Here is a 40,684-nt window from a genome sequence, read left to right as displayed (position 1 = left end):
GCGCCTTCATCCAACCCGCTGGCCGACCCACCGCAACCTCCAATGTCGAAGTGTTGCGACGACCGGTTGAACTCACCCAATGCGCAATCGCCGGTGTGGCGGCGTAAGGGCAGGTCACCGTGCGTTTTTCGGCCTGTCCGTGCGTTGTTCGTCCGGGCCGCCGTCACCGGGATGGCTGACATCGGCCCCGAATGGGGTGGTCCGATCGTCTCGGGGGAAGGGGCCGCCCGGCCGACCTGCCCGATTGGTTGCGGGTGGGGCCGGACCGGCAGACTGGGCGGCGTGCTGTTGAAGGAGATCCGCGCGATCGCGGGCGAGACACTCGTGCTCGCCCCGCACGACCAGGACACCGAGACCGCCAACACCAGCTGGTTCGGCGCACCGCCGCACGAGCGTATGGGCCTGTCGGCCGATGAGGTGGTCACCGCCTTCGAGGAGACGATCGAGCTGCTGCGGGAGCAGGTAGTCGCGATGTCGCACCAAGGGGCCGTCACTTTCTACGTGTGGCACGACCTGCAGGCCGGGCAGTTGCGTTGCTCGACCGGGTCGTGCGGGCGCGACGAGCTGCCGTTCACCGAGAAGTACCGGACGACGGACGACCTGCGGGCGATCGTCGTCGAGTTTCTGGAGGACCGCGCACCGGGCGCGATCGTCTGGGGCGAGTTCGACCCGGTGCCACTGCCGGACGGGCCGGAACCTGACATTCAGGAGATCCCGGTCTGGGTGTGCGACCTGCGCCGATGATCGTCAGGGCGGTTCGGTCGATCGAAGGGGTCAAGTACGTGACGACGGCGGCGAGCCTGATCCAGCGCGCGGCGGAACGGCCTGGGGCGGCGGACGCAGCCGGGATAGCGGCGGGCTACCTGCTCGACGCGGTGTTCGGCGATCCGCGGCAGTTCCACCCGGTCGCGGGATTCGGCACGGCGGCCGGGGCGCTGGAAAAGCGGATCTACGCACCCGACCGGGCGGCGGGCGCGGCCTTCGCCACGATCGCGGTGGCGGCCCCGGCTCTGGCCGGGGCTGCAGCGGCGTATGCGACCAAGCGACGGCCGATCGTGCGGGCGGCCATCGTGGCTGCCACCACCTGGACCGTGCTGGGCGGGCGGACCCTCCGGCGGGAATCGCGGATCATGGCCGAGCACCTCGACGGCGACGATCTCGAGTCGGCGCGGGGCCGGCTCAACCACCTCTGCGGACGCGACCCGTCCGGCCTCGACGAATCCGAGCTGGCGCGAGCCACTGTCGAGTCCGTCGCCGAGAACACGTCCGACGCGGTGGTGGCCCCGCTGGTGTGGGGCGGTCTGCTCGGGCTGCCGGGGCTGCTGGCCTATCGGGCCGCCAACACGCTCGACGCCATGGTCGGGCATCGGTCACCGCGGTACGCACGCTTCGGCACCGCATCGGCCCGGCTCGACGACGGTCTCAACCTGCTACCGGCCCGGCTGACCGGTCTGCTGACGATCGCGGTGTCGCCGATCGCGGGCGGCAATCCGAAAGAGACGCTGCGGGTATGGCGGCGTGACCGCAACGATCACCCCTCGCCCAATGCCGGCCAGTGCGAGTCGGCCATGGCCGGCGCTCTGGGCGTACGCCTCGGCGGGCGCAACGTCTACTTCGGACGCAGCGAGACCAGGCCTTTCCTGGGTGACGGCCCGCGCCCGTCGGCCGAACACTTGCGCCGGGCGGCCCGGGTCTCGGGTGCCGTCGGCCTGGCCGCGGCCGCCCTCGCCGTCGGAGCAGCGCTGCTCAGAGGCCGGATCCAGCGGTGAGCGGCGGTCTCCTGGTCGCCGGCACCACGTCGGACGCCGGCAAGAGCATCCTGACCGCGGGCATCTGCCGGTGGTTGCATCGCCGCGGAGTCAAGGTCGCGCCGTTCAAGGCCCAGAACATGTCCAACAACTCGGTGGTCGTCGTCGGCCCGGACGGCCGGGGCGGCGAGATCGGCCGGGCCCAGGCGATGCAGGCGGCCGCGGCCGGCCTGGCCCCCGACCTGCGGTTCAACCCCGTGCTGCTCAAGCCCGGCAGCGACTTCTCGAGCCAGGTGGTGCTGCTCGGCGAGGCCGTCGACACCGTCACCGCCGGCAACTACCGCTCGCTGCGACCCCGCCTGGCCGAGACCGCGCACGCCGCGCTGGCCGAGCTGCGCGCGGAGTACGACGCCGTCATCTGCGAGGGCGCGGGCAGCCCGGCCGAGATCAACCTGCGCGACGGCGACTTCGTCAACATGGGCCTCGCGCGCCAGGCCGGCCTCCCGGCGATCGTGGTCGGCGACATCGACCGCGGCGGCGTGTTCGCGGCCCTGTTCGGCACGGTCGCGCTGCTCAGCCCGGAGGACCAGGCCCTCGTCGCGGGCTTCGTCGTCAACAAGTTCCGGGGCGACCTGGGACTGCTCCGGCCCGGCCTCGACATGATCACGTCGGTGACCCGGCGACCCGTCTACGGCGTGCTGCCGTTCCATCCGGAGATCTGGCTCGACGGCGAGGACTCCCTCGCGTACGGGAAGGTTCTGGGCCGGCCGAAGGGGCCGCGCGGCACCGAGTGGCTGCGGGTGGCCGTCGTCCGCCTGCCGCGGCTGTCCAACGCGACCGACGCCGAGGCGCTGGCCACCGAGCCGGGCGTCCAGGTGCGGCTCACGGTCGAGCCGGCCGAGATCGCCGACGCCGATCTGGTGGTCGTCCCCGGTTCGAAGGCCACCGTGAGTGACCTCGCCTGGCTACGCGAGACCGGGCTGGCCGACGCGGTCCTCACCCACGCCGCGGCCGGCAAGCCAGTGCTGGGTATCTGCGGCGGCTTCCAGATGCTGGCCGAGACGATCACCGACGAGGTCGAGAGCCGCCGTGGCACCGTACCCGGCCTGGGTCTTCTACCCGTCCGCATCGCCTTCGAGCCGCGCAAGCACCTGGGCCGGCCGACCGGCCACGGTCTCGGCGCGCCCGTGTCGGGCTACGAGATCCACCACGGCACGGTCACCACGAGCGATCAAGAGCCTTTCCTTCGGTACGCCGACGGGCAGCCCGAGGGAGCAGTCCGTGACCACGTCTACGGCACGCACTGGCACGGCGCCTTCGAATCCGACGCGTTCCGCCGCCGCTTCCTGACGACGGCCGCGCGCCAGGCCGGCCGGCGCGGCTTCCTCGTGGCCGACGACATCGAATTCGCGGGCGTACGCGACCACGCGCTCGACGTTTTGGGCGACCTGGTCGAACAGCACCTCGACACCGACGCCCTGTGGCAGCTGATCGAGACCGGACCGCCGGCGCCGCCGCCGTTCCTGCCACCGGGAGCTCCGCGAATTTGATCGACGACCTGGCCTCGTACGTCATGGGCCTGCCACCCCGCCTGGGTGACGTGCGCCTCATCGCCGTCGACGGGCCCAGCGGGGCCGGCAAGACGAGGTTCGCCGATCGGCTGGCCGCCGCGCTCGGCGACGCGCCCGTCGTGCACACCGACGACCTGCTCAACGGCTGGGACGACCAGTTCACCTTCTGGACGCGGCTGGAGGAGTTCGTGCTGACCCCGCTGCGGCGAGGTGAGGCCGCGGTGTATCAACGCTACGACTGGGATGAACAAGACTTTTCTGGCCAGCATTTGATGATCGAACCCCGGACCGCCGTACTGCTGGAAGGGGTGAGCGCCGCCCGGCGCGAGATTCGTCCCGAGTTGACCTTCGCTGTCTTTGTCGACGCGCCGCCCGAACTTCGCTGGGAGCGCGCGATCAGCCGCGACGGGGACGACAGCGTTGCGTATCGCAAGTACCTTGGGCGCTGGCGGGCCGCCGAGGACAGGCACTTCGCCACGGACGAGACAGCCGCGTACGCGGATCTGATCGTCGACGGCGCGACGGGAAGGTGGGCACGATGACCGACGAAGAGAACCGCCCGGTACGCAGGCGTGTGACCCTGACCGGCATCAGCTCGCGGGCCTGGGAGCATCCGGCCGACCGCGGCGCGCTGACCGCCCTGCGCGAACTGCGCGGCTTCGACGACGTGGTCAAGGCGTTCTTCGGCATGTGGAACGAGCGCGGCTTCCGGCTGCAGTTCCTGGCCGGCGCCATCCGCGTCGACCACCGGCAGTACCCGCGCGTCTACCAGCGCTTCACCGAGGCCGCGACCACGCTCGACGTGGTCGAGCTGCCCGAGCTCTACGTCTCGCAGGATCCGATCATCAACGGCTCGGCGATCGGCCTCGACAAGCCGTTCATCGTGATCACCACCGGCGCCGTCGAGAAGCTGGACGACGACGAGTTGCGGGCCATGCTGGGCCACGAGATCGGCCACGTGCGCAGCGGCCACGCCGTCTACAAGACGATCATGATGATCCTGACCCGCTGGGCCGCCAACCTGAGCTGGCTGCCGGTCGGGGCGATCGCGCTGCGGGCCATCATCGCGGCCATGCTCGAGTGGTGGCGCAAGGCCGAGCTGTCGGCCGACCGCGCCGGGCTGCTCGCCGGTCAGGACCCGGCCGCCTCGCTGCGCCTGCTGATGAAGCTGGCCGGCGGCGGCGACCTGTCGCAGATCGACACGGCCGCGTTCCTCGAGCAGGCGGCCGAGTACGAGAGCGGCGGCGACCTGCGCGACAGCATCCACAAGATCGGCATGACCCTGGGCAGCACCCACCCGGTCCCCGTGGCCCGGGCCTCCGAGCTGCGCAAGTGGGTCGACTCGGGTGCGTACGCCGGGATCATCGGCGGCGACTACCCGCGCCGCGACTCCGACGGCGACGCCTCGGTCAGTGAGGACGTGAAGTCGGCCGCCCAGTCGTACCGCGAGACTTTCAACAATTCGCAGGATCCGTTGGTCGGTCTGCTCCGCAAGCTCGGTGATGGCGCCGGTGACCTGGCCGGATCGGCCGTGCGGGGCGCCCGCGGCTGGATGGGGGATGCCTCCCGGCGTGGTCGCCAGGACGGCGATCAGTCATAGGATCACTCCTATGAGCTTGAGTGAGACCGATCTGCGCGCGGCCGTCGCGCGGGAGTTCCCCGGAGTCCGCGCCGACCTGGAGCGGCTGGTCCGCATCCCCGGCATCGCGTTCGAGGGTTTCGACCACTCCCACGTCGAACGGTCGGCCGAGGCCGTGGCCGAGCTGCTGCGCGGCTGTGGCCTCGACACGCAGATCGTGGTGCGCGGCGGCCAGCCCGCTGTGATCGGTCGCAAGGCAGCCCCCGAGGGTGCGCCGACGGTGCTGCTGTACGCCCACCACGACGTGCAGCCGACCGGCGACGTCGCGCTCTGGACCAGCGACCCGTTCGAGCCGGTCGAGCGGGACGGCCGCCTGTACGGGCGCGGCGCCGCCGACGACAAGGCCGGGGTCATGGCCCACGTGGCCGCGCTGCGCGCCTTCGGCGACCAGCTGCCGGTCGGCGTGGTCGTCTTCGTCGAGGGCGAGGAGGAGTACGGCTCCGTCTCGCTCGACGCGATCATCGAGGAGTTCCGCGAGGAGCTGCGGTCCGACGTGATCCTGATCGCCGACTCCGGCAACTGGGACATCGGCCGGCCCGCGCTGACCACCTCGCTGCGTGGCCTGGTCAACCTGTTCGCCGAGGTCAAGGTGCTCAAGTCGGCTGTGCACAGCGGCATGTTCGGCGGCCCCGTGCCCGACGCGCTGACCACCCTGGCCCGCCTGCTGTCGACCCTGCACGACGAGAGCGGCGAGGTCGCGGTCGACGGGCTGGTCGGCCGCGAGGGCGCGAGCGTCGACTACCCGGCCGACCGGTTCCGGCACGAGGCGGGCATGCTCGACGGCGTCGAACTGATCGGCAAGGGCTCGATCACCGACCGCATCTGGACCAAGCCCTCGATCTCGGTGCTGGGCATCGACGCGCCCCGCACTTTCGAGGCGGCCAACGCACTGCAGCCTGCGGCCAAGGCCAAGATTTCCGTACGTCTGGCGCCGGGCGACGACCCGAAGGCCGCGTACTCGGCCGTGAAGGCCCACCTCGAGAAGCACGTGCCGTGGGGCGCGCAGGTCGAGGTCACGCTGGAGGCTGATGGTGAGCCCTGCGTGATCGACGCGACCGGTCCCGCGTACGACGCCGCCCGGGCCGCCTTCCGCTCGGCCTGGGACGGCACCGACCCGGTCGACATGGGCGTGGGCGGGTCGATCCCGTTCATCGCCACCTTCCAGCAGCTGCTGCCGCAGGCCGCCATCCTGGTCACCGGCGTCGAGGATCCGTACTCGGCCGCCCACGGACCCGACGAGAGCCTGCACCTCGGCGAGTTCGAGCGCGTGTGCCTGGCCGAGGCCCTGCTCCTCAAGAACGTGGCGGAGACTTTGTCGACGAAGTAAGGGGCGGCCGATGGCCGAGCTGTCGTGTGACGTGCTGGTGGTGGGGGCCGGCCCGACCGGGCTGATGCTCGCCAACTGGCTGGTCAAACTCGGGGTCGACGTGATCGTGGCCGACGGCAAGGAGGGCCCGACCCGCGAGTCGCGGGCGCTCGTCGTCCAGGCCCGCAGCCTGGAGATCTACGACCAGCTCGGCCTGGCCGACCAGGTGCTCGACGCGGCCGAGCGGGCCGACGCGGTGGCGCCCGGCTTCCTCGACCGGGTCTTCGGGCGCATCCCGCTCGGCCCCCTCGGCGGCACCCTCACGCCGTATCCGTTCATCGAGGTCCTCGAGCAGAGCCGCAACGAAGAGATTCTGTACGAGAACCTGCAGAAGCTGGGGGCCGGCGTCCGCTGGGAAACTCCGGTGACGGCGGTCAAACAGGTCGAGGACGGCATCGAGGCCAAGGTCGGCAACGACACCGTGCGGGCCCGGTTCTGTGTCGGCTGCGACGGGTCGAACTCGGCCGTCCGCAAGGCGCGGCGCATCGCGTACGAGGGGGTCACCAACCCGCACCGGTTCTACGTGATCGACGCGGTCGGGGTGGCCGGCCTGGTCGGGAACGCGATCAACGTACGCCCGGGCGGGTCGGACTTCCTGCTCGGCTTCCCGATGCGCGGGCGGCACGCGTGGCGCCTGCTCGGCCTCGTGCGCGACGAGGACGGCGACTCGCGGCTCACCGAGGACGACGTGCGCCCGCGGATCAAGCAGTTCGCTGTCACCTACGGCGAGTCACGGTGGTTCGCGACGTACAAGGTGCACCACCGGGTCGCCGCCACGTTCCGCGACGGGCCGTTCTTCCTGGCCGGGGACGCCGCGCACGTGCACTCGCCGGTCGGCGGCCAGGGCATGAACACCGGCATGCAGGACGCCCATAATCTCGCCTTCAAGCTGGCCGACGTGCTGCAGGGCCGCCGCAAGGACGCGTGGCTCGACCGCTACGAGGCCGAACGCCGCCCGGTGGCGCGCACGCTGGTCGCCACCACCGACCGGATCTTCGGCGCGATCACCTCGCAGCGGCCGGTCTCACGGGTGTTGCGACGGTTCCTCATTCCACTGGCGATGCCGCTCGGGGTGCGCCTCGCGCCGCGGCTGTCGGGTGGCGGGCGGCTGTTCCAGTACGTGTCGCAGATCCGCGTGCACTACTGGATGACGCCGAACGCGCGGGCCCGGGCCGGTGGGCGGCGCGATCCGGTGGTGGGGCGGCGGCTGCCGTGGGCCGGTGGCAACTTCGAGGTGCTGCGCGACCTGCGGTGGCAGATTCACGCGTACGGCGGGGTGGTGGCGACCGACGTGCCGGACCTCGGCCTCGCGGTGCACGTCTTCCCGCCCGCGCCGGGCACAGGCTTGCAGCCGGGGCAGCTGTATCTCGTGCGCCCCGACGGATTCGTGGCCGCCGAAGCCGCCGTGTCGGAAGCGGCCGGGGTCTTCCCCGCGCTCATGCGCGGCTGAGCGTCATGTTGCTCGGTGGCTGAGCGTTTCGAGCTGGCCGTCACGCAGAGCAAACCGGTGCGGGCGGCGATCTCGTCCTGTTAGGATTAGAACATGCGTTCGAACAATGAGCCTGCTTCGGTTTCTCTCCTCGTGCGGCCGATGCCCGTCGGGCCGCGTAACGCGATCGACCGTCTCCACTCACGAGACCGTCTGGAATCCATCGCCCGCCTGCGCTCCGCGGTCCTGGCGATGGACCAGGTGGATGTCGCCGACTGGGACGACGGTGCCCTCAACGATCATCTGGACGAGCTCTCGGCCACCCTCTGCGCCATCGACGCGCAGGTCACCCGTGTGGCCGAGGCGGTTCGGGCCCGGGGCTTCCGCATCGCCGAACCCCGGGCTGCCTGACCCCGGCCTCTGCCTCCTTCCCCGGCCCGACGTGCCGTCGCCTCCCTTCCCCCCTTGGCGCGGCACTCCCTCGCCGGGGCGACGCTGCCGCCCTTGAGCTGGGGGATCGGTCGGGCTTCGGACCGAAAAGTGTCAGAGGGTGCTGCCACGATGTGAGGGTGTTATTCGTAGATCTGGCGGCGACCTCAGCCGCCGTCGCCGCCACCTCGGGGCGTAAGGCAAAGGTCGAGCTGCTGGCCGGCGCCCTGCGCGGGCTCGATCCCGGCGAGGTTGCTGCGGGCTCGGCCTACCTGGCTGGTGAGCTGCGGCAGCGGCAGACGGGGGTGGGCTATGCGAGCCTGCGCGACCGGCCGGCCCCCGCGGAATCGCCGAGCCTCACCGTCGGCTCGGTCGACGCGCTGATCGCCGAGATCTCGGTGGTGGCCGGGGCCGGGTCCCAGGCCCGGCGGCGCGACCTGGTGACGGCGCTGTTCGGGGCGGCCACGGCCGAAGAGCAACGTTTGCTGGTGGGGCTGTTCGGCGGCGAGTTGCGCCAGGGCGCCCAGGCCGGGCTGCTGGCCGACGCGATCGCCAAGGCGGCCGAGGTGCCGCTGACCGCCGTTCGTCGCGCGCTGCTGCTGTCGGGCGATCTGAAGCAGGTCGCGGTGGCGGCGCTGGCCGGTGGGGCCGTCGCCCTGGCCGAGATCAACCTGCGGGTCGGCACCCCGCTGACGCCGATGCTGGCCCAGAGCGCTCCCGACGTGGGCGCCGCGCTGCTGGCCACGGGCACCCCGGCCACGGTCGACATGAAGCTCGACGGCATTCGCATTCAGGTCCACCGCTCGGGCGACGAGGTGGCAGTCTTCACCCGCAGCCTCGACGACATCACCGCCCGCATGCCCGAGGTGGTCGAGGCAGTCCGCCAACTGCCGCTGCGCGACGTAGTCCTTGACGGCGAGGCCATGACACTCGACGCGACCGGCCGCCCCCGCCCGTTCCAAGAGACCTCGAGCCGCGCCGCCACCCGCGGCGCTGCCGCTTCCCGCAGGGCACCCGCCGCCGCTGCGGGCGGGGCAGCGGGCCACCTCGCGTTGGTGCCGTTCTTCTTCGACATTCTGCATCTCGATGGCGTTGACCTGCTCGACGAGCCGGGCCGGGTCCGGTGGGCGGCGCTGGCCGACGCGTTGCCGCCCGAGCTCCTGGTCGGCCGCACCACTGTGACCAGCGAAGAAGAGGCGGCCGCAGCGTTCGCGGCGGCGCTGGCGGCCGGGCAGGAGGGCGTAGTCATCAAGGCGAGCGAGGCCCCCTACGACGTGGGCCGCCGCGGTTCGGCCTGGGTCAAGGTCAAACCCCGGCACACCCTCGACCTGGTCGTGCTGGCCGTCGAGTGGGGTCACGGCCGTCGCAAGGGCTGGCTGTCCAACCTCCACCTGGGCGCCCGCGACCCCGAGTCGGGCGGCTTCGTCATGCTCGGCAAGACCTTCAAGGGCCTCACCGACGAGCTGCTGCGCTGGCAGACCGAACGCTTCCAAGAGCTGGCCACCGCCGACGACGGCTGGGTCGTTCGAGTACGCCCCGAACAGGTCGTCGAGATCGCCTTCGACGGCGTCCAGACGTCCCCGCGCTACCCCGGCGGCGTGGCCCTGCGCTTCGCCCGCGTCCTGCGCTACCGCGACGACAAACCCGCCTCCGAAGCCGACACCATCGACATGGTCCGCAAGATCGGCAGCTTCCCCCACCCAGACTGACCGCACCGGCAACCCGCGCCGCTGCCTGTGGTCGCCGCCGCACGAGGCCCGGCGAGCCAACGAAAGCAATCCGCCGGCGGTCAGTGTCGCCGGGTCGCGCGCTGGAGCACGTCGAGTTCGGGCCCGGGCCTGGCCCGACTGCCGCCCTGACCGCAGAACGGTCTGGTCGTGCCCGACGCTGCCGTTCGGGGCCGCGCCTCGACCTCGCCGGCTCGGCCCGCAAGCGGTGAAACCCGGCCGCGGGGCTGGACGCGGCGGTTCGGCAGGCCGAACTCCCGGGGCCGGAGACGTTCACGCGGCTGACCGTCTGCCGCACAGCGCTTCGCGCAGCACACATGCAGCAAGCCAGCAGCGCCCGCCAGGATTGGCGTGCGGACATTCTCACGCTGATGCCTGCGGGGCCCGACTGGTAAGAACGGGCAGCGGACCGCGGCGGACGGGCACGTCCGGTGTCCGGCGAGCGCTGAGGTCGTCAGTCCTGAGCTGAGCGGGCCTGGCTGGCGGCCTCGCGAGCACGGTCGGCATCGGACACGCGGTCACCCTGGGTAGCTGCCGCTGCAGCTCGCTTGCGGTCTGCTTCCTCGAGGCGGTCACCCGGATCGGCCCGTTGGCGCGCCGCCTCCCGGGCTGCGGCCCGGCGGTCAGCTTCGTCGACCCGGTCGCCGGGTTCGATCCGCTCCCTGGCGGCGGCGCGCTTGCGGTCCGCGTCCTCCACCCGGTCGCCCCCGCCGCGGCGACGGTCGGCCTCTTCGACGCGGTCGCCCCCGCCGCGGCGACGGTCGGTGTCTTCGACGCGGTCGCCTGTCGGGGCTGGTCGGCGGTCTGCTGCGGCTGGATGGTCGGGGTCCGGGTGAGCGGGCGAGCGTTCACGTGCGGGTTCGCCGGTGCCGTGGGCCTCTTTGCGGGCGTAGTAGACGTAAGCCGCCAGGGCCATGAGCGCGAACAACCACCACTGAACGGCATACCCGCCGTTCTGCCACGCGTCCTCGTGGTCGATCGGGATCCTGACGAAAGCGGCGTCCGAGGCGGGAGTCTGCTCGGTCAGGAGCACGTAGGCGCCGTACACCGGGTAGGGCATTTCGGGCGCCAGGCGGGGCAGGGAGATGCGGCGGGTGTCCAGGCGGCCGTCCCGGCGTTCCACTGCCACGGGTCGGCTTTCCGACAGGTGGATCTGGCCGACCACCGTCACCGGGCCGGTCGGTGCGGGTGGCACCACGGGCGCGGCCAGCGCACCCCCGGGCGGCGCCGGCACCCAGCCCCGGTCGATCAGCACTGCTGTGCCGTCGGCCAGCACGAGCGGGGTCACGATCTCGAAGCCGACGTCGCCGTTGACCGTGCGGCCCCGGGCCTGGATCTCGCGGGACGGGTCGTATTGCCCGGAAACAGTCACCTTTGTCCAGGCTAATTCCTTGCCCGGATAGGCCCCGGCCGTGCCCGGAGCGGTCGGGCGGCTCAACACCGAGGCGAGCGGAACGGCCGCGATCGAATCAGCGGCGTCGATCCGGTCGTTGGTCGCGCTGCGTTCCTCGTACCGTCGCAATTGCCAATTGCCGAGCATCACCATGACCAGCGCGGCGGCCACCGCGAGCGCGGCCGCGGCCAGCCAGCGCGGGCTCAGCAGGAAGCGGTACACGCAACGAGGCTACCCGTCGCACGATCGCCGGCGGCCGGAGCCGGGTACTGTCCCTGTCCGGCATCGGAAACATCGAGTGCGCTCGAGGCTCCGGCCCGTGCGAACCACGAGGCCGGGCGGGGGGAAACACCGGAAAGCTCGCACCGGCGACACACAGGCTGTCGGCGCGGGAACGACGGGGCCGACGAGGATGCGAAGTGGGCCGGGATCACTCCCGGCCGACGATTGACCCGGGCCGGCGCGGGAACTTCAAGATCAGCGGCACGCCGGCCCAGGAATCATCGTGGCCGGAGCCAGATGCAAGATCGGCTGGGTGAGTGCCCGGGCCGAGGCAAGGACCGGCCGGGAGGTATCCCGGCCGGTGATCGGCGTGAGGCCGGTGGGGGAGAAGCCCCGCCGGCGACTTGGCACGAGGCCGGCGGGGCAAGCCCGGACCGGCAGCAGAAAGGCCCGGGAAGACACGATGAGCGCCCAGCCCCGCCTGGTCGTCAGCGCCCCCGCCTCGGGGCACGGCAAGACCGCGATCGCGGTCGGCCTGCTGGCGGCGGTCGCGGCTCGCGGCCTCCCGGTGGCCGGGTTCAAGGTCGGCCCGGATCACACCGACGCCGCGTACCTGGGTCTCGCCGCCGGCCGCCCCGGCCGCAACCTGGATCCCCGGCTGGTCGGCGCGCAGCGCATCGCCCCGCTCTTCCAGCACGGCGCCTCCGGCACCCAGCTGTCGGTGGTCGAGGGCGCGATGGGCCTGTTCGACTCGCTGACCGGCCAGCCCGAGATCGACGGCACCGCCGCCGTGGCCGCCGTGCTGCGGGCGCCGGTCGTGCTGGTCGTCGACGTCGCTTCGATGGGGCATTCGCTGGCCGCGCTGGTGCACGGCTTCCGCATGTTCGACGAGATGGTCCACCTGGGCGGCGTCATCCTGAACCGGGTCGCCTCGCCCCGCCACGAGCAGATGCTGCGGACCGCCCTCGACGACATCGGCATGCCCGTGCTGGGCGCGCTGCGCCGCGGCGACCTGCCCAACGTCCTGCCGGCCCGGCCGCACGGCCCGGTGCCGGTCGCGCACCGCACGGTCGAGGCCACCCGGGCCGTACGCCGCCTGGGTGAAGCTGTGGCCGCCGGTCTCGACCTCGACCGGATCGTGGCCCTCGCCGGTTCCGCGCCCGCGCTGCCGGGCCCGCTGTGGACCCCGGCCGAGGCGGCCGGGGCCGAGGTCTTCGAGCCGCGTCCGGTGGTCGCGCTGGCTGGTGGTCCGGGTGCGCCCTACACGTACGTCGAGACGGCCGAACTGCTGACCGCGGCCGGCGCCGACGTGGCCGTGGTCGACCCGCTGCGCGACGAGTGCCTGCCCGCCGGCACCCGGGCCCTGGTGGTGGGGGCGGGACTGCCCGAGTCGTACGCCGAGGAGTTGTCGGCCAACCGCCGCCTGTGTTCCTCGGTGGCCCAGTTCGCCGCCGACGGCTGGCCGGTGATCGCCGAGGGGGTGGCCCTGCCGTGGCTGGGCCGCGACCTGGACGGCCGCCCGATGTGCGGGGTGCTCGACGCCACGTCGGAGACCGGCGACCAGACCGTGGCCGGGTACCGCGAGGCCACCGCCCCGGCCACCTCGCCCCTGGCCCCGACCGGCGCCCGCATCACCGGCTACAAACAGCATCGGGCCATCGTCACGCCGCGTGCCGGAGCGGTGCCCGCCTGGACCTGGTCGGGCGGCAACCCGGAGGGCTTCGTGTGGCGGCAGGTGCACGCCTCGCAGCTGGGCCTGCACTGGGCGGCCGCGCCCGAGATCGCCAAGCGGGTCGTCGCGGCCGCGGCGGCCGGCCCGGCGCAACTGTTGCCGCCCGTCTCGCTGCGACCGGTGCCCCCGGCGTCGCCCCAGCCCACGCCGCCGCCCCAGAAGGTCGCGCCGAACCTGAACGACACCGTGGACATCACCACGTCCTGACCCGGATCGTCAATCCGGAAAACGACGCTTCGCAAGATCGAAATGTCGGAATGCCTGACTCCGGGAAGCATCCGTGAAAACGCCCTCCGCCGAGCGCCGAAGTGTCGCACCCCACCCGTAACGTGGGGTTAACAAGCACGACGCAAGGAGGATGGCCGTGGCCGATCGTGTTCCTCTGGATTTCGACCCGCCGGTGCGGGTGCTGCGGGCTCTTCTGCTCGGCGTCGACAACGGCGAGCTGGCCAATCCGACGCCCTGCCCCGGGTGGAGCGTCGCCACTCTGCTCGACCATCTGATGGGTCTGTCCGTGGCCTTCACCCAGGGCGCCCACAAGCGGGTCGACGATTCCGCGCCCGAGCCCTCCGCCCACCACCTGACCCGCCATTGGCGCAGCCGGCTGCCGGTCCTGCTCGAAGACCTGGCCACGTCGTGGAAAGACCCGGCCGCCTGGACCGGCACGTCCCAGGCGGGCGGGGTCACCATGCCCGCCGCCACCCTGGGCCACGTCGCCATGACCGAGGTGATCATGCACGGGTGGGACCTGGCCCGAGCCACCGGCCAGGAATACTTCACCGACCCGCGCACCCTCGAGATCCTGGTCGATTTCCTGGCCGAGGCCCCGCCCGGCCAGTTCGGCCCGGTCGTGCCCACCGACGACGAGTCCACCCTGCTCGACCAGGCGCTGGCCCTGGCCGGCCGCGACGCCAAGTGGCGCCCACCGCGCCGCCGGCCCGTGGCGGCCTAGTCGTCCTCGTCCCGGTCGCGATCCCGGTCCCGGTCCCGATACCGGTCGACCATGTCGTCCGAGGGCGGGGTGAACTTGGCCTTGGGCTGGCCCTTGAGCGCGTCCTTGAGGGTCTCGGCGACCGTGAACTTCGAGGTCGTCGAGCGGTTCGAGCCCACGTTCATCTCCGGGTTGTCCGGGTCGGCGACGAAGGCGGCCGCGGCCAGCTGGGGCGTGAAGCCGCAGAACCAGGCCGACTTGTTGCTGTCGGTCGTGCCGCTCTTGCCCGCGACCGGCCGTTTCAACGTGGCATAGACCATCTCGGAGGTGCCCCACCCGCCGCAGCCCCCGCGGGCCGCGCCGTATCCGGTCACGCACCGGGCCGCGTCGGTGGCCGCCCGGGCCACGTCGGGGCTGACCGCCCGGTGGCAGCGCGGCGTCGCCACCGGCTTGCCCTGGTACGCGGCGTCCGTACCGTCCCTGGTCTTGATCGCTTCGACCGGCAGCGGCCGGCAGTAGGTGCCGTCGGCGGCCAGGGTGGCGAAGACGTTGGCCATCTCGACCGGGGTCACGTCGCTGACCCCGAGGGTGAACGCTCCCCAGCCGCTGGCGTGCTCGGGTGAGGCCAGCCGGCGGTCGACCTCGGTGCGCCAGCGCAGCCCGAGCCGTTCGGCCATCTTGACCGCCTTCTCGGCGCCGACCTTCTGTTCGAGCTGGACGAAGTACGTGTTCACCGACTTGCCGAAGCCGCTCCACATGGTCTGCCGGCCGGTCATCGACGGGGTCGAGTTCTTGGGGCACCAGTGCACGCCGCAGGTCGCCGGCCCGGGCGCGGTGATGTACTTCGAATAGAACCGCGGCGGGCTGTAGTACGAGGTGCTCAGCGGCATCCCCTCGTCCAGCGCGGCCAGCATCGTGAAGATCTTGAAAGTCGACCCGGCCTGGTAACCGGCCATGTCGCCGCCGCCGAGCAGCGGGTTCACCGTGTTGGGGTAGTTGCCCTTGATGCCCTTGAAGCGGCTGTGCTTCGCGTTGCCCTTCTGGTCGAGCGAGTAGCGCCGGTTCACGGCCAGGCTCAGCACCCGCCCGGTGCCGGGCTCGATGATCACCTGACCGTGGGCGATCCGGCTGCGCCGCTTCTCCTTGTCCAGGATGTGCTTCATGGCCGACGCCTGGATCTTCGGGTCGAGCGACGTGATCACCCGGTAGCCGCCGCGCCGCAGGTTGGCCTCCCGCTCCTGCGGGTTGGGGCCGAAGGCGGCCTGCTCCTTCCACCACGAGCGGAAGTAGTCGCAGAAGAAGCCCCAGTTGTTGTGCTTGCTGTCGACCCCGATGCAGTCGTTGGCGGGTGAGCTCAGCTTGAGCTTGATCTTCTCGCGCTTGGCCTGGGTGGCCTGCAGCGGCGTGATCGCCTTGATCTTGAGCATCTGGTCGATCACGTAGTTGCGGCGATCGGTGGCCGCCTTGCGGTCGTTGGTGGCCGGGTCGTACGCCGAGGGTGCCTTGACCAGGCCCGCGAGCAGGGCGGCCTCGGTCAGGTTGAGATCCCTCGGCAGCTTCGAGAAGAAGACCTGAGAGGCCGCGTAGATCCCGTACGCCCGATGGCCGTAGTACGCCGTGTTCAGATAACGCTCGAGGATCTGCTGCTTGCTCAGCCGCTTCTCGAGCTCGATGGCCAGCCGCATCTCGCGCAGCTTGCGCTGGGTGGTCTGCTCGGTCGCCTCCAGCGCCTCCTTCGGCGTCCGCGCGCTGTCCCGCAGGGCCATCCGCACGTACTGCATGGTCAGCGTGGACGCGCCCTGGGAAACGCCACCGGCCTGCTGGTTGGCCACGAACGCGCGGGCCACGCCCTTGGCGTCGACGCCGTTGTGGTCGTAGAAGCGGCTGTCCTCGGAGGCCACGATCGCCTGGGTGACGTACGGGGACATGTCCGTGATCTTGATCGGCCGCCGGTGCTCCTCGTAGAACATCGTCAGCAGCGTCTTGCCGTCGTTGGCGTACACGTACGTGGTCTGGGCGCTCGGCACCTCGATCAGCTCTTCCGGCATGGCCTGAAGAGCTTCGGTGCCGGCCTTGACGCCGAGTCCGGCCACGGCGGCCAGGGGGTAGGCGAGACCGGCGATCACGAGACCCGCGATCAGGCCGGTACGGAGGAGGGGTGCGACTTTTCCGGCTGCCACCCCATGAAGGTAAGACAAAATTGTTCATATCAGCATGGATCAGCCGAAAGTGAGACGCCGATCGTGGTCGGGCATCCTGATCCCATGACGATCGACCTCGGCCACCACGGCGACACGGAGGTGGGCGCCGGGCTCGTCGATCTGGCGGTCAACGTGCGCCGCGAACCCCGGCCGGCCTGGCTCGCGGAGCCCCTGCGGGCCGCGCTGGACGATCTCGCGGCCTACCCCGACGCGACCGCGGCCACCGCCGCCGTGGCTGCCCGGCACGGCCGCGATCCGTCCGAGGTCCTGCTCACGGCCGGCGCCGCCCAGGCCTTCGTGCTGCTGGCCCAGGCCCTGCGCGGGGCCCGCCGCCCGGTGGTCGTGCACCCGCAGTTCACCGAGCCCGAGGCCGCGCTGCGCCACGCCGGTCACCCGGTCGAGCGGGTGCTACTGCGGGCCGAGGACGGCTTCCGGCTCGACGCCACGCTCGTACCGCAAGACTCCGACCTGGTGTTCGTCGGCAACCCCACCAATCCGACCTCGGTGCTGCACCCGGCGCGCGAGATCGCCGCGCTGGCCCGGCCGGGCCGGGTGCTGGTCGTCGACGAGGCGTTCTCCGACACGACCTACCGCGCGGGTGTGGCCGGCGAGCCCGAGTCCCTGGCCGGCCGGTCGGACCTGCCGGGCCTGGTCGTGCTGCGCAGCCTGACCAAGACCTGGGGCCTGGCCGGCCTGCGCATCGGCTATCTGCTGGGCCCGGCCGAGCTGGTGCCCGAACTGGCCGCCGCCCAGCCGCTGTGGGCGGTCTCCACGCCCGCGCTGGCCGCCGCCACCGCCTGTGCCTCCGCGGTCGCGGTCGCGGCGGAGCGCGAGATCGCGGCCCGGCTGGCCGCGGAGCGCGAGCACCTGGTGCGGCGGCTGCGGCACGTGCCGAACCTCACGGTTCTCGGCGAGCCGGCGAGCGCGTTCGTGGCCGTACGCTTTCCCGGCGCCGACAAGACCCGCCTCGAGCTGCGTGAACGGGGTTATGCCGTCCGCCGTGGCGACACCTTCCCCGGGCTGGGTCCCGATTGGCTGCGCGTCGCGGTGCGCGACACTGCCACTACCGACGCATTCGTCGACGTCCTGACCGCTGTACTCGAGGAGCGCCCATGACCGCCGATCTGGAAGCGACGATCGCCGCCATCCGGCCCGCCGACGAGACGGCCATGGCCGCCGCCCGCGACCTCCAGGCCCGGCTGACCAAGCCGGCCGGCTCGCTGGGCGCGCTCGAAGAGCTTTCGGTACGCCTGGCCGGCCTGGCCGGGGTCTGTCCGCCGCCCCCGCCCACCCCGGCCACCGTCGCCGTCTTCGCCGGTGACCACGGCGTTCACGCCCAGGGTGTCTCGCCGTGGCCGCAAGAGGTAACGGCCCAGATGGTGGCGAACTTCGTGGCCGGCGGCGCGGTCGTCAACACGTTCGCGCGGCAGGCCGGGGCCGACGTGATGGTGGTCGACGTCGGCGTGGCCATCCCGCTGCACGGCGGCTCCACCCTGCTCGACGCCAACGTCCGCCGCGGCACGAACGACCTGTCGGTCGGCCCGGCGCTGACCCGCGACGAGGCCCGGGCCGCGGTCGAGGTCGGGCTCGGGGTCGCCGCCGCGCTCGTCGAGTCCGGCGCGAAGTGCCTGCTCACCGGGGACATGGGCATCGCCAACACCACGCCCGCGGCCGCCCTGATCGCTGTCTTCACCGGCAGCGACGCGGCCGCCGCGACGGGCCGCGGCACCGGCATCGACGACGCCATGCTCGAGCGCAAGATCGAGGTCGTGGCCCGGGCGCTGGCCCGGCACCGCCCCGACCCGGCCGACCCGCTCGGCGTGCTGGCCGCCGTCGGCGGCCTCGAGCACGCGGCGCTGACCGGCTTCATCCTGGGCGCGGCGGCCCACCGGGTGCCCGTGATCATCGACGGGGTGATCGCCGCCTCGGCCGCCCTGGCCGCCGCCGCGTTCGCGCCCGACGCCGTGGCCGCGATGGTCGCCGGGCACCGCTCGGCCGAACCCGGGGCCACCGTGGCGCTGGCCCACCTCGGCCTCGAACCCCTGCTCGACCTGGGCATGCGCCTGGGTGAGGGCAGCGGCGCCGCGCTCGCCCTGCCGGTCGTCACGGCCGCCGTGCGGGTGCTGCACGAGGTCGCCACGTTCGACTCGGCGGGAGTGTCCGAGAAGTGAGCAGTGTGTATCCCCTCGGACTCAAGCTGGCCGGTCGCCGCGTGCTGGTGGTCGGCGGCGGCGCGGTGGCCACCCGCCGGGTGCCGGCCCTGCTGGCCGCGGGGGCCGTCGTCGAGATCGTGTCGCCCGAGCTCAGCCCGGCCCTGCACGGCCAGGTCGACGCGGGCCGGGCCACCTGGAGCGCGCGCCGGTTCGAACCGGCCGACGTCGACGGCGCCTGGCTGGTGCACGTCGCGGTCGACGACCCGGCCGCGGCCGAGCAGGTGAGCGCGGCCGCCGAGGAGCGCCGGGTCTTCTGCGTACGCGCTGATGACCGCGCGGCCGCGACGGCCTGGACCCCGGCCGTGACCCGGCACGGCCAGGTGACGGTGGCCGTCACCGACGGCGGCGACCGGCGGCGGGCCATGGCCGTCCGCGACCTGGTCGCGCACGCCCTCGAGAGCAGCCCGCCGATCGCGCCCGAGCACAAGGGCGTGGCCCTGGTCGGGGCCGGCCCGGGCGACCCCGAACTGATCACCGTGAAGGGCCGCCGGCTGCTGGCCGCGGCCGACGTCGTGGTGGCCGACCGCCTCGTGCCCGGTCTGTTGCTGGGCGACCTGCGGCCCGAGGTCGAGTTCGTCGACGCGGCCAAGATCCCGTACGGCCCGGCCGCGGCCCAGGAAGAGATCAACCGCATCCTGGTCGAGCGCGCGCTCGAGGGGAAGTTCGTGGTGCGGCTCAAGGGCGGCGACCCGTTCGTCTTCGGCCGCGGCGGTGAAGAGGCCATCGCCTGCGCCGAGGCCGGCGTCCCGGTGACCGTCGTGCCCGGCGTGACCAGTTCGATCGCCGCCCCCGCGCTGGCCGGCATCCCGGTCACCCACCGCGGCGTCGCCCACGAGTTCACCGTCGTCAGCGGGCACATCCCGCCCGGCCACCCCGACTCGCTGGTCGACTGGGCGGCACTTGCCCAATTGCGGGGCACGGTGGTCGTACTCATGGGCCTGAAGAACCTGGGCAAGATCACCGCCCGGCTCATCGCCGACGGGCGCGCTCCCGGCACCCCGGCCGCCGTGGTGCAGGAGGGCTCGACCAGCCATCAGCGATCACTGCGGAGCACGCTGGGCGAGGTCACCGACGCGGTCGTCGCGGCCGGCATCCGCCCGCCGGCCGTCGTGGTGATCGGAGACGTGGTCGACGCAGCGGTATAGAAGCGTCACTGTCTGGGTAGGTCGTTCGGCATGGACGGACGGCCGCAGATCACACTGACCGCGACGGTGTTGGACGCGCCCGATGCTCGCGAGCTGGCCGGCTTCTACCGGCGGCTTCTCGGGTGGAGCGCGACCCAGGACGAGGACGACTGGGTGGTGCTCGGCGCTCCGGGTGGCGGGGCCGGCCTCTCTTTCCAGACCGAGAAGCAGTACGTGCGGCCCGTGTGGCCCGCCCAGCCCGGGCAGCCCCAGATGAGCATGCACCTGGACATCCGGGTCGAGGATCTGGAAGCGGCGTGCGAGCACGCCACCAAGGCGGGTGCCACGCTCGCCGACTTCCAGCCCCAGGAGACCGTCCGGGTCTTCCTCGACCCGGCCGGTCACCCCTTCTGCCTCTACGTGGACTGAACCGGCTTCGGCTGCTCCGGTTCGCGGCCCTCGGCCGCCACCTCGAGCGCCTCGAGGAACGTCTGGGCCCACTGGGCCACGTCGTGCGTGCGCAGGTGCCGCTGCATGACCCGCATCCGCCGCTTCAGCTCGGCCGGCTCGGCCGCCACGGCCCGCATCAGCGCGTCCTTCACGCCGTCGGGGTCGTGCGGGTTGCACAGGAACGACTGGCGCATCTCGGTCGCGGCGCCCGCGAACTCGCTGAGCACCAGCGCCCCGCCGGTGTCGGCCCGGCACGCGACGTACTCCTTGGCCACCAGGTTCATGCCGTCGCGGAGCGGGGTCACCATCATGACGTCGGCCGCCACGTACATCGCGGCCAGCTCTTGCTTGCTGTACGACTGGTGCAGGTAGTGCACCGCGGGCACACCGACCCGGCCGAACTCGCCGTTGATCCGCCCGACCTCACGCTCGACCTTGACCCGCAGCGTCTGGTAGTGCTCGACCCGCTCCCGGCTCGGGGTGGCCACCTGCACCATCACCGCGTCGCCGACCTTGAGCTTGCCGTCGGCCAGCAGCTCGCGGAACGCCTTGAGGCGCAGCTCGATGCCCTTGGTGTAGTCGAGCCGGTCGACGCCCAGGATGATCGTCTTGGGGTCGCCCAGCTCGGCCCGGATCTCTTTGGCCCGCGCCTGCACCTTGGGGTCGGCCGCCAGGCGTTCCATCTCTTTGGTGTCGATGCTGATCGGGAAGGCGCCCGCCTTGACCTTGCGCCCGTCGACCTGGATCGACTGGCCCTCGTAGCGCAGACCCAGAAGATGCCGGGCCAGGCGTACGAAGTTCTGGGCGGCCAGCCGCTGCTGGAAGCCCACCAGATCGGAGCCGAGCAGGCCGCGCAGCACCTCGGCCCGGAACGGCATCTGCATGAACAGCTCGATCGGCGGGAACGGGATGTGCAGGAAGAACCCGATCTTGAGGTCGGGCCGCAGGTCACGCAGCAGGGCCGGCACCAGCTGGAGCTGATAGTCCTGCACCCAGACGGTGGCCCCCTCGGCGGCGACCTCGGCTGCGGCCTGGGCGAAACGCTGATTGACCAGCCGGTAGGTCTCGCGCCAGCGGCGCTTGTACACCGGTGTCTCGACAGCGTCGTGGTAGAGCGGCCAGATCGTCGCGTTGGACTGGCCCTCGTAATAGCGCTCCAGCTCCTCGGCGCTCAACGGCACCGGGTGGATGTGGATGCCCTCGAGGTCGAACGGCTCGGGCGCCTCACCGGTGCCGCCGGCCCACCCGATCCACGTGCCGCCGTGCTCGGTCAGCACCGGGTGCAGCGCGGTGACCAGGCCACCCGGACTGGTGCGCCACTGCCGCTCCCCGTCCGGGGTGGTGACTTCATCGACGGGCAGACGGTTGGCGACAACGACGAAGGAACTTCGTTCGGCCACGCTGAGTGCACCTCCGGGTCGTTTCTGTTCCCACTTGTGAGCCTACTGTGCGTAGCAGCAGGAGGCGTGCCCAGTCTGCGCCGCCGCCCGTGGACCGGACTGGCGGCCGGGTGCCATCCTGAGCGCGTGACACCGTCCGCTGATCTTTCCCCGCCCCGGCGGCCGATCTTCTTCCCTGTGGTCATTGCCACGGTTTTCTTGACGATCATGGCCATGGTGGGGGGCTACGTCCTGGCCGAACGCCAGCGGGCGAACGGGGACGGGGCGACCAACGTCGGCTCGCAGTCGGAGTCGCCGGCGCCGGCTTTCACCCCTCCCGGCCCGTTCTGCCCGGATCAGACCGAGATCACCGCCCGGAAACTCGGCTTCAGCGGCGACCTGTGGCAGGTTCTCAAGATCTACACCGACAACGACAGCACCTACTGGATCTGCCAGGACGTCGCGGGCAAGCTCTTCTACCAGAGCAAGACCGGCGGCATCGACGCCGAGTTGGTCGAGGGCAGGAACGGGCTCTTTCTGAAGGACGTCCGCCGGATCGGCACCGACACGTACGAGGTGTTCGACCAGAACGAGAACCGCTTCGTGATCACCCCCAGCCTCTTCGAGCTGACGTTCGCCAAGACCGGCAAGACGCAGCGCAACGAGGCCCGGCTGGCGGGCTGAGGGGGAATCCTTCCGCCGCCACCGGGGTTGTTGACAGTGGCAACTGGGCGACCTGGAAAGATTGCCCCTGCATTCTGCAATTCATCCGGCGCTGCTATGCCGGCTGCCATCCAACCGCCCCACCCGCCACCCTTGAGCGGACTAAAGGCTCCACCTATCGATCACGGAGGTAGGGCGCACCGTGGCCCAGTTCATTTACGTCCTGGAAAAGGCGCGCAAGGCGCACGGCGACAAGGTCGTGCTCGACAACGTGACGCTGAACTTCCTGCCCGGCGTCAAGATCGGCGTCGTCGGCCCGAACGGCGCCGGTAAGTCGACGCTGCTCAAGGTCATGGCCGGCATCGAGACGCTGAGCAACGGCGAGGCCCGGCTGATGCCCGGCTACACCGTCGGCATGCTCGCGCAGGAACCCCCGCTGAACGAGGAGAAGACCGTCCTCGGCAACATCGAGGAAGCGGTGGCCGAGACCAAGGCCAAGCTGGAGCGGTTCAACAAGATCGCCGAAGAGATGGCGACCGACTACACCGACGAGCTCATGGAAGAGATGGGTCAGCTGCAGGAGCAGCTCGACAACGTCAACGCCTGGGACCTCGACGCCCAGCTCGAGCTGGCGATGGACGCGCTGCGCTGCCCGCCCCCGGACGCCGACGTCACCCAGCTCTCCGGTGGTGAGCGCCGCCGCGTCGCGCTCTGCAAGCTGCTGCTCGAGGCGCCCGACCTGCTGCTGCTCGACGAGCCCACCAACCACCTCGACGCCGAGAGCGTGAGCTGGCTGGAGCAGCACCTGGCCAAGTACGCCGGCACCGTCATCGCCATCACGCACGACCGGTACTTCCTCGACAACGTGGCCAACTGGATCCTCGAGCTCGACCGCGGGCGCACCTACCCGTACGAGGGTAACTACTCGACCTATCTCGACAAGAAGGCCCAGCGCCTGGCGGTCGAGGGTCGCAAGGACGCCAAGCTCAAGCGACGCCTCACCGAGGAGCTCGAGTGGGTGCGGTCGAACGCCAAGGCCCGCCAGACCAAGAGCAAGGCCCGCCTCGACCGGTACGACGAGATGGCGACCGAGGCCGAGAAGACCCGCAAGCTCGACTTCGAAGAGATCCAGATCCCGCCGGGCCCGCGCCTGGGCAGCACGGTCATCGAGACCAAGGACCTGACCAAGGGCTTCGACGGCCGTACGCTCATCGACCACCTGTCGTTCTCGTTGCCCCGCAACGGGATCGTCGGCATCATCGGCCCCAACGGCGTCGGCAAGACCACCCTGTTCAAGACCATCGTCGGGCTCGAGCAGCCGGACGACGGCACGGTCCGGGTCGGGGAGACCGTCCAGCTGTCGTACGTGGACCAGAGCCGCGAGGGCCTGATGGGCGACCAGACGGTGTGGGAGGTCGTCTCCGACGGTCTCGACCACCTGATGGTCGGCAAGGTCGAGATGCCGTCCCGGGCGTACGTGGCCGCGTTCGGCTTCAAGGGGCCGGACCAGCAGAAGCCGGTCAAGGTGCTCTCCGGCGGCGAGCGCAACCGGCTCAACCTCGCGCTGACGCTGAAGATCGGCGGCAACGTGATCCTGCTCGACGAGCCGACCAACGACCTCGACGTCGAGACCCTGGGCAGCCTCGAGAACGCGCTGCTCGAGTTCCCGGGCTGTGCCGTGGTCATCAGCCACGACCGCATGTTCCTCGACCGGGTGGCCACCCACATGCTCGCGTGGGAGGGCACCGACGAGGACCCGGACAAGTGGTTCTGGTTCGAGGGCAACTTCGAGGCGTACGAGAAGAACAAGGTCGACCGTCTCGGCGCCGAAGCCGCTCGTCCGCACCGGGTGACGTACCGCAAGCTCACTCGTGACTGAGAAATTTGTGCACGACGTGCCCGTACGGTGGTCCGACATGGACGCGTACGGGCACGTGAACAACGCGCGCTTCCTCACCCTGTACGAGGAGGCGCGCGTCGCCATGTTCTTCGTCGGCGCGCGCGAGCACGGTCTGGGCTCCTTCGAGGAGGGCATCGTGATCGCCCGCCACGAGGTCGACTACCTGCGCCCGGTCGACTATGGAGACCCCGTGCGCATCGAGATGTGGATCTCGGAGCAGCGAGCCGCCTCGTTCACCGTCGCCTACGAGCTGTTCGACGACGGCGTGCTGGCCAGCCGGGCCAAGTCCGTGTGCGTCCCGTACAACCTGGCCAACGGCCATCCACGCCGGCTCAGCGAGGCCGAGCGCGAGTTCCTGCGACCGTACCTGGCCTCATGAGCGCCCACGGGCTGCTCGGCGTCCCCGACGCCGGCGCCTTCCTGGCCCGTCTGACCCGGCTCGACCCGGCCGCCCCCGTGCGCCTGCGCAACACCGGCGGGCGGGTCGCCCTGTGGGGCAAGCTCCCGTGGGACGTGCTGGTCACCCGTGAGGTGGCCGGGCACGGTCCGGGCGACGCCACGGTCGCGGCCGCCCAGCTGCTCGCCGTGCTGGCCCGTGGGGGCGACGAGCTACCCACGCTGCGCGACGCCGACTGGCGCTGGCCGTTGCCCCCGCCCGGCGGCGAGACGGTCGAGGCGGTCTCCGGGGCCGAGCTGAGCCGGCTGGCCGAGGCCGCGGCCGGCACCCTGCGCGAGGTCTCGGCGGGCGGGCTGGCCGGACGCAACGTCGGCCGGCGGGCCGTCCGCGACGCCCTCCTCGATCACGTGGCCCTTGTCGTCACGTCACCCGCCGGGCGCTCGGTCGAGGTCTCCCAGCGACTCGTTCAGGCGATCTCCCGGATGGGTTTCCTCGGCCCGGGGGAGACTGAGGCTCCGGATACGCGGGTTCGGGTGGCCGGAAATTGGGTGGGCCTTTCAGCACCATATGGAGTGGCGTGGCTACAGGCCGTCAAGAAATTGACCGTTATGCCTATAGGTGGTCACCCGAAAGGGTGATGCATGGTCGTACGAGCGGTCCCGCCCTCCCGTTGGGGGGATGACCTCCGCGACCGGTACGGGTACCGTCGGCCCTCGGATCCACTCGCTACGTCCGGCAGTGGGTTCGCTGGGGAGTGAGGTGCACAAAGATGCCGTGGTGGTCATGGCGTCCGGGCTCGGCGGCAGGTAACGCGCCGGAGGCCGAGGATGAATCGTCGGCGGCGCGCGGCACGCTGCGTGTCGGTGTTCCGACGCAGCGCGAACCGAGCCGATTGCCGGTCCCGGTGGAAAGCGCCGCGACCGAGGAGCCCGACGTCGTCGCTCCGGTGACGCTCACGCGCATCGGCAAGGCGCTCGATCTGCTCGACATCCGGTTCCTGGCCGACGGCGGCGGGAGCCTGCTGGCGATGTGGGAACGGCACGCCGTGCTGTTCACCCTCGAGGGCCCTGACGACGAAATTCTCGTCATGCGCGCCCGCCCGCACTCGACGGTCCCGCCCGACTGGGCCGACCGCGCCTACCGCGTGGTCAACGAGTGGAACCACACCCGCCGCTTCTGCAAGGCCTACGTGGGCGACCCCACCGAACGCGGCCAACTCCCCATCTACGCCGAACTCCAGGTCCCCCTGGCCGCCGGCACCCATGACGCCCTCTTGACAGAACTCCTGGACTGCGGCGCAGCCGTAGCCACGAGCTTCGTCGACTGGCTCCACGACGAGGGCGCCCTGCTGTAACACGGCTCCGCTTCGCTCCGCGGCGATTTGCCCCGAGAGGCCGATGAGCTGACGCACGATTTTCCGCCGCCGCAAACCCCGCGGCGTCGCAAAATCGCACGTCAGCTCATCGACGGGCAAATCGCGGGTTGCTCTCGTCGGTGATGGCTCTCGTATAAGTAGAACGTCAGAGCGGGAACATTCCGATTCTGCCGTGGTACTCCTTGCCCAGCTGGTCGGTGTCCGAGCCCACGAGCAGGCCCTGCGGGGTGGCGACGAAGACGCGGACGCCGACCCCGCGCTTGCGGGTCGGGTTCCACGAGAGCGCGCGCCCCGTGCTCGGGCTGACCGCGCCGATCCCCACCCGCGACACCGCGCCCGGCCCCGGCCCCTTGGCGTCGGTGCCGTGCGGGTTGTCGAAGTACCGCTGGTGCCCGCCGAGGTAGACCGCCGAGCCCGTCACCGCGACCGCGTACAGCGAGTCCCCACCGGTCCGCTGCACCCACGTCGGGTTGCGCCGCCCCGTGGCCGTGGTCTCGAACCGGGCCGCCGAGTCGCACAGCCGGTCGGGCGACGAGGCCCGCCCGGTCGCCGCGACCACGATGTACGACCCGTCCGGCGAGAACTTCACCTGGCGCAGGTACGTGTCGAAGCCCTTCATGCACTGCGGCTTGTAGGCGTCGGTGTACCAGTTCATCAGCTGGGCCGACGGGCCGGCCACGTCGAACATCGCGATCTGCGTACGGTCGTAGCCGCTCGCCCGCAGCAGCGCCCCCACCGCGACCAGCTTGCGGCCGTCGGGCGAGATGTCGAAGTGCTCGACCCGGGTCCGGCTCAGGCCGGGCGCGCTCAGCCGGGCGTCGAAGCCGGTGTCCACCGCGCCCGTGGCCGAGCTGAGCCGGGCCAGGCCGGTCCGGTTCACCCCGTTGATGTTCTGGAACGTCCCCGCCGCGTACAGCCGGGTGCCGCGCGCCTGCAGGGCCCGGACGTCGCCCCACCCGATCCGGGCCGTGAACGAGCTGACCCGCTGGCCGCCGAGCGTGAGCTTGGTGACGCCGCGCTGGGCCGTGCCGTTGACGGTCTTGAAGGCGCCACCGGCGTACACCGTGCCCTCGGCGCCGGCCGTGAGCGCGTAGACCGCGCCGTCGACCTGCGGGGCGAAGGTGCGGATGGCGCCGTCGCGCAGGCCGTAGGCGAACAGGTTCTTGCGGGCGAAGGTGGTCCGCCGGGCGGCGTCGGTGACCTTGGTGAACGCACCCCCGACGACGACGGTGTCACCCACCACGGCCATCGACCAGACGGTCCCGTCCAGCACGTGCGGGGTGAAGTCGACGGGGTTGGGGGACACCACGGTGGAGTGGGCCATGTCGGCCGCGGCGGGGTGCGCGCACGCCACGACAGCGGCGGCGGCGGTGACGGCGGCGAGCAGGCGGCGGCGCATGGCGGAGCTCCTGATCGTTGCACCCGAAATATCAGGTGATGAGCGGGTAGGTCACCCGCTCAACGACCTAGCGCGGCCGCCGGAAACGATCTCAGGCGTTGACCATGAAGTACGCGGCCCGCTCCAGGTAGTCCCACAACTGGTCGTGCTGCTCCTGGGGGAGCTCGAGGGAATCGACGGCGGCGCGCATGTGCGTGAGCCAGGCGTCGCGGGCGGCGGCGTCGACGACGAAGGGCGCGTGCCGCATGCGCAGGCGCGGGTGGCCGCGGGTGGCCGAGTAGGTGTTGGGGCCGCCCCAGTACTGCATGAGGAACAGCGTCATCCGCTCGGTGGCGGGGCCCAGGTCGTCCTCGGGGTACATGGGCCGCAGCAGGGGGTCGTCGGCGATGCCCTCGTAGAAGCGGTTGACGAGGCGCCGGAAGGTGGGTTCGCCGCCGACGGCGTCGAAGAAGGTCGGTGCGGTCACCGTTCCATCCTGCCAGGTGTAAGGAGCGGCGACCGCCGCGGTCAGGGCCGCTCGGGTGTGACGCTGGTCGTCGCCACGGTCGGCCGAACCGGCGCCGGGAGCGTGGCCGGCGGGGGCGAGGCCGGCGGCGGGGGCGTGGCCGGCGGCTCGCTGCGGGTGGCCGCGTCGGTGGCCGCGGTGAACGTGGCGGCGCTGGGCCAGCGGTAGGCGAGCAGGCCCAGGGCGATCGTGCCGCCCACGCTCCACAGTCCGACGACCATCGGCAGCCAGAAGTGGTCGGCCAGCAGGCCGGTCACCATCACGGCGCCGAACTGGCTGAACTGCAGCCCGGTCTGCATCACGCCGTACGCCCGGGCACGGTAGCCGTGCGGCAGGATCAGCACGAACTTGCCGTTCAGGGTGGGCACCACGCCGCCCTGGGCGATGCCGGACAGGGCCACCATGATGGCCACGATCGGCGGCGGGGGCGCGGCCAGCGCGGGCACCAGCACGAGGGCCGACAGCACGGCCAGCGGGCGCACCAGCCGGTCGCGCAGCGCGGGCCCGGCCAGCCGGTTGATCAGCAGGCCGCCGACCACGAAGCCGATCGGTCCGGCCGCCATGATCAGGCCCTGGTTGAGGCCGCGGGCGGCCGGATCGGTGCTGCCCTCGGCGGCCCAGGCGGCGGCCAGGCCCTCGGGCACGATCGCGAACATGGTGAGGACGAAGACCATGATCGCGATGGCCCGCAGCGTGGTCGAGCCGAACACCAGGCGGTAGCCCTCGGCCGACTCGCGCAGCAGGTGGCGGCGCTGGGCCCGGTTGTGCGCGGACGGCCGCGGCCGCACGTAGGCGGCGATCAGCAGGGCCGAGACCGCGAACGTGAACACGTCGATGACCAGGGCCACCTGCGGGTTGATGGCGGTGGCCAGGGCCGCGCCGGCCAGGTAGCCGAAGACCTGGGCCGCCTGCACGCTGGTGGCGTTGGTGGCGACCGCGATGGGCAGCATCTCGCGCCCCACTACCAGCGGCTGCAGCGCCGAGCGGGCAGCCTGGGTCGGTGGTGTGCCCAGGCTGGCCAGGAAGACGATCAGCAGCATGACCGGGATCGGCGTGTGCGGGACGAGCAGCAGCGAGATCAGGACCATGCGGTAGATGTCGGCGGCGATCAGCACCCGGCGGTACGGGTAGCGCTCGACCAGGGCCGAGAGCACGGTGCCACCGATGACCCAGGGCAGGAACGTGACCGCGAACGCCGCCGCCGACAGCAGCACCGACTTGCTCTGCTCGTAGACCAGCACCGTGATCGCGGCCCGGGCCAGGTAGTCGCCGACCCAGTTGGTGACGAGCGAGAGGTGGAGCGCCCGATATTCGCGATTGGCAAAGAGATCACGGAATGTGATCAGCCGCTCGCTCTCCGTAGGCGCGTCGACACTGGGTGTCGTACGCGCATCCGGGTTTTCGGACACCAGGCCCTCCATCGATCTCGGCATTCCGCCTGTTCAGGCGGTCACCGGGGCACGCCCCCGTGGGGCCGGCGCCCGAGGAGGAACGTGATGCCGCATGTGCGAATGCTCAAGCGGATTCTGCCCGATCGTCCGAGCCGATGCTAGGGCGTACGGGCGGAATGTCGGCCATTCGGTCGAGGGCGGACATCACCCGGAAGAACTAATCCCAGCTCAGGTCGCCCCGCCCGGCCGCTCGTCGGGTACGGAATTTCCGAGGTACGGCGGGGGCACGGCGCCGCGCGGGAGCAATCGAGAGGCGGCGATGCGTTCGGAGAGCCCGGAGGTCTCCAGCGACTCGGTCAGCGCTCGCCTCAGCTCGCGCTGAACGGTCACCTGGCCGTCGGCCGTGGTCTTGGCGATGGTCCGGATCGTCGCGCCGTCGACGGTCAGTTGCTCGACGCCGACCACGTCCGGCGGCTCCAGGAACTCGGTCTGGTGGTCGGGCTGCTCGGCCACGGCCGCGGCCGCCTCGCGCAGCACGGCGATGGCCTGCTCCGAGTTGACGAAGCCGATCGGGATGTCGATCACGACCATGGCCCAGCCCTGGCTCTTGTTGCCGACCCGGATGATCTCGCCGTTGCGGATGTACCAGAGCACGCCGCGTGCGTCGCGGATCGTGGTGATGCGCAGGCCGACCGTCTCGACCACGCCGGTCGCTTCGCCCACATCGACCGTGTCGCCCACGCCGTACTGATCCTCGAGCAGCATGAAGAGACCGGCGATCAGGTCCTTGACGAGGCTCTGGGCCCCGAAGCCGAGGGCCACGCCGACGATGCCGGCGCTGGCCAGCAGCGGCCCGAGGTTGAAGCCGAGCTCACCGAAGACCAGCAGGGCGGCCATGGTGTAGACCACCGCGCTGACGAAGCTGCGCAGCACCGACCCGATCGCCTCGGCCCGCTGCCGCCGGCGCTCGGGGATGAACTGGCCGTCCTCGGCCGTCGCCGTGACCTTCTCGCGCAGCGGCCGCAGCAGCGCGGGCATCGAGGCCCGGCTCGAGGTGTGGGTCAGCCGGTCGATCGCGCGGTGCAGCAGCCACCGGACGACTATCGCGATCAGGATGATGCCGATGATGCGCAGCGGCTTCACGATGACCACGTAGCTGCTGTTGGCGAGCCACTGGTTGTTCGTCCACTCGAAGACCCGGCTGCACACGACGTCGGTGTCGCAGATCGCCGACACGTCGGGCGACTGGAAGTAGTCGGCGGGGGTGGACGAGCTCGGACCGGGGTTGGGGGCTAGCAACAACACGGGGAGCCACCGTACCGGGCGCGGTTGAACCGGCTCCCAGGCACCGCACAGCGATGTGACCTCAGACGTTTACCGTCCGGCCACGGATTGTGCTCGCAATTTGGTCATTCGTCAGGGACTATTGGCGCACGGGACCTCGTTGCTGAGGCCTCGCTATCTGACCTTGGACACCATCAGGAGCGGTGACAGCACTTACACCGAAGGGTGACAGCGATGCCTGACATACGACCTACAGTGGGCTCTTCCGCGTTGGTTCTGAACGCCACATACGAGCCGCTGTGCGTCGTATCCGTGCGTCGGGCGACCATCCTGGTGCTGACCGCCAAGGCAGAGTGCGTCTCCGACGGTGACGGCCTGCTCCACAGTGCGCACACCACCCTCCCCGTCCCGTCCGTGGTCCGCCTGACCAGGTACGTGAAGGTTCCGTACCGCACCCACGTCGGCCTGTCGCGCCGGGCGATCTTCGCGCGTGACGGGGGCCGGTGCGCCTACTGCCGGGGCTCGGCCGAGACCATCGACCACGTGTTCCCGCGCAGTCGTGGTGGCCTGCACGCCTGGGACAACGTCGTGGCGGCCTGCGCCAAGTGCAACCACAGCAAGGGCGACAAGACCCCGGCCGAGCTCGGCTGGCGGCTGCACCAGATACCGGCGGCGCCCCGGGGCGTGGCCTGGCGGGTGCTCGGGCACCGCACGCCCGACCCCCGTTGGGCTGACTGGCTCGACCTCCCCGCCGCCCCGGCCGTCACGGCTGAGGCGGCTTGATTTTTTCTCAGGTCTTCTTGGCCGAGACCAGCGACGCGAAGACCACGATGTTGTCGGAGTAGCCGGTGCTGCCGCCGACCCAGCGGCCGCCGCACGTCACCAGGCGCAGCGACGGCCGGCTGTAGTCGCCGTAGACCCGCTGCACCGGCAGCTTGCCCTTGTCGAACTTCTCGACCGAGTTCACCTCGAAGACCGCGACCGAGTTGTCAGCCCGCGTCACCTCGATCCGCTGCCCGGCCCTGAGCTTGGGCAGGGCATGAAAGACCGAGGGTCCCGTACGCGTGTCAGCGTGCCCGACGATCAGGGCCGGCCCGAACTGTCCCGGGGTCGGCCCGCCGTCGAACCAACCGGCCTCGTTGTGCCGCTGCAGCGGCGGCACGTCGACCGACCCGTCCGACGCCTGCCCCACCTCGAGGATCGGGGCCTGCACGTTGATGGCCGGGATGCTCAGCCTTTCCGGGCGGCTCGGGTCGAGCACCGGGAACGCGCGCGGCGGGGGCTGGTTCCTGTCCGCCCCGCCGAACAGGTTGCCCAGGTCGAGGTTGGTCGCCGCCCCGAGTCCCATCGCGACCACGAACAGGCCCAGGAAGAGCAGGGCGAGCGCGACCATGCCGATCGGCCACGGCTTCTTGCCGCGCATCGGCCGGGGTGGCTGCCGGGGCTGCGGCCGGGGGCTGGGGGCGCGAAAGGGCGGACGGCCGCGGGTGCGCGGCGGTGGTGGCAGCGGGCCCGTGATGGTGCCGGGCGGCGGCGCCACGATCTGGGCCGGGCGTTTGCGCAGCACCGACTCCGGCATGCGCGGCCCGCCCACTATCCGCTCGGCCGTGCCGTCGGCGGTGTTCCGGGGCGGCTGTCGGGTGGCCACGCGCGCCTCAGCCGAGCCGCCGCCGGCGCAGCGACACCACGCCGAGACCGATGGCCGCCGCGATGACGGCGAGGCCGCTGCCTATCAGCAGGGGAGCGTCGCGCCCGGGAGCAGTGCCGCCCCCGCCGGTGGCCGGACCGCGGGCCGGCTGCACCTTGGCCACCACGTGCAGGGTGGCCGGCGCGGTGGCGCCGTCGGGGCAGCGCAGGTCGATCCGGTAGTCGCCGGGGCGGGTGCTCGACGGCACCCGGGCCGTCGCGGTCAGGAAGCCGTAGCGCGGGGCCACGGTGACCGTGCCGAACAGCCCGGACGTGACCGTCGCCGCCTTGAGATTGTCGTCACACGAGGCGCGGAGCCCGACCTCGTCGCCCGCCGGGACCGTGCTCGGGCTCAGCTCGAGGAAGACCGCGGCCCGGGCCGCGGCCGCGGGCTGAGCGGTCAAGGGGATGAACAGGACAGAAAGGCCCAGAGCGAGCGCCGCCAGGGCGGCGGGGACGGACAAGCGCATCGATTCCCCCTCCTGCCGTTCGAGGGCGCGTGGGCACGAACGGCGCGTGTGGGTGATTTTCGCACCCCGCGGCCATTTCCGCGTAGATCCCGACGGCGTGAGCCTCTGGTTCGACACCCGACGGTCCGGGACGCTCCGCGCTCCGCTACCGTGACTGGTGTTCGTTTCATCAGGGAATTCAGGCGCCTGGGGGCGTTGAGGTTGTCAATTCTGAGCACCGTGCTGATCTATCTGATCATTCCGGCGGCCGTGATCGCGCTGGTCGCCGCGCTCGTACTGGCGGGCAGCCGCAGCGAGAAGCCCGACCGCCGTTACCGGCCGGGCCGTCCGTACACGTTCCAGCCGATCTGGTTCCTGGCCGCGCCGGAACAGGTCACCGGGCACGACCAGCCGGCTCTGGCCGGCTCCGGGCCCGCCCCGGCCCTCACCGGTCCCGTGCTCGAGGACAGCACCGGCGCCCGGGTCAAGGCCGGTCCGACAGGAGGCGCAAGTGACAGCTGGTGACCTGGCCGCTCAGGGCGCGCACGAGCAGCCCCTGACCGAGCTCGACCACCCCGGTGGCGACACCATCGTGGCCCACAACCACGCCGCCGACGGTCCTTTCACGACCCGGCAGCTGCTGCGGCTCGACCACGCGCTGCGCGTGGCCAACGACGAGACGGGCCTGACCTTCAGCGTCTACCTCGGCGAGTTCGAGACGCCGGCCCGCGAGTTCGCCGAGAAGCTGCACAAGCAGGTCGAGCGGGCCGAGCGGGCGGTCCTGATCGCGGTCTCGCCCAACCAGCGCAAGCTCGAGATCGTCACCGGCAACGAGGCGCGCAAGCGCATCTCCGACCGGGACGCCAAGCTGGCCGGCCTGTCCATGGCGGCCGCGTTCGCGGGCGGCGACCTGGCCGGCGGCGTGGTCGCCGGTCTCGACCAGCTGGCCACCCACGCCGGCCGCTCTTAGTCAGATCTAGGACAGAGCCCTCGCCCCACCGCTGGTGGGGCGAGGGTTCCTGTCGTTGTGCGGGATCGGAAACCGGGCGGTAACAACACTGTGCCGATAGTCTGATCACCCCGTGCGACGAAGCGCCGTGGAGGTGGTCCGGTTGGTGATGACGACCTGGTTCACGGCCCCCGAGGGGCAGTGGACCGAGCCCGACCTCCACCTTTTCCCGCAAGACGGGCACCGCTACGAGATCGTCGACGGCAGCCTGCACGTCGCGCCGCCCGAGCCCGAGTCGCACGAAGCCCTCGTGCGCGCCGTCGTCACCACGCTGCGCGCGGCCGCGCCGCCCGGCTGGTGGGTCTGCGACCGGCTGGGGATCGAGATCGGCCCGAGCAATCTGGTGCCCGACGTCACCGTGCTGCGGCCCCGCTCGTCCGGGGCGGTCTGGTGCGACCCGGCCGACGTGGCTCTGGTCGTCGAGGTCGAGACGAGCGCCACCCGCCGCTTCGACCGGCTGCTCAAGCCCTCCCTCTACGCCGAGGGCGGCATCCCGGCTCTCTGGCGGGTCGAGCCCGGCCGGGTCAGTCCGATGCTGAGGACGTACGAGCTGGGCGCCGCCCGCTACCGGGCCGTGCACAGCATCGAGGGCGCCGAGCCGGTCAAGCTCGACGCCCCCTATCCGGTCCGTGTGGCTCCGGCTACCTGGCTTTAACCAGCTGCTTTGTCCTTCGCGCGGGCCTTGAGGGCGCGGACGATGCCGTCGCGGCCCTCGGCGACCAGGCGCCGCAGCGAGGCCGGCTGCCCGTCCCGGGTCAGCCAGGCGTCGGTCAGCTCGACCGTGCGCTCGCTGACCTGGTAGACCGGGTAACCCATCTGCACGAACTCCTGCGCCGGCTCGCTGTCCGAGCGGGCCCACACGTCGCCCACCACGTCGAAGTACTTCTCGGCGTAGGGCGCGGTCAGCTCGGCCTGCTTGGCGCTCTGGAAGCCGCTCAGCAGCGAACGGTTGAGCCAGTTGGGCAGGTCGGCCTCGCCGGTCAGCTCGCCCCACACCCGGGCCTTGTTCTCGATGGTGGGGATCAGCGCCCGGGCCACGGCCGCCTCGCGCTCGCCGCTGGCCGTACGGTCCGAGTTGAGCTCGTCGGAGATCTGCTCCTCGGTCGCCGCGCCCAGCGAGGCCAGCGACTGCAGCAGCGACCAGCGCAGCTCGGTGTCGACGACCAGGCCCGCGGGCACTCCCTCGCCGGCCAGCCAGCCACGCAGCACGGCCTGCTCCTCGGGCGTGCGGGAGGCCGTGATCAGCGAGCGGGCCCAGCTCAGCTGCCAGCCGCTGCCGGGCTCGGCCGCGGCCAGCGACGTCCGGGCCAGCTCGGCCAGCTGGGCCCAGCCGGTCGGCGTCCAGGCAGGGTCGGCGTACTGCGCGACAGCGGTCGCCGCCTGCCGGGCCGTCCAGGTGGTGAGGTTGATGTCGGTCTCGGCGGGCAGGCCCGAGCAGACCAGCGTCACGTAGTCGCGCGTGGCCATCTCACCGTCGCGCAGCATGTCCCACGCCGCGTTCCAGACAAGCGCGCGGGACAGCGACGAGTCGAGCCCGGCGATGTGCCGCACGACGACGGCCAGCGAACCCTCGTCGAGCCGCAGCTTCGTGTACGACAGGTCGTCGTCGTTGAGCAGCACGACATCGGCCGCGCGCACACCGGCGAGGGCCGGGATCTCGGTGCGCTCCCCGGTCACGTCGATCTCGAGCAGGTCGCGCCGCACGAGGCGCTCGCCGTCGAGGTCGTACAGGCCGACCCCGATCCGGTGGGTGCGCAGCGTCGGGTAGTCGGCCGGGGCCTCCTGCAGCACGACCACCTTGGCGTACGTGCCGTCCGGCCCGACCTCGACGATCGGGCGCAGCGTGTTGACCTGGGCCGTCTCGAGCCACTGAGCCGCGAACTTGCGCAGCTCGCGGCCGGACGCCGTCTCGAGCTCGGTGAGCAGGTCGTCGAAGGTGGCGTTGCCCCAGGCGTGCCGCCCGAAGTAGGCGCGCAGGCCGGTCACGAACGAGTCGAGACCCACGTACGCCACCAATTGCTTGATGACACTCGCGCCCTTGGCGTAGGTGATGCCGTCGAAGTTGACCTCCACCGCCTCGAGGTCGGGCATCTCGGTGTAGACCGGGTGGGTCGAGGACAGCTGGTCCTGGCGGTAGCCCCAGCTCTTGCGGACGGACAGGAACGTCGTCCAGGCGTCGGTGAAGCGGGTGGCGTGCGAGCTGCACCAGTGGCTGGCCCACTCGGCGAACGACTCGTTCAACCACAGGTCGTTCCACCAGCGCATGGTCACGAGGTCGCCGAACCACATGTGGGCCATCTCGTGCAGGATCGTGTTGGCGCGCTGCTCGTACTCGAAATCGGTGACCTGCGACCGGTAGATGTAGTGCGACTCGGCGTGCGTCACGCAGCCGAAGTTCTCCATCGCGCCGGCGTTGAAGTCGGGCACCCAGAGCTGGTCGTACTTGGGCAGCGGGTAGCGCACGCCGAACTGCTGGTGGAAGAAGTCGAAGCCCTGCTTGGTGATCAGGAACAGGTCGTCCGGGTCGAGGTACTGCGCCATCGAGGCGCGGCAGAAGACGCCGAGCTCGATGCCGTCGTGCGAGTCGCGCACCTCGTGGTACGGCCCGGCGCAGATCGCCGTGATGTAGGTGCTCATCCGGGCCGACTTCTCGAAGTGCACGGTCTTGGCGCCGGGGCCCGCGGCCTCGTCGCGCTCGGCCGGCATGTTCGAGATGGCCTTCCAGTGCTTCGGCACCGTGACGTGCCAGGTGTAGACGCTCTTGAGGTCGGGCTGGTCGAAGCACGCGTACACCCGCTGGGCGTCCGCCGTCTCGAACTGGCTGTAGAGGTAGATCTCCTTGTCGACCGGGTCGAGGCTGCGCTGCAGGCCCTGGCCGCTGGCCGAGTAGAAGAAGTCGGCGTCGACCACCAGTTCGTTCTCGGCGGCCAGGCCGGTCAGGGTCAGGCCCTTCTCGGCCGAGAAGCCGGTCAGGTCGACCGGTTCGCCGTTCAGGGTCGCGGACCGCACCGACGAGGCCGCGGTCTCGATGAAGGTCTCCGCACCGGGCTCGCGGCAGGTGAACGTCACGACCGTGGTGGAGCGGAAGGTGCCGTCGCCGGGGTTGCCGTAGCCGTCGGTCAGATCCAAGGTGATGTCGTATCCGGCGACCTCCAGCAGGCGGGCCCGCTCGGCCGCCTCCACCTGGGTCAAATTACGAACTCCGGCCACAGTCACTCTCCTCTGAGCGCACAAGCTTTCCTCGCCAGCCTAGGCGGCAGCCAGGTGTCCCACCTCACCCGGACCGTAACCCGCGCCGGTAGCGACACGAGATAGTTGCGTGGAGGAGTATCTGGTTCATGACTGAACGCGCCACGGTCGACATGTGGTTCGACCCCGCCTGCCCCTGGGCCTGGATTACTTCGCGCTGGCTGCTCGAGGTCGAGCAGGTCCGCCCGCTCGACATCCGGTTCAACGTGATGAGCCTGGCCGTGCTCAACCAGGGCCGCGACCTCTCGCCGGAATACACCGGCTTCCTCGAGAAGGCCTGGGGGCCCGTACGGGTCTGCATCGCCGCCGAGGAGGCCGCCGGCCCGCAGGTGCTGCGTGATCTCTACACCGCCCTCGGCACCCGGATCCACCTGCGTAAGTACGAGTTCGGCGAGCAGCTCTACACCGAGGCCCTGACCGAGGTCGGCCTCGACCCGGCGCTGGCCGACGCGGCCGGCAGCAACGCCTGGGACGACGCGCTGCGCGGCAGTCACGACGCCGGCATGAAGCCGGTCGGGCTGGACGTCGGGACCCCGGTCATCCACGCCCCCGGCCCCGGCGGCGGCGACGACAAGATCGCCTTCTTCGGCCCGGTCGTCACCCCGGCCCCCAAGGGCGAGGCCGCCGGCCGGCTCTGGGACGGCGTGATGCTGGTCGCCGGCACCCCCGGCTTCTACGAGATCAAGCGCACACGTGACGTCGGTCCGGTATTCGACTGATCGCGGGAAAAGCGCCACCGGCGCCTCCGGCCCGTCGTTGGATGAGGGTGATACACACCTCATCCCACGCGGAGGCGGAAATGGCGGACTCGGAAGCCGTCGCTCCATCGGTCATCTCGGTCCACCGCGACGACTGGACAAATCTGGCGCCCGAGCTGGCCGCGCTGGTCGCGCCGCCGGTCACGGTCTCGGCGGTGCCGTTCGAACGGCCCGTCGGCCCCTGGCGCCGCGGTCAGCAGGCCAGGTCACGGGGCAACATGCCCGTCGGACGGCACCGCCGGGCCGCCCGGTAGCTTCTTGAGTCATGACGGTCGCGCATCCGATCAGCCGGGCCTGGGTCACCACTGGTGGCACGGGCGCCCAGAACTACGACGAATTCGCCGACGACGCCGAAATCACGTCCATCATCGCCGACAATCCGCATAGTTCACTCGCTGTCGAGATGCCGCACCTGGCACCCGAGTCGCTGGGCCAGACCTTCGCCGCCTCGCTGCCCGACGCGGTGGCCCGGCTCGCGCTGCAGCGGGCCGAGGGTCTCTACACGCCGGCCGACTCGGTCGTCGTGCTCTACCGCATCACCGCGGCCGGCGAGTCCCCGGCGTACGGGCTCTGGAGCCTGGTCGACACCGACCAGATCTCCACCCGGGCCGACGAGCCGGGCCTGGTCATCCGCAACGAGGACGTCTTCCTGGAAAAGGTCCGCGAGCGCGTCGCCCTGGCCGAGGCAGTGGGGACGCTGCTGTCGCCGGTCCTGCTGCTGCAGACCGGCCAGGGTGAGCAGCTGCACGCGGCCCTGGCCGCCGCCACCGACGCGGCCGGCGCCCCGGCCGCCACCGACGTCGACCAGACCGGCCGCACCCACGCCATCTGGGTGCTCGGCCCGGGCCCCCAGCAGGACGAGTTGCTGGCCCTGGCCGGCGGGGGCGAGCTGGTCGTGGCCGACGGCAACCACCGCAGCCTGGCCGCGCAGACGGCCGGCCTGTCGCGCTTCCTGGCCGTGGTCACCACGCCCGCCTCGGTCGCCATCCAGCCCTACAACCGCCTGGTCAGCGAGCTGCCCCTGGCTCTCGACGAGATGCTGGCGCGGCTGCGCGAGGCCGGCGCCACGGTCACCGAGGTGCCGCGGCCGGCCCAGGTTCCCAGCAAGGGCACCGTCGAGCTGTACGCGGCCGGGCGGTCCTTCACCGTCGGGCTGCCGGTCAACGTCAACCTGCCCGACGTCGACAACCTCGACCACGCGCTGGTCGAGCGGGTGCTGCTGCGCGACGTGCTCGGGCTCGACCCGGGCGACAAGCGGATCAACTACGTGGGCGGCGACTATCCGGCCGAGTGGCTGCGGGGCGAGGTCGAGGCGGGCCGGTCCGAACTGGCCGTGCTGATCGCTCCGGTCACCGTGGACGACTTCGTCCGGGTGAATCTGGAACGCCAGAAGCTGCCCCGCAAGAGCACCTGGTTCACGCCCAAGGCGCGGGGCGGCCTCGTCCTCAGCCAGCTCGACTGATCATGCTCAACCCTCAGATCACGGCGGCGGCTTGGTTGCGAGCCCAGCCGCCGGCCGATCTCACCGATCCGTACGAAATGCTGTATTTCATGCGGCAGGCGATGGAGGACTCGAACGAGGACGAGTGCGGCCCCGCCCTGCCGCTGCCGGTAGTGGTCGACGTGGACGCCGGGGGAGTGCCGTGCCGGCTCTACGCCGCCAAGGTCGACGCGCCCGTCTTCGTCTACGTGCACGGCGGTGGCTGGTGCTACGGCAGCATCGAGACCGTCGACCGCGCGTGCCGGCGGATCGCCGACCGGTCCGGCTGCGCGGTGCTCTCCGTCGGCTACCGGCTCGCCCCGGAACACGTCTTCCCGGCCGCTCTGGACGACGTGGAGACGGTCATTGCGTACGTCCGGAAGGCGGGCGCCGAGCTCGGTGTCGACCCGTCCCGGCTGGCCATCGGCGGCGACAGCGCGGGCGGCCAGCTCGCCACTGTCGTCGCCCGGCGCCAGCGCGACGCGGCCACCCCGCTCGACCTGCAGGTGCTCATCTACCCCGCGATCGACCCGATGACCGCCTCCGAGTCGTACGACGAGGTCGGCTCGTACGGCCTCGACCGGGCCTCGATGAAAGTGGCCTGGGAGACGTACGCCCCGGACCCGATGACCCGGTTCACGCCCGACGTGGCCCCGCTGGCCGCCGAGAGCCTGGCCGGCCTGCCGCCCACGCTGATCATCACGGCCCAGTACGACGCCCTGCGCGACGAGGGCGCCGACTACGCCGACGCGCTGCTGGCGGCGGGCGTGCCCGTCGTGCACACCCGCTACATGGGGGTGAATCATGGATTCGCCCGCAAGCTCGCGGTGATCGACGACGCGCGGGTGGCCACCGATCAGGTCGCCTCCTACCTGCGTGCGGCCTTGTGCTTCTGACATTTCTGAGAGAGTGAGACCATGCGCGTCTATCTGGGTTCCGACCACGCCGGTTACGAGCTGAAGATGCACCTCGTGAACCACCTGATCAAGCAGGGGCACGACGTCGTCGACGTGGGGCCGCACGTCTACGACCCGGACGACGACTACCCGGCCTTCTGCCTGCACACCGGGGCCAAGGTGGTGGCCGACGCGGGCTCGCTGGGCATCGTGATCGGCGGCTCGGGCAACGGCGAGCAGATCGCGGCCAACCTGATCGACGGCGTGCGGGCGGCGCTGGTCTGGCGCACCGAGATCGCCCAGCTGGCCCGTCAGCACAACGACGCCAACGTCATCGCCATCGGCGCCCGCGAGCACACGCTCGACGAGGCCACCGGTTTCGTCGAGACGTTCCTGGCCACCCCGTTCTCGGGCAACCCGCGCCACGCCCGCCGGATCGCCCAGCTGGCCGAGTACGAGGCCGGCCGCCCCGCCCTGCCGGAGCTCCCGGCCAGCTGAACTAGCGGTTGCGGGGCAGTTCCTCGCGCGGCACCCAGTTGCGGCGGACGATCGTGAGGTTGCGGTCGGCCTCGGCCAGGTCTTGCTCGCTCGGGCGGGCGGCGTCACGGGCGCGCAGCGCGGCGCCCACGCTGACCTGCGACGACCCCGAGCCGACGAGGCCGCGCAGGCCGCGTTCGAGCTCGCGGTCG

At 71.3% G+C, this 40,684-nt stretch carries 38 protein-coding genes and 2 pseudogenes; 29 read left to right on the top strand and 11 right to left on the bottom strand.

Annotation, left to right across the window (positions count from 1 at the left end; genetic code table 11):
- Positions 1-282 precede the first annotated feature (282 nt).
- The 9 genes from M1L60_RS45520 to M1L60_RS45480 all read left to right on the top strand — a co-directional run bounded on the left by M1L60_RS45520 (position 283) and on the right by M1L60_RS45480 (position 9,891).
- Positions 283-744 carry a hypothetical protein gene (locus M1L60_RS45520; RefSeq protein WP_253243857.1) on the top strand — a complete coding sequence of 154 codons (462 nt, stop codon included), beginning with the start codon at positions 283-285 and terminating at the stop codon, positions 742-744.
- Positions 741-1,769, top strand: a complete 1,029-nt coding sequence (locus M1L60_RS45515; RefSeq protein WP_253243856.1) for a cobalamin biosynthesis protein — start codon at positions 741-743, stop codon at positions 1,767-1,769. The genes M1L60_RS45520 and M1L60_RS45515 overlap by 4 nt, the downstream gene beginning before the upstream one ends.
- On the top strand, positions 1,766-3,298 hold the full coding sequence (locus M1L60_RS45510; protein WP_253243855.1) for a cobyric acid synthase: 1,533 nt from the start codon (positions 1,766-1,768) through the stop codon (positions 3,296-3,298). Before M1L60_RS45515 ends, M1L60_RS45510 begins: the two co-directional genes overlap by 4 nt.
- A gap of 50 nt (positions 3,299-3,348) precedes the next feature.
- The gene (locus tag M1L60_RS45505; RefSeq protein ID WP_253243854.1) at positions 3,349-3,861 is read left to right on the top strand and encodes a uridine kinase family protein; all 513 of its coding nucleotides are present in this window, start codon (positions 3,349-3,351) and stop codon (positions 3,859-3,861) included.
- Positions 3,858-4,919: a M48 family metallopeptidase gene (locus M1L60_RS45500; protein ID WP_253243853.1), complete on the top strand. Its 1,062-nt coding sequence runs from the start codon at positions 3,858-3,860 to the stop codon at positions 4,917-4,919. Before M1L60_RS45505 ends, M1L60_RS45500 begins: the two co-directional genes overlap by 4 nt.
- Before the next feature lie 10 nt (positions 4,920-4,929).
- Positions 4,930-6,285 (top strand): dipeptidase, encoded by a 1,356-nt coding sequence (locus M1L60_RS45495; protein WP_253243852.1) that lies wholly within the window; start codon positions 4,930-4,932, stop codon positions 6,283-6,285.
- Between the two features lie 10 nt (positions 6,286-6,295).
- Positions 6,296-7,774, top strand: coding sequence for an FAD-dependent monooxygenase (locus M1L60_RS45490; protein WP_253243851.1), 1,479 nt, complete (start codon positions 6,296-6,298; stop codon positions 7,772-7,774).
- A 231-nt stretch (positions 7,775-8,005) separates the two neighbouring features.
- Complete coding sequence (locus tag M1L60_RS48615; protein WP_438862227.1) at positions 8,006-8,164, top strand: hypothetical protein; 159 nt, start codon at positions 8,006-8,008, stop codon at positions 8,162-8,164.
- A 158-nt stretch (positions 8,165-8,322) separates the two neighbouring features.
- Positions 8,323-9,891, top strand: a complete 1,569-nt coding sequence (locus tag M1L60_RS45480) for an ATP-dependent DNA ligase (protein ID WP_253243850.1) — start codon at positions 8,323-8,325, stop codon at positions 9,889-9,891.
- Positions 9,892-10,750: 859 nt separating this feature from the next.
- Here the strand turns inward: M1L60_RS45480 and M1L60_RS45475 are convergent.
- Positions 10,751-11,524: pseudogene (locus M1L60_RS45475) on the bottom strand (SURF1 family cytochrome oxidase biogenesis protein); the annotation flags it as partial.
- 463 nt (positions 11,525-11,987) lie between these two features.
- Between M1L60_RS45475 and M1L60_RS45470 the strand changes: the two are divergent.
- Both M1L60_RS45470 and M1L60_RS45465 read left to right on the top strand, forming a co-directional pair.
- Positions 11,988-13,463: a cobyrinic acid a,c-diamide synthase CobB gene (locus M1L60_RS45470; RefSeq protein ID WP_253243848.1), complete on the top strand. Its 1,476-nt coding sequence runs from the start codon at positions 11,988-11,990 to the stop codon at positions 13,461-13,463.
- Positions 13,464-13,620: 157 nt separating this feature from the next.
- A complete protein-coding gene (locus M1L60_RS45465) occupies positions 13,621-14,208 on the top strand; it encodes a TIGR03086 family metal-binding protein (protein WP_253243847.1) in 588 nt (195 codons plus the stop codon).
- On the opposite strand, the gene M1L60_RS45460 is transcribed toward M1L60_RS45465, so the two are convergent.
- Positions 14,205-16,385 carry a transglycosylase domain-containing protein gene (locus M1L60_RS45460; protein ID WP_256518732.1) on the bottom strand — a complete coding sequence of 727 codons (2,181 nt, stop codon included), beginning with the start codon at positions 16,383-16,385 and terminating at the stop codon, positions 14,205-14,207. The genes M1L60_RS45465 and M1L60_RS45460 overlap by 4 nt on opposite strands.
- Before the next feature lie 66 nt (positions 16,386-16,451).
- Here M1L60_RS45460 and cobC point away from each other — a divergent pair, with 66 nt between their 5' ends.
- Genes cobC through M1L60_RS45440 form a run of 4 tightly spaced genes read left to right on the top strand, consistent with a single transcriptional unit; the run spans position 16,452 to position 20,154 of the window.
- Positions 16,452-17,504 carry an Rv2231c family histidinol phosphate aminotransferase CobC gene (gene cobC / locus M1L60_RS45455; protein ID WP_253243845.1) on the top strand — a complete coding sequence of 351 codons (1,053 nt, stop codon included), beginning with the start codon at positions 16,452-16,454 and terminating at the stop codon, positions 17,502-17,504.
- Entirely contained in the window at positions 17,501-18,559 is a 1,059-nt protein-coding gene (gene cobT, locus M1L60_RS45450; protein ID WP_253243844.1) for a nicotinate-nucleotide--dimethylbenzimidazole phosphoribosyltransferase, read from the top strand. The genes cobC and cobT overlap by 4 nt, the downstream gene beginning before the upstream one ends.
- Positions 18,556-19,746 (top strand): uroporphyrinogen-III C-methyltransferase, encoded by a 1,191-nt coding sequence (gene cobA / locus M1L60_RS45445; protein ID WP_253243843.1) that lies wholly within the window; start codon positions 18,556-18,558, stop codon positions 19,744-19,746. Before cobT ends, cobA begins: the two co-directional genes overlap by 4 nt.
- A 30-nt stretch (positions 19,747-19,776) precedes the next feature.
- On the top strand, positions 19,777-20,154 hold the full coding sequence (locus M1L60_RS45440) for a VOC family protein (protein ID WP_253243842.1): 378 nt from the start codon (positions 19,777-19,779) through the stop codon (positions 20,152-20,154).
- On the opposite strand, the gene M1L60_RS45435 is transcribed toward M1L60_RS45440, so the two are convergent.
- Positions 20,142-21,575, bottom strand: coding sequence for an alpha,alpha-trehalose-phosphate synthase (UDP-forming) (locus M1L60_RS45435; protein ID WP_253243841.1), 1,434 nt, complete (start codon positions 21,573-21,575; stop codon positions 20,142-20,144). The two genes, M1L60_RS45440 and M1L60_RS45435, sit on opposite strands and share 13 nt — an antisense overlap.
- A 207-nt stretch (positions 21,576-21,782) precedes the next feature.
- Between M1L60_RS45435 and M1L60_RS45430 the strand changes: the two genes are divergently transcribed.
- From M1L60_RS45430 to M1L60_RS45410, 5 genes are all read left to right on the top strand, one after another.
- A complete protein-coding gene (locus M1L60_RS45430; RefSeq protein WP_253243840.1) occupies positions 21,783-22,238 on the top strand; it encodes a hypothetical protein in 456 nt (151 codons plus the stop codon).
- 181 nt (positions 22,239-22,419) lie between these two features.
- Complete coding sequence (ettA, locus tag M1L60_RS45425) at positions 22,420-24,096, top strand: energy-dependent translational throttle protein EttA (RefSeq protein ID WP_253243839.1); 1,677 nt, start codon at positions 22,420-22,422, stop codon at positions 24,094-24,096.
- On the top strand, positions 24,089-24,496 hold the full coding sequence (locus M1L60_RS45420; protein WP_253243838.1) for an acyl-CoA thioesterase: 408 nt from the start codon (positions 24,089-24,091) through the stop codon (positions 24,494-24,496). Before ettA ends, M1L60_RS45420 begins: the two co-directional genes overlap by 8 nt.
- Entirely contained in the window at positions 24,493-25,152 is a 660-nt protein-coding gene (locus tag M1L60_RS45415; RefSeq protein ID WP_253243837.1) for a DUF8185 domain-containing protein, read from the top strand. Before M1L60_RS45420 ends, M1L60_RS45415 begins: the two co-directional genes overlap by 4 nt.
- A gap of 131 nt (positions 25,153-25,283) precedes the next feature.
- Positions 25,284-25,868 carry a type III secretion system chaperone family protein gene (locus M1L60_RS45410; RefSeq protein ID WP_253243836.1) on the top strand — a complete coding sequence of 195 codons (585 nt, stop codon included), beginning with the start codon at positions 25,284-25,286 and terminating at the stop codon, positions 25,866-25,868.
- Between the two features lie 166 nt (positions 25,869-26,034).
- Here M1L60_RS45410 and M1L60_RS45405 read toward each other — a convergent pair whose 3' ends face one another.
- The 4 genes from M1L60_RS45405 to M1L60_RS45390 all read right to left on the bottom strand — a co-directional run bounded on the left by M1L60_RS45405 (position 26,035) and on the right by M1L60_RS45390 (position 30,489).
- Positions 26,035-27,288 carry a delta-60 repeat domain-containing protein gene (locus M1L60_RS45405; RefSeq protein ID WP_253243835.1) on the bottom strand — a complete coding sequence of 418 codons (1,254 nt, stop codon included), beginning with the start codon at positions 27,286-27,288 and terminating at the stop codon, positions 26,035-26,037.
- A 91-nt stretch (positions 27,289-27,379) separates the two neighbouring features.
- Positions 27,380-27,799 carry a globin gene (locus M1L60_RS45400; protein WP_256518741.1) on the bottom strand — a complete coding sequence of 140 codons (420 nt, stop codon included), beginning with the start codon at positions 27,797-27,799 and terminating at the stop codon, positions 27,380-27,382.
- Positions 27,796-29,202 carry an MFS transporter gene (locus M1L60_RS45395; RefSeq protein ID WP_253243833.1) on the bottom strand — a complete coding sequence of 469 codons (1,407 nt, stop codon included), beginning with the start codon at positions 29,200-29,202 and terminating at the stop codon, positions 27,796-27,798. Before M1L60_RS45395 ends, M1L60_RS45400 begins: the two co-directional genes overlap by 4 nt.
- A gap of 210 nt (positions 29,203-29,412) precedes the next feature.
- On the bottom strand, positions 29,413-30,489 hold the full coding sequence (locus M1L60_RS45390; protein WP_438862226.1) for a mechanosensitive ion channel family protein: 1,077 nt from the start codon (positions 30,487-30,489) through the stop codon (positions 29,413-29,415).
- Between the two features lie 213 nt (positions 30,490-30,702).
- Here M1L60_RS45390 and M1L60_RS45385 point away from each other — a divergent pair, with 213 nt between their 5' ends.
- The gene (locus M1L60_RS45385) at positions 30,703-31,251 is read left to right on the top strand and encodes an HNH endonuclease (protein ID WP_253243832.1); all 549 of its coding nucleotides are present in this window, start codon (positions 30,703-30,705) and stop codon (positions 31,249-31,251) included.
- 7 nt (positions 31,252-31,258) lie between these two features.
- On the opposite strand, the gene M1L60_RS45380 is transcribed toward M1L60_RS45385, so the two are convergent.
- Positions 31,259-32,047, bottom strand: coding sequence for a class F sortase (locus tag M1L60_RS45380; RefSeq protein ID WP_256518737.1), 789 nt, complete (start codon positions 32,045-32,047; stop codon positions 31,259-31,261).
- Positions 32,048-32,123: 76 nt separating this feature from the next.
- A complete protein-coding gene (locus tag M1L60_RS45375) occupies positions 32,124-32,624 on the bottom strand; it encodes a hypothetical protein (protein WP_253243830.1) in 501 nt (166 codons plus the stop codon).
- A 219-nt stretch (positions 32,625-32,843) separates the two neighbouring features.
- On the opposite strand from M1L60_RS45375, the gene ctaJ reads away from it, so the two are divergent.
- The 3 genes from ctaJ to M1L60_RS45360 all read left to right on the top strand — a co-directional run bounded on the left by ctaJ (position 32,844) and on the right by M1L60_RS45360 (position 34,267).
- Positions 32,844-33,128, top strand: a complete 285-nt coding sequence (ctaJ, locus tag M1L60_RS45370; protein WP_253243829.1) for an aa3-type cytochrome oxidase subunit CtaJ — start codon at positions 32,844-32,846, stop codon at positions 33,126-33,128.
- 64 nt (positions 33,129-33,192) lie between these two features.
- Positions 33,193-33,573 (top strand): DUF5130 family protein, encoded by a 381-nt coding sequence (locus M1L60_RS45365; RefSeq protein WP_253243858.1) that lies wholly within the window; start codon positions 33,193-33,195, stop codon positions 33,571-33,573.
- A 112-nt stretch (positions 33,574-33,685) separates the two neighbouring features.
- Positions 33,686-34,267, top strand: a complete 582-nt coding sequence (locus M1L60_RS45360) for a Uma2 family endonuclease (protein WP_253243828.1) — start codon at positions 33,686-33,688, stop codon at positions 34,265-34,267.
- On the opposite strand, the gene pepN is transcribed toward M1L60_RS45360, so the two are convergent.
- Positions 34,264-36,822, bottom strand: a complete 2,559-nt coding sequence (gene pepN, locus M1L60_RS45355; RefSeq protein WP_253243827.1) for an aminopeptidase N — start codon at positions 36,820-36,822, stop codon at positions 34,264-34,266. The two genes, M1L60_RS45360 and pepN, sit on opposite strands and share 4 nt — an antisense overlap.
- A 128-nt stretch (positions 36,823-36,950) precedes the next feature.
- On the opposite strand from pepN, the gene M1L60_RS45350 reads away from it, so the two are divergent.
- The 5 genes from M1L60_RS45350 to M1L60_RS45330 all read left to right on the top strand — a co-directional run bounded on the left by M1L60_RS45350 (position 36,951) and on the right by M1L60_RS45330 (position 40,493).
- The gene (locus M1L60_RS45350) at positions 36,951-37,580 is read left to right on the top strand and encodes a mycothiol-dependent nitroreductase Rv2466c family protein (RefSeq protein WP_253243826.1); all 630 of its coding nucleotides are present in this window, start codon (positions 36,951-36,953) and stop codon (positions 37,578-37,580) included.
- A gap of 80 nt (positions 37,581-37,660) precedes the next feature.
- Positions 37,661-37,873 carry a hypothetical protein gene (locus M1L60_RS45345; RefSeq protein ID WP_253243825.1) on the top strand — a complete coding sequence of 71 codons (213 nt, stop codon included), beginning with the start codon at positions 37,661-37,663 and terminating at the stop codon, positions 37,871-37,873.
- 11 nt (positions 37,874-37,884) lie between these two features.
- Positions 37,885-39,081: a DUF1015 family protein gene (locus tag M1L60_RS45340; RefSeq protein ID WP_253243824.1), complete on the top strand. Its 1,197-nt coding sequence runs from the start codon at positions 37,885-37,887 to the stop codon at positions 39,079-39,081.
- A 2-nt stretch (positions 39,082-39,083) separates the two neighbouring features.
- Entirely contained in the window at positions 39,084-39,995 is a 912-nt protein-coding gene (locus M1L60_RS45335) for an alpha/beta hydrolase (protein ID WP_253243823.1), read from the top strand.
- Positions 39,996-40,016: 21 nt separating this feature from the next.
- Positions 40,017-40,493, top strand: coding sequence for a ribose-5-phosphate isomerase (locus M1L60_RS45330; RefSeq protein WP_253243822.1), 477 nt, complete (start codon positions 40,017-40,019; stop codon positions 40,491-40,493).
- 1 nt (position 40,494) lies between these two features.
- Here M1L60_RS45330 and M1L60_RS45325 read toward each other — a convergent pair.
- A pseudogene (locus M1L60_RS45325) lies at positions 40,495-40,684 on the bottom strand (hypothetical protein); the annotation flags it as partial.

This window comes from Paractinoplanes aksuensis (assembly GCF_024137025.1).
GTDB classification, from domain to species: Bacteria; Actinomycetota; Actinomycetes; order Mycobacteriales; family Micromonosporaceae; genus Actinoplanes; species Actinoplanes aksuensis.
The sequence above is the reverse complement of the archived record's forward strand: the minus strand, read 5'-3'. Positions and strand labels throughout refer to the sequence as shown.

Bases quoted from the DNA above. Each gene is read 5' to 3' on its own strand.
- M1L60_RS45515 (WP_253243856.1), top strand. From the start codon at position 741: ATGATCGTCAGGGCGGTTCGGTCGATCGAAGGGGTCAAGTACGTGACG.
- M1L60_RS45500 (WP_253243853.1), top strand. From the start codon at position 3,858: ATGACCGACGAAGAGAACCGCCCGGTACGCAGGCGTGTGACCCTGACC.
- M1L60_RS45495 (WP_253243852.1), top strand. From the start codon at position 4,930: ATGAGCTTGAGTGAGACCGATCTGCGCGCGGCCGTCGCGCGGGAGTTC.
- M1L60_RS45490 (WP_253243851.1), top strand. From the start codon at position 6,296: ATGGCCGAGCTGTCGTGTGACGTGCTGGTGGTGGGGGCCGGCCCGACC.
- M1L60_RS48615 (WP_438862227.1), top strand. From the start codon at position 8,006: ATGGACCAGGTGGATGTCGCCGACTGGGACGACGGTGCCCTCAACGAT.
- M1L60_RS45470 (WP_253243848.1), top strand. From the start codon at position 11,988: ATGAGCGCCCAGCCCCGCCTGGTCGTCAGCGCCCCCGCCTCGGGGCAC.
- cobC (WP_253243845.1), top strand. From the start codon at position 16,452: ATGACGATCGACCTCGGCCACCACGGCGACACGGAGGTGGGCGCCGGG.
- cobT (WP_253243844.1), top strand. From the start codon at position 17,501: ATGACCGCCGATCTGGAAGCGACGATCGCCGCCATCCGGCCCGCCGAC.
- M1L60_RS45440 (WP_253243842.1), top strand. From the start codon at position 19,777: ATGGACGGACGGCCGCAGATCACACTGACCGCGACGGTGTTGGACGCG.
- M1L60_RS45430 (WP_253243840.1), top strand. From the start codon at position 21,783: ATGGCCATGGTGGGGGGCTACGTCCTGGCCGAACGCCAGCGGGCGAAC.
- M1L60_RS45415 (WP_253243837.1), top strand. From the start codon at position 24,493: ATGAGCGCCCACGGGCTGCTCGGCGTCCCCGACGCCGGCGCCTTCCTG.
- M1L60_RS45410 (WP_253243836.1), top strand. From the start codon at position 25,284: ATGCCGTGGTGGTCATGGCGTCCGGGCTCGGCGGCAGGTAACGCGCCG.
- M1L60_RS45405 (WP_253243835.1), bottom strand. From the start codon at position 27,288: ATGCGCCGCCGCCTGCTCGCCGCCGTCACCGCCGCCGCCGCTGTCGTG.
- M1L60_RS45385 (WP_253243832.1), top strand. From the start codon at position 30,703: ATGCCTGACATACGACCTACAGTGGGCTCTTCCGCGTTGGTTCTGAAC.
- M1L60_RS45380 (WP_256518737.1), bottom strand. From the start codon at position 32,047: ATGCCGGAGTCGGTGCTGCGCAAACGCCCGGCCCAGATCGTGGCGCCG.
- M1L60_RS45375 (WP_253243830.1), bottom strand. From the start codon at position 32,624: ATGCGCTTGTCCGTCCCCGCCGCCCTGGCGGCGCTCGCTCTGGGCCTT.
- M1L60_RS45350 (WP_253243826.1), top strand. From the start codon at position 36,951: ATGACTGAACGCGCCACGGTCGACATGTGGTTCGACCCCGCCTGCCCC.
- M1L60_RS45345 (WP_253243825.1), top strand. From the start codon at position 37,661: ATGGCGGACTCGGAAGCCGTCGCTCCATCGGTCATCTCGGTCCACCGC.
- M1L60_RS45340 (WP_253243824.1), top strand. From the start codon at position 37,885: ATGACGGTCGCGCATCCGATCAGCCGGGCCTGGGTCACCACTGGTGGC.
- M1L60_RS45335 (WP_253243823.1), top strand. From the start codon at position 39,084: ATGCTCAACCCTCAGATCACGGCGGCGGCTTGGTTGCGAGCCCAGCCG.
- M1L60_RS45330 (WP_253243822.1), top strand. From the start codon at position 40,017: ATGCGCGTCTATCTGGGTTCCGACCACGCCGGTTACGAGCTGAAGATG.